Here is a 57,671-nt window from a genome sequence, read left to right on the forward strand (position 1 = left end):
CAGCGAAGGCGCCAGGCCAGTCGACACATGTAGTCGCCTGGACGGACGCCTTCGCTGGCAAGCCAGCTCCTACAGTTGTTTTGTGTACATCTGCAGGAAGTCAGGCCGCCCATCCCCATAAAAAAACGTGCAACCAGAGTGTTCGTCAATGAACACCCTCGTTGCACGTGCAGGCCGATAAAGCCTGAAAGGGGAAATCGCAGGCGCCTTGCTACCCGGCGCCTCGATCCTTTACTGCAAGGGCTTCAACCCAATACTTCCAGCGCCACGCTTTCAATCCCGGCGCCATCCAGTCGGTAGTGCCGATAAAGATGAGTCGGCGGTGCAATCAGGCTGTACTCGTCGTAAAGGCCATGGCGCCGCACTTTGACGCCAATGCCCTCCTCCGCAATCACTTCGCACACCGCACCACCGAGTCCGCCGATGATGTTGTGTTCTTCCACGGTGAGAATCGCCCGACTGTTGCGCGCGGCTGTCAGCACCGCTTCACGGTCCAGCGGCTTGATCGTGGTCATGTCGATCACTCCCACCGAGCGTCCCGCGGCATTCAAGGCTCGCGCCGCCTCCAGGGCCGGATGAACCGTGGAACCGGTGGCGATGATGGTCAGTTCATCCCCGGTCAGGTGCACGGTGGCTTTGCCGAAGACAAAGTCCGGCACGGTTTCATACACCACCGGATCACGCCCGCGCTGGATGCGGAAGTAGATCGGTTGCGGATAGTTGGCCGAGGCGAGAATGGCCGCCTTGAGCTGATTGCCATCGGCCGGAGCGACCACCGTGATGTCGGCAATCGAACGCATGATCGCCAGGTCTTCGGTGGCATGGTGCGAAGTGCCGTAGAACCCCAGGGAAATGCCGGCGTGGTGCCCGATCAAACGTACCGGCAGCGCCGAGTACGCCACGTCCATGCGGATTTGTTCGCAGCACAGCAACGGCAGAAAGGAAGCAAAGGTCGCCACGAAGGGTTTCATGCCGACGGCTGCCATGCCGGCTGCTGCCGACACCATGTTCTGCTCGGAAATGCCGAACTGCACGAAGCGCTCGGGATGCAGCTGAGCGAATTTCGACAGGCCATTGGAGTACTGCAGGTCCGCGGTGCCGGCGACGATCGGCTCGCCCCGTTCCACCAGCTCGATCAGGGCATCCGACAGGGCATTCAAGCTGGGTGTCTGGTTGTTCAGTTCCCGGTACTGCCAGGAGTTGTTCGACAGAGGTGCGGTATTCATGGGTTAGATCACCTTGCTTTTGATTTCGTCGATTGCACGTCGGGCATCCTCGGGGTCGAGATAACCGAGGTGCCAGCCGGGCTCGGTTTCCATGTAGGAAACCCCTTTGCCTTTCACCGTATTGGCGATGATGCACACCGGTTGGGTGCGACCGGTATCGGCCTTGAGGCGACGCAACAGGCTGGTCACGGCGGCCAGGTCATGGCCATCGACCACGTGGGTTTCCCAGCCGAAAGCGATCCATTTGTCCGCCAGCGGCTCGATGCCGATGACGTCGTCGACATTGCCGTCGAGCTGGTAGCCGTTGCGGTCGATGATCGCCACCAGCTTGCTGACTTTATGGTGAGCGGCGCCCAGTGCCGCTTCCCAGACCTGCCCTTCCTGCATCTCGCCGTCGCCGAGCATCACGTAGGTGGTGAACGACTGGCCCAGCATCCGCCCGGCCAGGGCCATGCCCAGGCCGCCGGACAAGGCGTGACCGATGGAGCCGGAGGAGAAATCCACCCCCGGCACTTTGCGCATGTCCGGGTGATCGCCCAGCGGGTTACCCAGGCGCGTGTAGTTGTCGAGGATCTCTTTCTCGAAGAAGCCCCACTCCACCAGCACCGGAAACAGGCCCACCGCCGCATGCCCCTTGCCCATCATGAAACGGTCGCGGTCAGGCCATTTCGGCTCGCCGAACCGCAGGTCCATCACGTCGTAATACAACGCGGCGAACAATTCGGCGGCGGAAAAGACCGAGGTGTAGTGACCGACTTTGGCGATCTCGATCAACCGGATGGTTTCCAGGCGAATGAACTGGGCTTTTTCGCGCAGTCGGGCCAGTTCCTTGTCGGTAAGTTCAAAAGCGCGCTCAGCACTGTCGCGCAGTGGCTGCTCGCGGGGGTCCTGCCTTGTCAAATCAGTCATTTGTAGTGTCCAGGCGCATTACCAAAGTTGCGGCCACATCCGGGATATGGCCGTACACACGCTCATTGCAATCGCAGGGCGATTACTGCGCTTTCAAACGCGGCGTCATGTAGTCGTTCAGGCGCGGCATGACCTGCTGTGCCGTCAGCTCCATCGAGCGACGCCAGAGCGCTTCGTCATCCCACTCGTGGAAGGTGGTCATCAAGGTGCCGAACGGCCCGGTCTGCTCACTGAACGCCACCAGCTGTTCGGTCACGGAATTGACGTCGCCGTAAATCACCATTTCCTTGATGCAATGATCGACCGTCACTTCTTCGTCGGTCATGTCGGGGCGGGTCTTGAAGATCTTGGTGTAGTGGTTGGTAGCCAGGTTATCGATCATGTAGTCGAAGTAGCGGCGCAGGGTGCAGCTCTCTTGCGCCAGGTAATCCTCGGCCTGGGCCTGGGAGTCGGCGACGAACACCGAACGGGCCACCCGCCAGTTGTTCGCATCGGCCTTGATCCCGGCGCTTTCGGCGCCCTGGCAGTAAGCCTGCCAATGGGACGCCACGGTTGCGGTCGGGTTGAAGTTGGCGGACATCAGGTCCCAGTCCTTGGCTCCCGCCAGCTTGGCGGTGCCGGAAAACGGGCTCATCGCGGTGGTGGCCACACGCGGGAAAGGCTTCTGGAACGGGGTCGGCATGTAGCCGATTTCCAGTTCGTGGTGCACCGCATCCTTGAGGCTGACCTGGTAGTGCTCGGAGGCAAATTCATAAGGCGCGCCGGAGTTCCAGATCGCCCGGATCATCTCGTAGCACTCGACCATCATCTGCCCGCGGTCCTTGCCGTTGCTGCCGTACACCTCGAAGTCGGACGCCAGCCCACCGGGGCCGATGCCCATGATGAAGCGCCCCTTGGACATGTGGTCGAACATCGCTGCATCGGCGGCAATCCGCGCCGGAAAATGATGTGGAAGATTCAGCACCCCGGTGCACAACTTCATGCGCCGGGTCACAGGAATCAGGCTGGACAGAAATTGCAGGGCATTGGTAATCGGCTCGGTGCGCTGCGAGGTGTGCTCACCGACCCACAGCTCATCGAAACCGACGCTGTCGGCATGGATGGCGCAGGCAATATCCTGGTCATACATCTCGTGATAGTCCCAGCCCTTGTGGTGTAGCGGCTGCATGAACATGGCAAGTTTCATGTCGTTCTCCTGCTGTTTTCAGTGACCGGTGCGCTGCGCGTTTTCAAGGCGCAACCCACCCTTTTTATGACGCGCGCTCGTTTCGCAGGCGTGCCGGTGCCGGCGCTGCAAGTCGCAACGTTCAAGGAATGCGTTAACTATCCGGGGCTATCGACTCACGGCGTCAATGAGCGCAATCGACCCTCGTGACTCTCAACTGCCGTGCAGCAGCCAGCCGCCGTCCACCAGCAGATCGATGCCGGTGACGTAGGACGCCAGGGGCGACACCAGGAACAGCACCGCATTGGCAATTTCATGGGGTTCTGCCGGGCGGCCCAGGGCGATGTTGTTCAGCACGTTGTTCTGCCGGTGTTGCTCAAGCAGTTCCGGCTCCAGGTTGCCTGGGGTTGCCGTCAACCCGGGAGACACCGAGTTGACACGAATGTTGAAGGCGCTCAGGTCCTTGGCCAGGCTTCGCGTCATGGCCAATACAGCGCCCTTGGACGCGTCGTAGGTACAGTGATTGGCCATCGGGCGGTGCCCGCAAATCGACGACAGATTGACGATCGCCCCGGCGCTCCTCTGCGCGCGCATCTGGCGTTGTGCCGCCTGTGCCCCGAGGAACACCGCACGGGTATTGATGGCATGCAACATGTCCCAGAACCCCTCGTCGATGTCATCGATTGCTTTCAGCGGATAGACGCCCGCGTTGTTGATCCAGATATCGACACTGCCGTAGCGCTCGATGGCCGTGTCTGCCAGGCGCTGGATTTCGCCTGGACGGCAGACATCGGTGGCCTGGAACGACACCGGGAAACCGGCCTCGATCAATTCATCGCTGCGGTCCGGTGCCAGACTGCCGATCAATACGTTGGCGCCGGCCTCGGCCAGGCGCTGACTGATGGCAAAGCCGATGCCGCTGCCGCCTCCGGTGACCACGGCGGTTTTGCCGGATAAATCCAGCAACCCGGCAAAAGGTTGGCAAGGCAAAGCTTGATAAGGCGCAGGCATGTTTACAGTTCCTCGTTCAGGGTCCGTCATCAGGCGGTGGCCAGGGTCATGATGCTGGCGGGCGCAATCTGCGGCCGATGCAGAATGCCCTGGGCGCAGCCCCGGGCCATGACCATCACCCGGTGGGACAGGCCAATGACCTCCTCCAGGTCGGAGCTGACGACAATCACCGACACACCGCTTTTCGCCAGGTCGATGATCAACTCGTAAATCGCCGCGCGAGCGCCCATGTCGATGCCGCGGGTCGGCTCATCGAGAATGATCACTTTCGGATTGCGGGCGATCCATTTGGCGATGACCACCTTCTGCTGATTGCCGCCCGACAACTTGTCGAGCATCTGCCCCACCTCACCCTTGATGCCCAGCGCCGCAATGCGCTCACGGGCAAACGCCAAGACCCGCTGATTGGCCATGACCCCACAAGAGCTCAGGCTGTCCAGATTGCAGCAGGCCAGGTTTTCGGCGATGGTCTGGCTCAGCCACCACGCCTTCGGACTTGCGATCCTCCGGTATCAGCACCACGCCGGCGCGGATAGCCGCCAGTACGTTATTGCCGGGCAACCGCTGGCCCCCCAGCACCACCTTGCCGTTACTCAGGGCACTCAACCCGGCAATCGCCTGCACCAGTTCCGTGCGGCCGGCACCGACGATTCCGGCAATGCCGAACACTTCACCGGCCTTCACCGAAAAGGAAATATCGTGGAAGCGCCCGGCCTTGTCCGACAGCTGTTCGACGCTCAACACCACAGCTTCGCGTGGCTCCGGCAGCTGCGGAAACAAGCGGTCGATCGAGCGCCCCACCATCTGCGACACCAGCAGGCTGACCTCGGCGCGTCCGCTGTCGTGGCGGGCGATCAGATGGCCGTCGCGCATGACCACCACCTTGTCGGCGATCCTCGCAATTTCCTCCATCCGGTGGCTGATGTAGATAAACGACACGCCCTGTTTTTTCAGTTCCTCGATCTGCTTGAACAGCAGGTCGGTTTCGTCCTTGCCCAGGGCCGCGGTGGGCTCGTCGAGAATCAGCAACCGGGAATTGAATGTCAGCGCGCGGGCGATTTCCACCAGTTGCTGGGCGGCGATTTTCAACTGACGCACCGGGGTGTCCGGGGAAATATCCAGGCCCAGTCGACGCAGTTGCTTTTCTGTCTCGCGGTACATGGCCTTGCGGTCGATGATCCCGTCACGCGTCGGCAGATGACCGAGGAACACGTTCTCCGCCACGCTCAGGTCCGGCAGCAGGTGGATCTCCTGATGGATCATGTTGATGCCCAGGGCAATGGCGGCCCCGGGACCGTCCGGTGCATAGGGCTCCCCGGCGAGCAACATCGTGCCTTTGGTCGGCGTCAGTGCGCCGGCGACGATCGAGGAAAAGGTCGATTTGCCCGCGCCGTTCTCCCCCAGCAACGCCACCACTTCGCCGTAGCCGATGTCGAGGCTGATGTCTTCCAGCACCCGTACCGTATTGAATGACTTGCCAATGCCAACGGCCCTGAACAACGGCGCCTGAGCGGTTTGGCCCGCGACCTCGATCGAATTCATGACGTGCCCTCCTTCGCCGGTTTCATGGGTGCTGTTCAATAAAAGTCGCCACGTTGTCGCGGGTGGTGACGAAGGCTGGCAGCAACTGAGTCTTGTTCACCTGTTTGCCCTGTTGCAGGTCCACTGCGGTGCGCAATGCCGTGCGGCCCATTTCCACAGCCTGCTGGGTGATGGTCATGTCCATTTTTCCATCACGAATGGCTTCCAGCGCCGACGGCAAACCGTCATAGCCGAAGACCCAGACCTTGTGATCGATGTTGGCGACCTTCACCGCCTGCGCCGCACCGAGCGCAGGCGCATCCGAGCGACCGATGAACACGTTGATCTGCGGGTTCCTTTGCAGCATGTCCTGGGCGACCTTGAAGCCGTTGTCCTGCAACCAGTCGGTGGGCTTCTTGTCGACGATTTTCATCTGCGGAGCTTCGGACAGCACCGCGTCCAGGCCCTTGGCGCGGGCCACTTCAGTCGAGTCGCCCAAGGTGCCCTGGAGCAGGCCGATCTCAGCCTTGCCCCCCGTCAGCTTGATCATCTGCCGGGCCAGTTCGCCCGCCGCCGCCAGGTTGTCGGTGGCAATGTAGGCATCGCACTCGACGTTTTTCGGGAAGTTGTCGATGCAGATCACCGGTACGCCCTGCTGCCGCGCGAGGCGCACCGGCACCGCGGACGCGCGCTCCCGGTGGCGGTATAGAGCAGCACGTCGATGCCCTTGCTCAACATGTCCTGAATCTGGCTGACCTGTCTGGCAGGATCGGCCTGTGCATCGGCGACCAGTACTTGCTTGATGCCGAGGGTCTTGGCCTGCTCCATGACGCCGTCACGGACCATCAGGTAGAACACCCACTGCAGGCTCGGGATCGACATGCCGACAGTGATTTCATCGGCCGGTTTGCTTTGTGCGTGGACATGGGCCGACATCAGGCAAGCCAGCAGTGGCAGCCACAGATGACGCAGAGAGGAAGCGGGCAGGCTCATCTTTTTATCCTTTTTATTGGGTGTCGAAGGGATTCGTGCGGTTCAGTCAGCCTTGCGCTTGAGCAAATCGAGCATCACTGCGAAGGCAATCACCGCGCCGATGACCACTTGCTGGACGAAGGGTGAAATGCCGGCCAGGTTCAAGCCGTTGCGCAACACGCCAATGATCAACACGCCGACGAGGGTGCCCACCACGCTGCCGGCGCCGCCCTTTAGGCTGCCGCCGCCGATCACCACTGCGGCAATCACGTCCAGCTCGTAGCCGACGCCCGCGCCGGCACCGGCGGTGTCCAGGCGGGAGGTCATGATGATGCCGCCCAGCGCCGCGCAGACCCCGCAAATGATGTACACCGCGCTGGTGTAGACGTTGACCCGGATGCCGGCGAGCTTGGCCACCTTGCTGCTGCCGCCGATGGCATACAGGCTGCGCCCGGACACGGTGTACTTGAGAACGAACCAGAACAGCAGCGCCAACAGGACAAAGCAGGTCACGGTCAGTGACAGCACGCCGCCGTAACGAATCACCGAGAGGTTGCTGAACCATTCAGGGAAGCCGCTGACCTGTGCCCCGTCGGTCACCATGTAGGCCAACCCGCGAGCGATGGACATCATCGCCAGTGTCGCAATGAACGACGGCAAGCCGGCCTTGACCACCAGCAACGCGGTGGTTGAGCCACACGCCGCACCCGCGGCCATCGCCCCGAGCATCGCGACCCACATCGGCAGGCCGAGGACCTGTTCCAGCCAGCTCATGACCATGATCGAGACAGCCAGTACCGCACCCACGGACAGGTCGATACCGCCAATTAGAATCACCAGGGTCATGCCCAGTGCCATGATGCCGAGTACGGTGACCTGATCCAGCACGTTGAGCAGGTTGCTCAAACTCAGGAAACTGTCGGTAAAGACGGTCAGTACCGTACACAACAACAATAGGCCGATCATCGGACCTGCAACATTGGTGTCCAGGCCGATCCATTTTGGAATCGAGCCGGACATTCTTGACTTCACCAGCAACTGATTACTCATACCCATATCCACTTCTTGTTTAATTGTTATAAGACCGAGCAGTACATGACCCCGATGAATTAATGACCCAGCGCCCTGTAACGTCCTCCCATATACAGAAGCGGTTCTTCCATGGATTGAGTGATGACATCAATGACGTTACCGATAATGACGGTATGTGATCCGTGTTCGATCGCCTGGGCCACTTCACAAAAGATCGCCGCCTGGGCGTCGCCCAGGTAACGAATACCGTGGGCACCGGTGCGCCACTGGCCCTCGACAAAACGCCGCTCGCGCAGGTCGGGCTGGCTGAAGATCTTGCAGATCGGTTCGTGCCGGTTCTGCAGCATGTTCACGCAGAACAGTCCGGAACGCTTGATCACGGGCGAGGCGCTGGCGGTCCGGTTGACGCAGATCAGGACCGAGGCCGGGTCCATCGATACCGAGGAGAACGCGGTCGCGGCAAGCCCATGGGAATGGCCATCGTCATCGAGCGTGGTGATCAGGGTTACAGAGGAGGCAAAGCGGCCCATGGCCATTTTGAACTGACCCGCCAGGTCTATCGAAGGGGCGGCTTCTTGATATTGAACACGCATATGTAAACCCTCTTTTTATTGTGACTCAACAAGCACAGGCATTCATTATTAACAATCGCCCGTGCTTTTCTATTCGATTTTAAAAAATTGACTCTTCAGCAATTCTTAAAGATGAACCCAACAACAAACACATTGGAATTGCCGTCACAAATGCCCGCAAACGCCCTGTTTAGAGTACTTGACGCCAATACAGTTAATCGGCGGACTCGCGCACAACATGGCATTTGCTGAATAACTGGCTGATACTTTGCAAACAATAAACACCCCCTCGCGCGAGACGCACTAACCATGGCTGATCGATTACAAGACATGCGCCTGTTTCGTCTGGTCGTGCAGACGGGATCGCTTTCAATGGCGGGTCGGCAAATAGGTCTGTCGCCGGCGGCCATGAGTGGCCGACTCCGGGCGATGGAGGAGTTCTATGGGTTACGCTTGCTCAAGCGCAATACCCGAAGCCTGAGCCCCACCGCCGAAGGGCAGTTGCTGTTTGAAAATGCCCTGAAGATTCTTGAAGAAGTCGACGCCCTCGATAACATCATCAAGAACGGCCACAGCAATCTGCAGGGCACCATCGGCCTGACCTGCCCTACCGACCTGGGTCGGCAGTGGGTCAGCCAGTTGGTCGATGCGTTCATCAGCGAAAATCCCCACGTCAGCATCCGCCTGTTTTTCACCGACCGGATCCTGGACTTTGTCGAGTCCGGTTCGGACATTGCGATCCGCTTCGGCGACCTTCCGGACAGTTCACTGATTGCCCGGTCCCTTGGCGTCGATCGGCAATTGGTCTGCTGTTCGCCGCAGTACCTTGAGCAGCACGGCGCACCGCTGTGCCCTGAAGACCTGCAGCATCACAACTGTCTGGTGCAACTGCGTGCCGACTTCGCCCTGGACCGCTGGAAGTTCATGAACAATGGCGTGTCGAGCACGATTCAGGTCAAGGGCAACCGGCTGGCCAATGACGGTTTCACCCTGCGTCAGTGGGCGGTTCAGGGGTTGGGGATCATCTGGAAGTCGGCCTGGGAAGTGGCGGAAGATATTCAGGCCAAACGTCTTGTCCCGCTGCTCGAAGACTTTCAGTGCCCGACCACCGGATTTCATCTGCTCACGGAGGGTGGCAAGAAGCTGCCGTTGCGGGTCAAATCCTTCGTCGACTTTGCCGTGCTTTACTTCAAGCAGTTGGACACGCCTTCGCGCTACATCCTGCCGGCGTCCAGGCGCCGACTCGAACACTCGGCGCCCTGTAGGAGCTGGCTTGCCAGCGAAGGCGGTGTGTCTGTCGATAAGTGTATTGGCTGATAGGACGTCTTCGCTGGCAAGCCAGCTCCTACAGGGGATCGTGTTGCCGCCTGAAGCGATCAGGGCAGCGGCACCGATTGCAGTTCATCGAACACCGGTTTGAGACTGGTCAGCATCTGCTCGTAAGCCTTGCGCATGCCGGCATAGAACCGATGCCTGGAGGCGTCCGGCAGCCACACGGCCTCGACCGGTCTTTGCCAGTCGCTGGCCGTCTGCCGCAAATCGGCAAAAACGCCTGCGCCCTGCCCGGCCAGCAACGCGGCACCCAGCACACCGTACTCGGTGGCGGGCAGTTTGCGATAAGGCACGCCCAGCACATCGGCCTTGATCTGGCTGAACAGCGCACTGTTCGAACCGCCGCCCAGGCTGAACACTCCGCCAACGTCTACCGGAACCTGCATAGCCTGCATGCACCGCAGAAAACCCGCATATTCGTAAGCAATCGACTCCAGCATCGCCCGGTATTGGTCGGTGCGGTCATGGCTCCAGTCGAGGCCGACGAAAGCGCCGGCCATGGACGCATCGAACGGTGCATGCCGGCCGCCCAGGTGGGGCAGGAACAACAACTTGTTGCGCTCCGACACCGGCGCCGAGGCCTGCAGCTCCAGGCGTCGGCATTCGCTGTCATCGAGCCCGAACCGGTTGAATCCGATGCCCGCACCACCCACATAGGCCGCCGAGTAAAACAGCCCAGGCAGGCAATGCCTGAACGTCGTGAGGGTCTGGTGCCGAGTGTCGACCGCGTAATGGTCGAGCACTGTCGCCAGCACCGACCCGGTGCCGGCAATGTCGAGCAACTGGCCAGGCTGGAATATCCCGGCACCGAGCATGGCCGCGGCAATATCACCGCATCCAGCGAAAATCGGCGTGCCGGCCAACAGCCCGCAGGCGCTTGCAGCACTCGCCGAGACCGAGCCTATTCGATCCGAGGGCTTGACCAGATTGGGCAGCAGGTCGGCATCAAGCTTGAATTGAGCAATCAGCGAGGCGTTCCAGCGCATCGCCCGACTGTCGGCAAAACTGTTGAAGCCCAGGTAGGTGTAGTCCATGAATGCATCGTCGCTGTGCAACTGCGCCATGCGCCCGGCCACGTACGCCGCCGGCATGATGATCTTTCTGATCTGGCGATAGGTTTCGGGCCGGTGCTCGCGCCAGTACAGCCATTTCGCCGCGTGATTGGCACAGACCGGCCCACCCGAGAATTCAAGGATCTGTTGCTCGCAGGTCTTGAGCCGGGGTACCTGGCTGGCGCAACGCATATCCAGCCAGGAGTCGTAGGGCGTGGTCGCCCGCCAATCCGTGCCAATGGTGGATATCCCCGCCATTTGTCCACAAATCGCGATTCCGCCAATGTCCGGCAGGTGGATAGCGCCATGGCCGAGCACATCCTTGATCGCCAACATCACCGATGCATACATCTGCTCGGGGTCTTGCTCGAACACCTGGCGTGACGGGTTCAACAACTGCGTGGGCCGACTCGCCGCCCCCAGGCTGCGGCCGTTTTCGTCGAGAACAACGACTCGCGTACTCGAGGTGCCCATGTCCACCCCAACCAGCAATGCTCGACTTTTCAAAGGGGGTACTCGCACAGAAAAACGGTGGTTGTCATGGGCTACAGAATACTGCTCGCGAAGGCGGAGTGTCAGGCAACATCATCATTGACTGACACGCCCTCTTCGCTGGCAAGCCAGCTCCAGCAGGTGTTTTGCGCCGGACTCAGGTGTCGCTACACCTATCCGCCCAATGCATTCACCGGTTGTTCGATGGATGTGCGTCCCAGGCTCATAGCGGCGCTCCCTGGGCTTCAGGGGTTTTCGCGGCCTGAGCCAACACACGATCCTGGGCCGTCGCGGTATCGCCAGCCCGAACGCGTTGCAGACCATCGACGATCACCCGATCCTGCGCCTGCAAACCGCTGGAGATCTCGCGCAAACCGTCATGCAGTTTACCGAGGGTGACCGGCCGGACCTCGACCTTGTAATGTGCCCGTGGACGAGTCGAGCCGGTTGTCGATAAAATCCATGCGCCCGGTCATGCTCGGCTCGACTTCACCCGGCAAGGCAATCCGCACCTGACTCTGGTTGGCCGCGCTATTGGCCTGCCGACGGTATTTGAGGTAGCTCTGCTCATCGATATCGAAGTAGATATCAATCGGGTCAATCGAGACGATGGTGGTCAGCAACGTGGCGCTGCTGTTTCCGCCGTTGACCAGGTTGCCTTCACTGATCAAGCACGAGGCCTGTACAAATACTACCGCACTGATCAGTCGCCGCGCGCCAATGACTTGTGCAGCACAATCACTAATGCTCGGACGCACGCCGTTTATTAAGACGGGATTAATACAAAGTAGTATTCCAGTCACGCGGAATTATTTAACGACTAGTTGATGATTAGTCCTGCGGTTGCCATACCCGGCAATCAGGACCCTGCCTGACCCCGGACTCGGGAATTCTCGAGCTGTTGCGCACGATCAACTGCCCTCGAACCACCTCTTGAATCGCCGGGGTATCCGGGTTCTCCAATTGCGCGCAGATGATGCCGACCGCACGACTGACCATGGCAGCCACCGGTTGCACGTAGGTGGTCAGCGCAAAGACCGGCCAGGACGCCAGGGCAATGTCATCGAAACCGACGATTGAAATGTCAGTGCCCGGCTTGAGGCCGAACTCCTCGCGAGCGACGTTGATCGCGCCCAGCGCCATGATGTCGTTCGCGCAGAAAATCGCGTCCGGTGGCGTGGCGCTCGACAACAGGCGGCGAGTAGCGTCCATTGCGCCGTCAAAGGTGTAGTGCCCCACTTCCCGTAGCGGCGCCGGATGCCCAAGGCTTTGCAGCGAGTCGACAAAACTTCGTTCCCGATCGCGACTGGTCGAAGAACTCTCCTTGCCGGCGATAAAAGCCGGATGACGATGGCCACCGGCAACCAGAAACTGCGCAATTTCCAGGCTGCCCTGGGCATTGTCGCTGGTCACGCTGGAGATGCTGCTGCTGTCATTTCGACGATTGAGCAACACCACGGGCAAACCGGTCTGCTTGCACTCCTGGGCAAAACGCGAAGACAGGCTGGCGGAGACCAGGACCAGTGCTTCAACGCGGTAACCGAGTACTTCTTCAAGCACCGGATCGGAATCTTCGTGATTGGCGGTGGAGAACAGCAGTACGCGATAGCCCAGCTCTTCGAATGCCGCCGACAAGGCCTCCAGCACCGCAGAATAAAACGGGTTCTCCATGCTGGGTGCGACCACGCCGATCAGATTGGAGCGACGCTTGATCAACGAGCGTGCCCACTGGTTGGGTCGGTAACCCAGGGTCGCCGCCGCCGCCTCGACTTTCTGGCGAGTCTTGGGCGAAACGCTGGCGCCCTTGGTGAAGGTTCGCGAGACCGCCGATTGGGAGACACCCGCCATCCTGGCCACGTCATGGGCCGTGACCGGATGTCGGAGTGGGTCGTTGGAATCTGCCATTTCTGCGTCTGCGCCGAATGTTCAAATGGCGATCATACCTGCCCTTGCACGCGACGTGTGCAGCCTGCCCGTTTTGCCACACAACACCTGCCTCCCATGACTAACCCTCCAGGTCTTTTTTCGCCTCCCCCCTTTTCATCGGCCTTGGGAATGCCTTAGGATTGGCTCAATTGCATACGTATGCAAATTCAAAAACAACAACGCTCAGGAATCTAACCCATGGCAACTTGGCTCAAAAATGGCGCGCAAGCGTCCGTCATCAAATCGGCCGCCCGTGAAGTGCGTGACACGGTCGAAAAGACCCTGGCCGATATCGAAGAGCGTGGCGATGTCGCGGTTCGCGAACTCTCCATTCGCTTCGACAACCTGGATCGCGAGGACTACCGACTCACCAGCGCCGAGATCGATGCCTGCATGGCGCAGTTGACCAAGCGCGACATTTCCGACATCGAGTTCGCCCAGACCCAGGTGCGCAATTTCGCTCAACACCAACGCAACAGCCTGCGTGACCTGGAAGTCGAAACCCTGCCAGGCGTGGTCCTCGGCCACAAAAACATCCCGGTCAATGCGGCCGGCTGCTACGTGCCGGGCGGCAAGTACCCGCTGCTGGCTTCGGCGCACATGTCGGTGATCACCGCCAAGGTGGCCGGCGTGCCGCGCATCATCACCTGCGCCCCACCGTTCCATGGCAAGCCGCCCCGGCGATTGTGGCCGCGCAGCACATGGCGGGCGCCGATGAGATCTACTGCCTGGGCGGGATCCAGGCGATCGGGGCCATGGCCCTGGGGGACCAAGTCCATTGCGCCGGTCGATATGCTGGTCGGCCCGGGCAACGCGTTTGTCGCCGAGGCCAAGCGCCAATTGTTCGGCCGGGTCGGTATCGACCTGTTCGCCGGCCCCACCGAAACGCTGGTGATCGCCGACGAATCGGTCGACGGGGAAATTTGCGCCACTGACCTGCTCGGTCAAGCCGAACACGGCCCGGACTCGCCGGCGATCCTGCTGACCACTTCGGAAAAGCTGGCCCGCGAGACCATGGCTGAAATCGAACGCCTGCTGCAGATCCTGCCGACTGCCGGCATTGCCCGCCAGGCCTGGGAGAATTTTGGCGAAGTGATCCTGGCCGAAGACCAACAGGAAATGCTGGCCATCGCCAACGACCTGGCGTTCGAGCATGTGCAGGTCATGACCCGTGACCCGGACTTCTTCCTGAACAACATGCGCAACTACGGCGCACTGTTCCTCGGCCCGCGCACCAACGTCGCCTACGGTGACAAGACCATCGGCACCAACCACACCCTGCCGACCAAGAAAGCCGCGCGCTATACCGGCGGCCTGTGGGTCGGCAAGTTCATCAAGACCTGCACCTATCAGAAGGTCATGACCGACGAGGCCTCGGCCCTCATCGGTGAGTACTGCTCACGCCTGTGTGCGCTGGAAGGCTTCGCCGGACACGGCGAACAGGCCAACATCCGGGTCCGTCGCTACGGTCGCAAGGATGTGCCGTACGCCGGTATCGCCGAGTAAGCAAAGCCTGGCTAAAAAGGGCCGCGCCGCGTGCGGCCCGACAATAAAAAATCACAGCCACTGCGCAGCCTGTCGTTCAGCCCTCTGCGTTGCAGGCCCAGCCTCGAAGGACATCCCATGAGTGTCATCATCGCCTTGATGGCGTTGTTCGCGTTAATGCTCGCTGCTTATCGGGGATACAGCGTCATTATCTTCGCGCCGCTCGCTGCACTTGCTGCCGTTTTGCTCACGGACCCCAGCGCGGTAGCGCCGGCGTTCAGTGATATTTTCATGGACAAGATGGTCGGTTTCATCAAGCTCTACTTCCCGGTGTTCCTGCTGGGAGCGGTGTTTGGCAAATTGATCGAGTTGTCCGGCTTTTCCCGCTCTATCGTCAAATCAGTCATTCACCTGCTGGGCAGCAGCCAGGCCATGCTGGTCATCGTGCTGGTCTGCGCGCTGCTCACCTATGGCGGCGTCTCGCTGTTCGTGGTGGTGTTTGCGGTCTACCCGTTTGCGGCGGAAATGTTCCGTCAAAGCGATATTCCCAAGCGACTGATGCCTGCGACCATTGCGCTGGGGGCATTCACCTTCACGATGGATGCGATGCCTGGGTCGCCGCAGATCCAGAACATCATCCCCACCACGTTTTTCGGCACCACGTCCTGGGCTGCGCCCTGGCTGGGCGTGCTGGGTTCGTTGTTCATCCTGGTCGGCGGCATGCTCTATCTCGAGCGCCAACGTCGCAAGGCCCTGCGTGCGGGTGAAGGCTACGGCAGCGATCTGCGCAACGAACCGGAAACCCCGCAGGACATCGCCCTGCCCCACCCGCTGATAGCGTTGTTGCCGTTGCTGCTGGTGGGTGTGATGAACCTGGCCTTCACCCATTGGATACCGCAGTGGTATGGCAGTGTGTATGAAATCGACCTGCCAGGGCTGAAGGCGCCCATCCAGACCCAGGTGTCGAAGATGATTGCGATCTGGTCGGTGCAGGCGGAGTTGCTGGTCGGGATCGTCACGGTCTTCATCTTCAGCTACCGCACCATCGCTCGCAAACTGGCCGAAGGCAGTCGTAGCGCCGTCAGCGGTGCGATGCTTGCCACCCTCAATACCGCGTCCGAATATGGCTTCGGAGCAGTCATCGCGGCGTTGCCGGGTTTCGTTGCGGTCGTCGAGGCGCTGAAGGTCATTCCCAATCCATTGGTCAACCAGGCCATCACCATCAACTTGCTCGCCGGTATCACCGGGTCGTCCTCGGGCGGCATGAGCATTGCCCTTGCCGCCATGTCCGAGACCTTCATCGCCTCGGCCAACGCCGCGCACATCCCCCTGGAAGTCATGCACCGCGTGGCGGCAATGGCCGCTGGCGGCATGGATACCCTGCCCCACAACGGCGCGGTCATCACCTTGCTGGCGGTCACCGGGTTGACTCACCGCCAGGCCTATAAGGATATTTTCGGGATGACCATCTTCAAGGTATTGGCGGCGTTTTTTGTGATTGGGGTGTATTACCTGACCGGGATTGTCTGATCCGGTGTAGGAGCGAGCTTTCTCGCGATGGCGGTGGGTCAGGCAACATTGATGTCGGCTGACCCGCCGCCTACGCGAACATGCGGGGGTCGTACATGAAGTCGAACACGTCGACCACTTTGATCTCGTTCACCGCCGGGTGATTGGGGTTGATCACCACATTGCGCTCCAGCGCTAAAACCGCAGAAGGAACCAACAGGCCCAAGTGCGTGTTCGCCCGCAGCCAGGCGGTACCGAAATCCATGCTTGGGCGGTCAGCGGGAAGGCTCGCCCAACCGTGCGGCAACGTCTTCGGATCAGGCTGCAAAAACAACGCGGGATCGTCGGGCAGTTCGAAGCAGGTGATCTTCATCGGGAATGTCGGCTCGCCACCCGCATGGACGAAGGTCTCCAGGCAGCAGATTGCTGGTGTCAGCCCCATGTAGACGGCAGGCACATCCTGATCATTCCAGCGCCCACCCTCGATAGCGGCGCCCATACCCGAAAGATCGATCGCACGTTTCGCCTTCGCGATGCGCCAGGCCCGCATCAGGCGGCGCCGCCCCACTCCAGGGCATGCAGCACTCGCCGAACCTGCCTGGCGCCGATCTCGGTTTCGCAGAGCATGATCGGGGCGATTCCATCGAGCGCTTTGTTCGGCGTCGACATCCAGTGCGCAGCGTTCACTTTGTCCTCGAACACCTCTTCGGCCAGATTAAAGACCGTGGCTATGCGATCCAGGCGTTCGGAAGCGACAGAATCCAGGTTCTTTCGCTCACGCCGACGCCTTTCGAGCGTAGAGATCGAGGCGTTGAGCAAGGTTTCGACATTGCGCTCCTGCAGGTCGAAGGTCTGGCGCAATGCCTGGACCAGAGACGCTGGAAAACCCGCCTTGATCTGCTGTAAGCGTTCCGAGTCCTTGAGCAGTTCTCGATTGAAACTGAAACGCCAGAACGCAGCGATCCCGATTTCACCAGGTTCACCCTTCTTTGCGGCCGGACGCCGAGCGGCGGTCGAGGTATTCATGATCACTACCTTCAAATGAACATTCTTTTCAGTCAAATGAAGTATAGGCTGCCTTGATGCTCAGCGATACTGCCGCTGGGCAACGATTGATCACTGTTCAATCAGGCGCCGGAGTATTGAACACCAACAGCTTGCCCGTCGCGCGCTGCACCACCTTGTCGTTCTGATTCAGGGTTTCCATCAACATCGTCACCACGCCCCGATCCGGTTTGGACGCGGAGGGTTCGATGGCCTGCACGGTGCATTTCAGACGCAATACGTCGTCCGGATAGGTCGGTGTCGGCCAGCTCAGTTCGATCCCCAGGCCAATGATCCCGTCCGCCAGCGGCACGCTGGCCACCAGCATTTTCATGGTCAGGGCCGCGGTGTTCCAGCCACTGGCCGCCAGGCCGCGGAACAGGCTCAGGCTGGCCGCTTCAGGATCGAGATGGAAGGGTTGCGGGTCGAACGCCCGGGCAAACGCCAGCATCGGCTCGCGCTCGACACGGACAGGGTCGCTTTCAAATTCCTGACCCAGTCTCAGGTCATCGAGGTAGAGCTTTTCCCAGGCATGCACGGTCATGATTGATTCCTCCGTGTTGCACCACGAGTAGCCGATATCACCGAGGTCGATCAGGTGGCGATGAGCGCACTCACAACGACTGCCCTCCTCCGTCCTGCGGCCGATCCTGCACCCACTGCCAGAATAATTGATACCCGACCGCCAGCACCACCGGACCGATGAACAGCCCGATGACGCCGCTGGTGACCATGCCGCCCAGCGCGCCGATCAATATCACCGGCATCGGTACATCGACACCGCGGCCCAGCAGCAATGGCTTGAGCACGTTGTCCACCAGGCCGGCGACGAAGACATAGATGGCGAAGACGATCGTCGCCGTGCTGGCCCCTTCGGTGGCGAACACGTAGGCGATCACGGGAAGCGTGACCAGGGTCGCCGGCAGTTGCATGATGCCCAGCAACAGCACGGCCAGCGCCAGCAGACCTGCGCCGGGAACGCCTTTGAACACGAAACCCAGGCCCACCAGCAGCATCTGGATGAAGGCGATGCCGACCACCCCCAGCGCCACCGCACGGATCGTGGCGGTGCACAGCGCGGCAATTTTCCGGCCTTTTTCCGGGCCGCTCAGGCGCGATGCGATCTGGATCGCGCTGCGGTTGCCCTCTTCACCATAAGCCATGAAGATCCCGGCGATGATCAAGGCAACAATGAACATCAGCAAACCCATGCCGACACCGGCAAGCTTGCTCAACAGGCTCAGGCTGGCATGTTTGATCTGCGGCAGGTATTTCGCGGTCACTTCGGGCAGATCGGTTGAAGCCTGCAACCAGAGTGCCGAGAGCGGCTTGCCGATCAACGGCCACTGGGCGACTGGCTCAGCGGGCGGCGGAATATGAAATTCGCCGCCCTTGACGATTTCCAGCGTGCGCTCGACCGAATCGGCAATCGAGATGCCCAACAGGTAGATCGGCACCATCAGGATAACGATCGCCACCAGCACGATCAGCGTCGCAACCATGCCATCCTTGCGCCCCAGCGACCCCTTGAGCCGTATTTGCAGGGGGTAAAGGGTGATCGCCAGAATCAGCGACCACAGCATCAAGTCGCGGAACGGGGCGAATATCTGGAAGCAGAACAGCACCAGTACGACGATCAGCCCGGCACGAATCAAGACATCCATCAGTGTGCGGGTGAGCGCTTTCTCGGGGAAGGACGTGGGCTCCATGGCTGCCTCTTTGCAGATCACTGCAAGGTAGGGGATCGGTTAGCCCAGCATAGACCCTCCATGGAGAACGCGAGGTCTCAACGCAGCTTCAACGGATCGACCAGTTGCGCGGCGATCGCCATGCCCACCAGGTCCGGCAAGGTGCTGGCCTGCATGCGCTTCATCACCCGCGAGCGATACAGATCGACGGTTTTGGCGCTCACCCCCAGTTGCTCGGCAATTTCCCTGGTGGTGTAGCCCTGCACCAGCGGCAGCAAGACGTCGCGCTCCCGTGGCGTCAGGGTGAGCAGGCGCGCCTGCAACGCGTCGTGGCCCTGATTGCCCGAGCGGTTGGCCGCGCAGTTGCTCAGGGCCTGTTGCACGCTGTCCAGCAGCAATTGCTCGTTGTAGGGTTTCTCGATGAAGTCATGGGCGCCGGCCTTGAACGCTCGAACCACGATCGGCACATCGGCGTGACCGCTGACGAAAATGATCGGCAGGCTCAGCTCCCGGGCGCGCATTTCTTCCTGCACGTTCAAGCCGCCCATGCCGGGCATGCGCACATCGAGCAGCACGCAGGCATCGAGACTCGCATCACAGGCACTGAGAAACTCCGCGCCACTGGTAAACGGCAAGGCCTTGAGCCCCACCGATTCCAGGAGCCAGACCGTTGAATCGAGCATGCCTTGATCGTCGTCGACCACATACACCACGTGCTCCGTCGCACCTGCCATTGCATTATTCCTGTTGTTGTTTTGTCAGACCGGCCAGCGGCAAGCGGCAACACATCAGCAACCCGACGGGCTGGCGGCGGGCCTGCAGTTCGCCACCGAAACCTTCGATGATGCTGCGGCTCATGGACAGCCCGAGGCCCAGGCCGTCGGGCTTGCTGGTGTAGAACGGGGTGAATATCTGCTCGAGCTCCGGCTCGCTGACGCCGGGGCCCTGGTCCTGCACGCTGATTTCCACCGTCGCGCCACTGCCCAGCTCAGCCGCCATCACGATCAACGAAGGCTGCCCCGGATGCTGTTCGCGGTTGGCGTCGATCGCATTGCGCAGCAGATTGAGCAAGACCTGCTCCAGCAGCACCCGGTCGGCGTAAACCGGCGGCAGATTATCCGGCAGCCGGTCCTCGATTGTCACTTGGCAATTGTTCGCTTCCCAGGCGCACAAGCGTACGGCCTCGCGGGCGACGTCGGTGAAATTCAGGGCCTGCATGCGCCGCTGGCCCTTGCGCAGGAACGCTCGCAAACGCCGGATGACCTCCGAGGCATGGGTCGCGTGGTGGGTGATGCGTTCCAGGCCTTGGGCGACTCTGGCGGCGGCCTGGGGGTTGGAGTCCAGCGTCTGCAGATAACGCTGGCTGGCGTTGGCATAATTGACCACCGCCGCCAACGGCTGATTGATTTCGTGGGCGATGCCCGAGGCCAGTTCCCCCAGGGTCACCAGCCGCGCGGTGTGCGCCAGTTCGTCCTGATGGCGGCGCTGTTGCACTTCGCGCAGTTCGTGCTCGGTCATGTCCCGCGCCACCAATGAGTAATAGCGCTCGCCGCCGGCGGAACGGTGCGCCCAGCAGCACCAGCGAGACCGGCACCGACGTGCCGCCGCCCGGGGGTAACAAGCGGGCATCGGGTGCTCCACACCCCGTTGCGTTCGGCACCGCTCCAGCCGTCGCGTTGCAGGCGGGCCAGGTCGCTGCTGGCGAACAGCTGCGCCAGGGTCGGCATCGGCTGTTGCTCGTCGACCCCGAGGATGCGCCGGGCCGCCGGGTTGAGATAAGTGACGTGCCCCTCGGGGTCGATGAACAGCACCGGATCGGTGTTGACCTCGACCACTTCGGCCAGGCGCCGCTTGGTCTCCTCCGCCTGCACCCGGGCGGTGATGTCCCGGGAGACGCTGACCACTTCGACCACCGCACCGGTGTAGGTTTCCCGAATTGCCCGGCTGGCGGTTTCGAACCACAGGTAGTGCCCGTCCCGATGGCGAATGCGATAGGTCATGGTGTGGTAACCGTCCTGCTCCAGGGCATCGCGCGCGCGCTGCACCAGGCTGGCCAGGTCCTGGCCATGGAACAGGCCCTGGGCCATTTGCCCGCGCAACTCTTCCGGCCAGTAGCCGAGCAAGGTCCAGGACGCGGGCGATGCATCGAGAAAGCGCCCGTCCGGGGTGTGTCGGGAAATCAGGTCGGTGGTGTTTTCGATGATCAGCCGGTACAGCCGACGCGCCTGGGTCGCTTCGCGCTCGGCCAGCACTTGTGCGGTGGCGTCGCGGCAACGGGCGAGTACGCGGTTGTCCTGGGGGTCGGGGATAAAGGTCCAGATCAGGATCTGCGCTTCGAACTGGGCCTCGACCCCTTCGATGGCACGTTGCTGGTCGAGACAGGCGCGCACCAGCACCCGGTGGTTCACCGGCAGAAAGCCGGGCAGCTCGGTCAGCGGCTTTTCCGCGAGCAATGCCAGCAGCGCCGCATTGAACTCCAGCGGCCGGCCCTGGGCATCGAGCAACAGACTCGGTTGCGGGTCGTGGCCCAACAGCGGCGAGCCGCGCAGCATGCCGTTGACGCTGCTGAGCAAGGTCGTCAGCAGATCCTGGACCCAACCCAGCCAGTCCAGGCTCACGCCCTCGCACACCTCCACCAGCAGCAACCCAGGCTGATCCGGCTGCAAGGCCAGGTCAAATACCTGGCCGTGGCTGATGGCGGCCCGACGCAGCCGGCCAGCCAGCCAGCAATCGAGTTGCCGCACTTGCGCCAGATCCAGCCGTCCCGCCTCGACAGGCTCTCGAACAGCCGTTGATCGCTGGCTTGCGAAGGGTCACCCAGGCCCGGTGGAAAATGCTGGGCGGCGCCTTCGTGACTGTAGATCCGCGATTTGGCTTGCCAGCTCAGATAGACCGCCCGGCGCACCTCGGGGCATTCCTGCAGCGCACGGCACAAGGCATCGGCGCGGGCGGCCAGGGGCACACCTTCGCGCTGCAGGCGCAACCAGCTGTGCAATCGAACGGGGGTCAGGGTCATCTCGGGTCCGCTTCGTTGGGAAAACATGCCGTTCAGTTAAGCGAAAGCTGTCCACTGTAGGAGCGAGCTTGCTCGCGATGGGCTCAAGAGCGACGCGTTCAGTCAGTAGACACGCGTTATCGTTAACGACCATCGCGAGCAAGCTCGCTCCTACAGCGGCATTGAGGATATACCGGCCTCGGGTGTCAGGCCGCATTCATTTAGAGCCTCTGCACCACGATATAGTATATGTACTATAAGCTATAGGTTGTACTTCCATATCGATGGCTGAATGTTATATAAAGCACACCGGACATAAAAGGCGACCTCAGCGGCGACGCTGCAAGGCCACCATAGAGCTAACAATCAGCCACCGAGTACCCGCACATGTCGATCTATGAACAAGGGCTAGGCCCTGCGGCTGTCAACCACATTGCCCTGTCTCCGCTCAGCTTCATCGAGCGCACCGCCAGCGTCTACCCCAACTACCCCGCCGTGATCCACGGCTCGATTCGTCGCACCTGGGCCCAGACCTACACCCGCTGCCGGCGCCTGGCCTCGGCGCTCGCCGGGCGCGGCATCGGCAAGAACGACACGGTGGCCGTGATGCTGCCGAACATTCCCGAGATGCTGGAAGTGCACTTCGGCGTGCCGATGATCGGCGCGGTGCTCAACCCGCTCAACGTGCGCCTGGACGCCGAAGCCATTGCCTTCATGCTGCAGCATGGCGAGGCCAAGGTGCTGATCACCGACCGCGAGTTTCATAGCGTGATTCACGCGGCGATCGGCATGCTGGATCACCCGCCGCTGGTCATCGACGTCAATGATCCCGAGTACGGTGAGGGCGAGGCCGTCAGCGACCTGGACTACGAAGCGCTGCTGGCCGAGGGCGACCCGGCCTTCGACTGGCACTGGCCGGTGAACGAATGGCAAGCCATCGCGCTGAACTACACCTCCGGCACCACCGGTAACCCCAAGGGCGTGGTGTATCACCATCGCGGTGCGTACCTGAACGCTTTGGGCAACCAGATGACCTGGGCCATGGGCAACCATCCGGTGTACCTCTGGACCCTGCCGATGTTCCACTGCAACGGCTGGTGCTACCCGTGGACCATCACCGCGCTGGCCGGTGTGCATGTGTTCCTGCGCCGGGTCGATCCGCAGAAAATCCTCACGCTGATCCGTGAGCACCAGGTCACTCACCTCTGTGCCGCGCCAATCGTGCTCAATGCCCTGGTCAACATGCCGGAGTCGGCGAAGGCGGCCATCGATCACCCGGTCAACGCCATGGTCGCCGGCGCCGCACCGCCGGCCAAGGTGATCGGTGCCGTGGAAGAAATGGGCATCAAGGTCACCCACGTCTATGGCCTGACCGAAACCTACGGCCCGGTGACCCTCTGCGCCTGGCATGCCGAATGGGACAAACTGCCGCTGGACGAACGGGCCCAGGTCAAATCCCGCCAAGGCGTGCGCTACCCGACGCTCGAAGGCGTGATGGTCGCGGACTCGAAGACCCTGGAACCGACCCCGCGGGACGGTCAGACCATCGGCGAGATCTTCATGCGCGGCAATACCGTGATGAAGGGCTACCTGAAAAACCCGACCGCCACCGCCGAAGCGTTTGAAGGCGGCTGGTTCCACACCGGCGACCTGGCGGTCTGTCATCCCGACGGTTATGTCGAGATCAAGGACCGGCTCAAGGACATCATCATCTCCGGCGGCGAGAACATTTCCACCATTGAACTCGAGGGCGTGCTCTATCGCCATCCGGGCGTGATGGAAGCGGCCGTCGTGGCCCGTCCCGATGAAAAATGGGGAGAAACCCCTTGCGCCTTCATCACCTTGAAGGCTGATCACCAGGACGTGCGCGAGGCCGACATCATCAGTTTCTGCCGCGAACACCTGGCCGGTTTCAAAGTCCCGCGCACGGTGATCTTCACCCTGTTGCCGAAGACGTCCACCGGCAAGATCCAGAAGTACGTGCTGCGCGACAGGGCTAAAGCGCTCTAACCGAACCGACGTTGTAACCACCAGGCGGCAGGTGCCTTTACCTGCCGCTTCGGGCTCGTGCAGGCCGAATTCGGCCCTGTCCTGCCCACCCCACATGCACCGATAACAAAAACAAGGTGGAGCCACCCATGATCGACATCCATTCAACCGATACCCAACGCTGTGAACGTATCCGGGCCAACCCGAAATTCCTGCAACTGGTGAGCAGCCGTTCGCGCCTGGCCTGGTCGCTCAGTGCCGCGGTACTGGTGACGTACTACGCCTTCATGCTGGTGGTTGCGTTCGCCCCGCAATGGCTGCATGCACCGCTCGCCGAGCATCGGATGTTGACCATGGGCATGCCGGTGGGCGCGGCGATCATCATTTTTTCCTGGTTGCTGACCGGCTGGTACGTCTACACCGCCAACACCCGCTTCGACGCCCTGGGCGCGGCCATTCTCGAGGAGAGCAAGTGATGACTCAGCTACGTAAACTCATGCTCGCCGCAGCGTGCCTGCTGCCGGCCTCCGTGGCACTCGCGGCACCTGCCCTGGGCGTCGTGGAAAAACAACCGCTGAACCTGCATGCGATCGGCATGTTCTTCGTGTTCGTCCTTGGCACGCTGGCCATTACCTGGTGGGCGGCGAGCAAGACCAAATCCACTTCGGACTTCTACACCGCTGGCGGCGGTATCACCGGGTTCCAGAACGGTCTGGCGATTGCCGGTGACTACATGTCCGCGGCCACGCTGCTCGGGCTGTCCAGCCTGGTGTTCGCCAAGGGCTACGACGGCTTCATCTATACCATCGGCTTTTTCGTCGGCTGGCCGATCATTACTTTCCTGATGGCCGAGCGCCTGCGCAACCTGGGGCGCTTTACCTTCGCCGACATCGTGTCCTATCGCCTGGACCAGAACAAAGTGCGGATCTTCGCCGCCTTCGGCTCGCTGACGGTGGTGTGCTGCTACCTGATCGTGCAGATGGTCGGTGCCGGCCAGTTGATCAAGTTGCTGTTCGGTCTCGACTACCCGGTCGCCGTGGTGATCGTCGGTGCGTTGATGCTGGTGTACGTGATCTTCGGCGGCATGATCGCCACCACCTGGGTGCAGATCATCAAGGCCGTACTGCTGCTCGCTGGCGGCACGACCCTGGCGGTCATGGCCATGTCGCAGTTCGGTTTCAGCTACGAAGCCCTGGCTACCAAGGCCGTCGAGGCTCACGCCAGCGGCTGGAACATCATGGGCCCGGGCTCGATGCTCGCCGATCCGATCAACACCGCGTCGATGTCCCTGGGCCTGGTGTTCGGCATCGCCGGCCTGCCGCATATCCTGATGCGCTTTTTCACCGTGCCCAACGCCAAGGAAGCGCGCAAGTCGGTGTTCTACGCCACCGGCTTCATCGGCTTCTTCTTCCTGGTGGTGTGCACCCTGGGTTTCGCCGCGATGGTGATCATCGGCACTGACCCGCAGTACTACGTCAACGGTGAAGTCGGCGGCGCCCTGGTGGGCGGCGGCAACATGGTTGCCATGCACCTGGCCAAAGCGGTGGGCGGCAACCTGTTCTTCGGTTTCCTCGCCGCCGTGGCCTTCGCCACCATCCTCGCGGTAGTTTCCGGGCTGGCCCTGGCCGGTGCTTCGGCGATCTCCCACGACCTCTACGCCACCGTGTTCAAGAAAGGCAAGGCCAGCGAGAAACAGGAAATGCGCGTGACCCGCATGGCCACCGTCGGCCTGGGCATCGTCGCGATCCTGTTGGGCATCCTGTTCGAGAAGATGAACGTCGCGTTCCTGGTGGGCCTGACCTTCGGCATCGCCGCCTCGACCAACTTCCCGGTGCTGATCATGGCCATGTACTGGAAAGGCCTGACCACCAAGGGCGCGATCATCGGCGGTTTCTCCGGCCTGATCTGCGCGCTGGTGCTGGTGATCCTGTCGCCAGCCGTCTGGGTCACCGTGCTCGGCAATGCCCACGCGATCTTCCCTTACGACCATCCGGCGCTGTTCTCCATGCCGCTGGCGTTCCTGGTGATCGTGGTCGTCTCCCGGCTTGACCGCAGCGTGCGCGCCGACAAGGAGCGTGACGCCTACGCCGACCAGTTCGTTCGCGCCCAGACCGGCCTCGGTGCCGCCAGCGCTTCCAGCCACTGATAGACAAGGCACGGCCCGCCACAGCGGCGCCGTGCCCAACCGTTCCATTGAGGTTCACGTTATGCCCGAATTCAACGCCCCGCTGCGCGACATGCGCTTTGTGCTGCATGAAGTGTTCGACGCCCCGGCCCTGTGGGCGCGCCTGCCGGCCCTGGCCGACAGTGTCGACACCGCCACCGCCGACGCGATTCTCGAGGAAGCCGCCAAAGTCACCTCGCACCTGATTGCCCCCTTGAATCGCAGCGGCGACGAGGAAGGCGCCCAGTGGCAAGACGGCCAGGTCAGTACGCCGATCGGTTTCAAACAGGCGTATGCCACCTACATTGAAGGCGGCTGGGTCGGCCTGTCCGGCAACGCCGATTTCGGCGGCATGGGCATGCCGAAGATGCTTGCGGTGCAGTTCGAGGAAATGCTCTACGGCGCCAACTCCAGCTTCGCCCTGTATTCGGCCTTGAGTTCCGGCGCCTGCCTGGCTTTGGACGCCCATGCCAGCGAGACCCTGAAAAGCCTGTACCTGCCGCCGATGTATGAAGGCCGCTGGGCCGGCTCCATGTGCCTGACCGAAGCCCACGCCGGCACCGACCTGGGGCTGCTTCGCACCCGGGCCGAACCCCGGGCCGATGGCAGTTTCAGCATCACCGGCAGCAAGATCTTCATCACCGGTGGCGATCAGGACCTGACCGAAAATATCGTGCACCTGGTGCTGGCCCGACTGCCCGATGCGCCGGCGGGCCCGAAAGGCATCTCGCTGTTCGTAGTGCCCAAAGTGCTGGTCAACGCCGACGGTTCCCTGGGCAATCCCAATGCCGTGAGCTGCGGTTCGATCGAACACAAGATGGGCATCAAGGCCTCGGCCACCTGTGTGATGAACTTCGACGGCGCCAGCGGCTGGCTGGTCGGCGAGGCCAACAAAGGCCTGGCGGCGATGTTCACCATGATGAACTACGAACGCCTGTCCATCGGCATCCAGGGCATCGGTTGCGCCGAAGCGTCCTACCAGAGCGCCGTGGCTTACGCCCGTGAACGGGTGCAGAGCCGCGCACCGACCGGTGCCATCGCCCCGGACAAAGCGGCCGACCCGATCATCGTCCACCCCGGACGTGCGGCGCATGCTGCTGAGCATGAAAGCCATGACCGAAGGTGGCCGTGCGTTTGCCAGCTACGTCGGGCAGCAACTGGACCTGGCGAAATTTTCCGATGACGCCCGGGAACGCGACGCCGCGCAAACCCTGGTCGCGCTGTTGACGCCGGTGGCCAAGGCATTTTTCACCGATACCGGCCTGGAAAGCTGCATCAACGGCCAACAGGTATTCGGCGGCCATGGCTACATCCGCGAATGGGGCCAGGAACAGCTGGTCCGCGACGTGCGCATCGCGCAGATCTACGAAGGCACCAACGGCATTCAGGCGCTGGACCTGCTGGGTCGCAAAGTGTTGGCTGACAACGGTTTCGCCCTGCGCCAGTTCACCGGCCAGATCCTTGATTTCGCCCAACAGCCGAACGCGCCCTATAGCGCTCAATTGTTCGATGCCGTGCAGCGCCTGGAAGACCTGAGCGACTGGCTGCAGGACCAGGCCGCGACCAACCGCAACGAAATCGGCGCCGCCTCGGTGGAGTATCTGCACCTGTTCGGCTACGTCGCCTACGCCTGGCTGTGGGCGCGCATGGCGCAGGTCGCCGGACAGAAACGCGGCGAAGACGAGGCGTTCTACGGCGCGAAAATCGCCACCGCCGACTTCTACATCCATCGCCTGCTGCCGCGCATCTTGAGCCTGGAGCAATCCATCCGCGCCGGCAGTGGCTCACTCTACGGCCTGTCCGCCGAACAGTTTTAACGATTGAACCCACGCGGCGCCACGCTCCTCTCTTTTCGGCGCCTGCGTTTTTTATCGATAAACCCTCGCCTCTCCGGCGAGGGCCGCGGGACCTGTCTTTGCCTAATAAAAACAAAGGGGCTTCACCATGGACCGTAACACCCGCACTCTCACCACCCGACTGCTGCTGGCCGGTGGCGTCATCAGCCTCTCGGCCCCCGCCGCCGCTGATTTTATCAAGGACAGCAAGGCCAGCGTCGAGCTGCGCAACTTCTACTTCAATCGCGATTATCGCCAGGACAACGCTGCGCAATCCAAACAGGAGGAATGGGCCCAGGGTTTCCTGCTGCGCTATGAATCGGGCTTCACCGAAGGCTTGATCGGCGTCGGCTTCGATGCCATTGGCCTGCTCGGTGTCAAACTCGACTCCAGCCCCGATCGCGCCGGCTCCGGCCTGCTCAAGCGTCATAGCGACATCAGCAAAGGCGCCCAGGACGAGTACGGCGAACTGGGCCTGACTGCCAAACTGCGCGCCTCCAAGAGCACGCTGAAACTCGGCACCCTGCTGCCCAAGCTGCCCACGGTGCTGGCCAACGATTCGCGGCTGTTGCCGCAAACCTTCGAAGGCGGACAGTTGTCCTCGCTGGAAATCGAAGGCCTGACCGTGGACGCCGGGCGCCTGACCCAGGTCAACCAGCGTGACTCCTCGGACTACGAGGACATGGGCATCACCCGCACCGGCGCCAAGGGCATCATTACCCGGCATGCGACCAGCGACAGCTTCGATTTCGCCAGTCTCAACTACAAGTGGACCGGCAACCTGGCCACCGGCTATAGCTACGGCCACCTCGACAATCTCTACAGTCAGCACCTGGTGAATTTGACCTACGTGTTGCCGGTCGCCACCGGCCAGTCGCTCAAGACTGATCTGCGTTACGCCCGCTCCACGGACGATGGCGGCAGCAATGTCGACAACAACGCGATTGGCGCGATGTTCACCTACAGCCTCGGCGGGCATGCGTTCGGCCTCGGCTACCAAGGCATGAGCGGCGACACCGGCTACGCCTACATCAACGGTACCGATGCGTTCCTGGTCAACTTCGTGCAGATCGGCGACTTCGCCAGCAAGGACGAACAATCCTGGCAAGCCCGTTACGACTATAACTTCGCGGCCCTTGGCATTCCGGGCCTGACCTTCATGACCCGCTACCTCAGCGGTTCCGATATCGACCTGGGCAACAACCGCCCGGAAGGCAAGGAATGGGAGCGCGATACCGATATCGGCTATGTCGTGCAGAGCGGGCCGTTGAAGAATGTCGGGGTGAAATGGCGTAATGCCACGGTGCGCTCGAGCAACTTTGGCAGCGATCTGGATGAGAATCGGTTGATTGTCAGCTATAGCTTGCCGATCTGGTAGGTCGATCCGGGCTGCATGAGGGGGGACTCGCTGGGTGGCGTAGTCCCTTTTTTGTTGCTGGATTTGCAGTGTTCTGACGGGCCCCTTCGCTGGCAAGCCAGCTCCTACGGTTGACCGAGTTGTTCAGAAAGACACGGTCAACTGTAGGAGCTGGCTTGCCAGCGAAGGCGTCCTCCAGGGCGACATGGATGTCGGCCCTGGGTTCCCCTCCCCGACACCAATCCGCGGCAGTTGTCATAGTAGAGTAAGATGCCTGCAATCCAGGCCCGCCGCGAGACGCCCGCATGACCGATACCACCCCCCGCCTGATCAAGAAATACCCCAATCGCCGACTGTACGACACCCATACCAGCAGTCACCTGACCCTGGCCGACATCCGCCAACTGGTCGTCGACAAGGTTCCGTTTCAGGTGGTCGATGCCAAGAGCGGCGAGGATTTGACTCGCAGCATTCTGCTGCAAGTGATTCTGGAAGCTGAAAGCGGCGGCGAGCCGATCTTCTCCAGCGAGATGCTGATGGGGATCATCCAGTTCTACGGTCCTTATCAGGGTGTGCTCGGCAGCTACCTGGACAAGAGCATCCAGACCGTGATCGACGTCCAGTCCCAGACCGGCGCGCAATCGTCAGAGGCCTGGAGCGCGTTCATGCACCAGCAGGCGCCAGTGATGCAGGACCTGATGCGCCAGTATGTCGACCAGTCAAAGGCGCTGTATCTCAACACCCAGAACATGTTCGGCCTGTTTGGCGCCAAGCCGCCAAAGAAAGACGGTGAGTGAAGCACTGTCGGCCTGAGCCCTGCAAATCAGTTTATTCCAGCCAAAAAAATGGCGATGGGGAGTAAACCCATCGCCATCGGTGCAACCGGACTGCTAAGACTTACTTGTTACCGGTCTTGGCGTTTGCTTCCGGAGCTGCTTTGGTAGCAGCGGCAGTTGCTTCGGTGAACGTATCGGAAGCCTGCTTTGCAGCTTGCTGTGCGTTTTCGGAAGCCTGTTTCGCGGCTTGCTGTGCATTTGCAAACGCGGAGCCGGCATTCGCCAGGCCCGACTTGAACGCGGCCACTACTGGCTCGGAGCCAGCTGGTGCGTTCTTGCTGATCGCTTCAACGAACTCTTGCACTTGCTGGGTGCCGGCTTCTACCTGGCTGGAGGCCAGCTTGGCGATGTCCGACTGAGTGTCCGCGATCAGTGCCTGAACCTGGCGATTGAACTCGGTCAGGCGTTCGGTCTGCTTGTTCGGCTGGGTGAAAGAAGCCTGCAGCTCGGCGAAATCTTGTGGACCGCGAACGGCGAGCAGCTTGCGAAAGCCTTCGAACTGCTCTTCGGTCGACTCGCGCAGGGCCTTGAACTGCAACTGGCTGAGCTGCTCAACGCTGGCGAAGACTTTGCCGCTGATTTGCTGGATCAGGTCAAGGTTGGCTTTCTGAGTGGCTTGCAGTTTTTCCGAGTTGAAAAAAGACATGCTTGAATCTCCTGGTACTGGAAGGCCCAAATGGGCCAGAGGACGCGATAGCGAACCTGCCAGTCATCGCGTTAGCCTTTATATTGCAGCGCACAAAAACTTTTCGCAACCCCTTTTTTGTGCAGCGCAAAATAAACCTTGTCAGCCCTGCCCTTAATAGCGCTAAACTCCTGACCATCAGACGGCCGGCCCAGTCATGTTGCATAAAAGGGTTGGATGCGCCGCTTCCCCTATTAAGGCATCAGGAGTTCACGATGGGCCAGGATCAGAATATTGCGTTGCAAGATGAAGGGCTTGCATCAACCCCCGGGTTGTTCGAGCACCTCAGTCACCTGCAACGCCTCAATACCCGCAACGTGCTCGACGCCGTGCAAAAGCGCCAGGCAAAAACCTTCGCACCGGCAAGTCTCGGGCAACTGAGACAACCTACCGCAAAGGAATGGCAGGAATATTTCACTGATCTGGGCCAACGCAGCGTGCTGTTCTGGGACACCTTGCGTCAGCGCGGCGACAACACCCTGGCGCACGAACGGGCCGGGTACCCGCTGCTGCTCAAATTCGATCATGAAACCCTGGTCGCCGGCGAAGACCTGCCCCGCCCGGTCAATTACTCGTTGTTGCAGGTGTTCGGCGGCTCCGGCAAAGCGATCGACGGCAATAAACCGCCGGTGATCATCATCGATCCACGGGGCGGGCATGGCTCGGGCATCGGCGGTTTCAAACAGGATTCGGTCATCGGCGAAAGCCTGCGTGCCGGGCATCCCACCTACTTCATCGCCTTCAGCCACTCGCCAAACCCCGGGCAAACCCTGGCGGACATTACCGCCGCCCAGGCCCGATTGATCGAAGTCGTCAGCCGCCCGCCATCCCGCCAGCCGCAAACCGGTGGTGATCGGCAACTGCCAGGCGGGCTGGGCCTTGATGGGGTTGGCAGCCTCCCGGCCGGAGTTGCCGGGGCTGATCATCGTCAATGGCGCGCCGCTGTCCTACTGGGCCGGCGTCAATGGAAAAAATCCGATGCGCTACTCCGGCGGCTTGCTGGGGGGCGGCTGGATGGCGCGCCTGGGCAGCGACCTGGGCAACGACCGTTTCGACGGCACCTGGCTGGTGAGCAATTTCGAAAGCCTCGACCCGGCGCACAGCTGGTGGGGCAAGTACTACCACCTGTTCAGCGAAGTCGACAGCGAGGTCGAGCGTTTTCTCGACTTCGAGCGCTGGTGGGGCAGCCCGACGCTGCTCAACGGCGAAGAAATCGAGATGATTGTCGATGACCTGTTCATCGGTAATCGCTTGTCCGGCGGCCTGGGACGCAAGAGCAGCGGGCTGGACCTCAAGCGCATCGAAGTGCCGGTGGTGGTGTTCTGCTCCTATGGCGACAACATCACTCCGCCGCAGCAGGCGCTGGACTGGATCACCGATGTCTACCCGAGCGATCTCGCCCTGCAACGTGCCGGGCGTACCATCGTTTACCTGCGCCATGCCAGCATCGGGCACCTGGGCATCTTCGTCTCCGGTGAAGTGGCCCGGCGCGAGCACCGCGAGCTGCTCGGTGCGGTCGACATCATCAATGCCTTGCCGGCCGGGCTGTATGAAATGTTGATCGAAGACCTGCCGGAAAACTCGGCAACTCGCTATGCCGTGAGTTTCGAACCGCGGCGGATCGCCGACATTCATGGCGACGAGCAACCACGCCGTGACGACGATCGCGAATTCGCCCTGGTCGAACGCGCTTCCGCCCTCAACAACAGCCTGTACGACGGCTTCATACGCCCGTGGCTGCGGCAGTGGATCAACGAACCGGCCGCCGAACTGATCCGCCGCTCGCACCCCTTCCATCAGCAACAAGTGATGTGGAGCAGCATGAACCCGGCCTTGTGGTGGCTGTCCGCCAGCGCCTCCCAGGTCAGCAAGGATCGTCACCCGGTTACCCCGGACAACCCTCTTCTGGCCTGGCAGGCGTTGTTCTCCAACCAGATCCAGGACGCCCTGGATGGTTACCGCGATTTGCGCGATGCCACCCAGGAGCTGTGTTTCTACGGTATCTATGGCGTATTGAACAGCCTCTTCGGCAATGCCACCGGACGCAATCTGCAGGCACATGCCGAGCAGCACGACAAGCTCCTGATCGAACGCCTGCAGGATGCCTTGCCCCTGGGCGGCTTGATGGAAGCCTTGATCCGCATCCTGTTTCTGCTGGGCAACGACAGTAACGAGCCCGGCCGGCAAAGTGTCGAGAAACTGATCCGCAAACTGCAGGCGCCGCTGCCGGACCACAATCCCGGGTCCGTTGACCTGCGCGAAACCTTGAGCCTGCAGAAACTGCTGGTCGCCACCTATCCGCAGGAAAGCGTGCAAAGCCTGCTATCGTTGCTGCCCGAAGCCGAAGAACGCCAACAAGTGTTGGCGGCGGCGGCCAATCTGCTGCCGGAACTGCTGACCGTCAACGGCGCGGAACATCCGGTCTGGCAAGAGCTGCACACGCTGCTCGATGTCCCATTGCCAGGTTCCAGCGCGCCCCAGGCGCCGAGTGAAGCCAAAGCCGAAGTCATCAAACAGGAAATACCGGTGGTGTCGGCCGAGCCGATCAAGGCTCCCGTGGTAACGCCTGAGCCGGTCAAGCAAAAGGCCGCAGCGGTAACACCGCAACCAGCCGAGCAAAAAGCGCCGTTGGCCACTCCTGAGCCAGCCAAGCAAAAAGACCCGGTAGCGACAGCTGAGCCGATCAAGCAGCAAGTCCCGGTCGTAGCGGCCAAGCCGATACCCACCAGCCCGACCGAGCCGAAAGCCCCGGCAGTGCTGTCCAAACCCATCGCCAAAACCGTGAGCCCTGTGAGTTCCTCCCCCAAAGCCAAAAAAGGCGCGAAAAAACCTTCTACCAAAAAGCCTTGATCATCGGCCAGCGCCGCGTCACACCGGCGCGGCGCCCTCGAACGCGAACGATTCCTCGGCCCGGTACTGGCCGGGGGTCATTCCGAACCAGCGGCTGCAGGCTTTGTTGAAGCTGCTGTGGTCATGAAAACCAAGGAGATACGCCACATGCTTCATGTTGAAGTGAGAATGGCGCAGGTAAAAATCGGCCAGTTGCCGGCGCACGGCGTTCTGCACGTCCTTGAATTGAGTCCCGTCCTTTTCCAGGGCGCGTTGCAGGGTGCGCTTGCTGAGGTTCAATGCAGCGGCGATCGACTCCATGTCGCATTGCCCCTGGCCGTGACTCAAACGCTCGGTGAGCAGCGCGCGGATTTTGCCGACAATGGAGAAGCCGCAGAGCGAATCCAGTTGCGCCTCGGCGAAACTGTCATGCAGGACCGCCAGCGCCTCGTTGGCCATGCTCAACGGCCGCAGCAGCTCCTCGCCGTCAAACAGAATGCTGTCGTAGGCCGAACCGAATTGCAGGTCGCAGCCAAACAGCCGTTGGTGCTCGGACGTGTCTCGCGGCTCCGGGTAGCTGAATTCCACACTCAGGGGCTGCGGCAGTGTTCCATCGCCCAGCCAGCGGCAGAAGCCCAGCAGGGAAGCCAGCCCGGCATCGGCATATTGCCGGGGCTTTTGATCGAGCCGGTCTGTTGATGATCGAGCGAGGCCATGCGGTAGTGCTCCCGCTCCGGGACAAAAAACAGGCTGAACCCGGTGCCGATCAACGGGCTGAATCGCACCAGGCGTTCCAGCGCCCTTTTCAGGTTCAGGCTCGACATCATGGTGTAACCGACAATCTGAAAACTGCCGGGATGAAAATGGCCGTAGGCTTTCAAACCAATGTCGGGATCGCCGCTGGCCTGTGCCGCCAGTTGCCAGAGCCGATAGATCGCTCTTCGCTCACACAACGCGCCTGGCGTGTGCGCGATGTTCAAGTCCAGTCCAGCCTCCTGACACAGGTGGGCGACATCCATTCCTTCCGCTGACAGCGTATTGACCAGCACGTTGGCGTAACCGGAACTCATTCTATACATGGCGTCCTCATTGACCTGTGGAACCGAACGTCCTGTCCGGAGCCATAACTGATCTGCGTTAAACAAATACTAGCCGGTGATTCGCTTCGAATAATTGATCCCAGTATAGATCCTGTTCGTTTTTTGCCAGGGAACAAGAAAAACCCGTATGGCGCCGTTGGACACCAGACAGTCACCTCCCAACACTTCCGCATACCTCGCCAATACCGAACAATCACACCCCATCCTGCAACGCAAAATATAGAAAGGAAAGACGGTATGAAATCGCTTGGTCGTATTGCGTTGGTTACTGGCGGTATGGGTGGAATTGGCACGGCAATTTGTCAGCGCCTGCACAAGGAAGGTTTCAAAGTCATCGTCGGCTGCAGCTCGGACTCCGCCCGCAAGAATGAATGGGCAGCGAGCCAGCTGGCGGCGGGTTATAAGTTCGAATTCATCTACGGCGACATCACCGATTGGGAGTCCACCCGCAAGGCCTTCGAGATGGCCCGTGAACAATTCGGCCCGGTGGATGTACTGGTCAACAACGCCGGCATCACCCGTGACGCCTCCTTCCGCAAAATCACTCCGGAAGACTGGAACGCCGTAATCAACACCAACCTCAACGGCATGTTCAACACCACCAAACAGGTGATTGAAGGCATGTTGTCCAAGGGCTGGGGCCGGATCATCAACATCTCCTCGATCAACGGTCAGCGTGGCCAGTTCGGCCAGACCAACTACAGCGCGGCCAAAGCCGGCATCCATGGCTTCACCATGGCCTTGGCCCGTGAAGTTTCCGGCAAGGGCGTGACCGTCAACACCGTCTCCCCAGGCTACATCCAGACCAGCATGACCGCGGCCATCCGCCAGGACATTCTCGACACCATGATCGCCGCCACCCCGGTCGGCCGCCTCGGCCAACCCGAAGAAATCGCCTCGATCGTGGCCTGGCTGGCCGGCGATGAATCGGGCTACAGCACCGGCGCCGACTTCTCGGTCAATGGCGGCATGAACATGCAATAAGCCTGTCAGGGCATGGACGCCCTGCTCCCGCTTGACACAACTCTATGAGGTTTTGCATGAACGAAGTCGTAATCGTTGCCGCTACGCGTACCGCCATTGGCAGTTTCCAAGGCTCCCTGTCCGCCATTCCCGCCACTGAACTGGGCGCAGCAGTGATTCGTCGCCTGCTCGAACAGACCGGTGTCGATGCTGCACAGATCGATGAAGTGATCCTCGGCCAGGTGCTGACCGCAGGCTCGGGTCAGAACCCGGCACGCCAGTCGGCGATCAACGCCGGCCTGCCCCATACCGTCCCTGCCCTGACCCTGAACAAAGTCTGCGGCTCCGGCCTCAAGGCGGTCCAGCTCGCCGTCCAGGCCATCCGTTGCGGCGACGCCGAACTGGTGATCGCCGGCGGCCAGGAAAACATGAGCCTGGCCCCCTATGTGCTGCCCAAGGCACGCACCGGCCTGCGCCTGGGCCATGCGCAACTGCAGGACAGCGTGATCCAGGATGGCTTGTGGGATGCGTTCAACGACTACCACATGGGCATCACCGCGGAAAATCTGGCGAGCAAGTACGAACTCAGCCGCGAAGACCAGGACGCCTTCGCCGCGGCCTCGCAGCAGAAAGCTTCTGCAGCCATCGAAGGCGGTTATTTCAAGGCTGAAATCACCCCGATCCTGATTCCCCAGCGCAAGGGCGATCCGCTGGTCTTCGACACCGATGAACAACCGCGCCCGGGCAGCACGCTCCAGGCATTGGGCAACCTCAAGCCGGCGTTCCAGAAAACCGGCACCGTCACCGCCGGCAATGCGTCGACCCTCAACGACGGCGCCGCCGTGCTGATGCTGGCCAGCGCCGCCAAGGCCCAGGCCCTGGGCTTGCCGGTACTGGCACGCATCAAGGCCTATGCCAGTGCCGGTGTCGACCCGTCGATCATGGGCATCGGCCCGGTACCTGCCACCCGCCTGGCCCTGACCAAGGCCGGCTGGAGCCTGGACGACTGGACCTGATCGAAGCCAACGAAGCCTTCGCCGCGCAGGTACTGGCTGTCGGCAAGGAGTTGGGCTGGGACATGGACAAGGTCAACGTCAACGGTGGCGCGATCGCCCTCGGTCATCCGATCGGTGCATCAGGCGCACGGATTCTGGTGTCGCTGGTGCATGAGCTGATTCGTCGCGACGGCAAGAAAGGCTTGGCCACCTTGTGCATCGGTGGCGGTCAGGGCGTGAGCCTGGCGATCGAGCGCTAGGCACACCGATGGGCTTGCTTGATTGAAGACGCGGCGCCGAATTCCGGCGCCGCGGTTTTTTTTATACCTGGTCTTTTCATGTGGGCAAGAATTTCCATGGACAACAACGCGCACACTTTCAACACTTTCTGGTCAGGCCAGGTTCCGTTCGCTGCCTCCTTTGCAGTGCAACAATTACGCCTGTGGGTCGCCACCAATCCTTGGTTCACCGGGCAGGACTGCGACGCCTGGTTCGATCTGCCACGCAGCACCCTGGACAGCCTTCAATCCGATTATCAGCAGCAATGGGCTGAACTCGGCCAGCGTCTGTTGACCGGCCAGGCCTTCACCTTCGACGACCGCCGGTTTGCCAGCGGTAACTGGAGCCAGCCGCTGTTCGGTTCCCTCGCGGCGTTTTACCTGCTCAATTCCGGCTTCCTGATGAAGCTGCTCGAGCTGCTCCCGCTCAGCGAGAAGAAACCACGCCAGCGCCTGCTGTATCTGGTGGAGCAAGCGATCGCCGCCGGTGCGCCGAGCAATTTCCTCGCCAGCAATCCCGATGCACTGCAACGGGTCGTCGAGACCCAAGGCAGCAGCCTCATCACCGGCCTGCTGCACCTGGCCAGCGACCTGCAGGAAGGCAAGATGCGTCAGTGCGACGCCGGCGCCTTCAAAGTGGGGCTCGACCTGGCTAACACCCCGGGCGAGGTGGTCTTCGAGAACGAACTCTTCCAGCTCATCCAGTACAGTCCGCAAAGCGAAACCCAGTACCGGCGCCCGATGTTCATCGTTCCGCCGTCGATCAACAAGTACTACATCCTCGACCTGCGCCCCGACAACTCGATGGTTCGGCATCTGTTGCAGCAAGGCCACCCGGTGTTCCTGATGTCCTGGCGCAACTTCGACCAGTCGCTCGCCGGCACCACCTGGGATAACCTGGTCGAAACCGGCGTTATCAAAGGCCTGCAGGTGACCCGCGAGATCAGCGGCGAGCAACGGCCCAATTGCATGGGTTTCTGCATCGGCGGCACGCTGCTGAGTTCGGCGCTGGCCGTATTGGCGGCCCGCGGCGACAAGGAAATCGCCAGCGTCAGCCTGCTGACCACTTTCCTCGATTACCGCGATACCGGTGCGATCGATATCTTCGTCGACGAAAAACTGGTCGCCCAACGCGAGCGCACCATTGGCGGCGTGAACGGCCCCATCGGCCTGTTCAAGGGCGAGGACATGGGCAATACCTTCTCGCTGCTGCGCCCCAACGACCTGTGGTGGAACTACAACGTCGACAAATACCTCAAGGGGCAGAAACCGATCCCGCTGGATCTGCTGTTCTGGAACAACGACAGCACCAACCTGCCGGGGCCGATGTACTGCTGGTACCTGCGCCATACCTATTTGCAGAACGATCTGAAATCCGGTGAACTGGATTGCTGCGGGGTCAAGCTGGACCTGCGCGCCATCGACGCCCCGGCCTACATCCTCGCCACCCATGACGACCACATCGTGCCATGGCGGAGCGCTTACGCCAGCACCGAATTGCTCTCCGGAACCAAGCGTTTCGTGCTGGGCGCCTCGGGGCATATCGCGGGCGTGATCAATCCGCCGGCCAAGGAAAAACGCCACTACTGGACCAACGACCAGGTCACCCAGGACCCTCAAAACTGGTTCGACGGAGCCCAACAGAGTCCAGGCAGTTGGTGGAACGATTGGTTCGCCTGGCTGGCCGGGCACGCCGGGGAACGCCAGCCTTCGGTGCAGCACGCCGGTAACGAGCAGTACCCGCCACTGGAACCGGCACCCGGGCGTTATGTGAAGCAATGACCGCCTCTGTAGGAGCAGCTTGCTCCGGGCGGCGTTCCGACGAAAGCGGTCTGTCAGTCAACATCGATGTCGACTGACCCACCGTCTTCGCTGGCAAGCCAGCTCCTACAGGGTTCTGTGTTGGACAAAATATTTGTGTATGGCAGCGATTCCTGTGGGAGCGGGCTTGCCCGCGAAAGCGGTCTGTCAGGCGCTGCGATGTTGAATGGGCCGCCGTCTTCGCTGGCAAGCCAGCTCCTACAGGGGATTTGGGTGGCTGGGAGATTTTTGAAAATGGCGGAAGGCAGCGGGAGTCGAACCTGCCCGGGAACGGATGCCGTCCCCAACCGGGTTTGAAGCCCGGCCGCGCCACCGGGCGCGATTGCCTTCCTTGAACTCAGGGCTCGTGCGGCTGAGCCAGTGCATTGTCGAGTCGGATATGACGCTTGTCGCCGAACCGTCGGGTGAGGCCGATGCGGTCGAAGTACTCGAGAATCTGGATGCTGCGTTTTCGCCCCAGGCCCACCTTGTCGCGAAACGCCGTGACCTGGATCAGCGGGTTTTCGGCCGCCAGTTGCACCAGCATAGCCGCCATTCGACGCAGCATCGCATCGGTGTAGAACAGATCCCGGACGACCTGGTGCAACAATCCCAGCCGCGCCATCTTGCCCAGCAGCAAGCGTACCGCGCCCGGGTCATGACCCAGGTCGCGCACCCACGGCGGATCGAAGCCGGCCTGCTCGAACAACGGCTGCAATTGTTGCCACAGGGCTTCGTCGTCCTCGCTCAAGCGCACCTGATGATCGGGCAGGTGCAGCCACGGACCGCTGGCCGCTATCGCGCCGCTGGCCAGCAACTCTTCAAGCAGACTGATGAAGGTCGGGCGATCCAGTGCCGTGCCGGTGAATCGACGCAAGCGATCCCGGTCCGGGCCCATTTGATCCGGTTCAAGTCGATGAAAACGCGCAAGATGTTCCAGCACCGGTATTTTCAGGGCGTCCCAGCGGCCCGCGCTGAACAGCAATGCACCTTGCCGCGTGTCGATCAGACGCACGTCGCCCGGCAACACCCAGCTATCACGCGGACGGTTGAACTGACGCTCCAGACGTTGCGGATCGAGGCCGGTGTCGCTGTTGTCCAGCAACACGGGCAGAACCTGTTCCAGGCCATGGCTGCTGGCCAGTGCCTGCAGCTGCGCCAGGCGCTACGGGGCTGCGGCGATGTCGGCTCGGCGCAAACGGGTCGAGCACCCGGCCACCGCCAAGCGTGCGTTGCGCGCTCTGGTCGCGAAGAATCAGCGGGTCGCCCCTCACGGCCTGCACCGGCGCGTTGAGCAGCAGTTGCGCGAGCATCTGCCCACCGGGGGCGAGGCTTGAGCCTTCGAGCAACGCCACCCGTCCCGTCACGTCCTGGGTAGCCAAATGCACATGCACGGATTGAAAGTGCTCCAGGGGCCGGTCTTCGCTGGCCAGTAACCGCAGCTCGATATCCAGGCGTTGGGTCGGCGCATACAGCCACTCGGCCACCAGCCACTGCCCCCGGTGAAGCTGTTCCAGCGCCAGACGCTCGGCACTCAGGTTCAACGCCACGCGCTGGCCGGCACACGCGCTGGCCGCGGCTTGATTTTGCGCATGCAAGCCACGCACGCGTACCGGTTTTCCCTGGGGGCCGAGCATCAGCGTATCACCCACCGCCACCTGCCCGGATAACGCGGTGCCGGTCACCACGATACCGGCGCCGGCCACGCTGAATGCGCGATCAGATGGCCAAGCGAAAACCGCCGTGGACACTGCGTTGCAGCACTTCATGTTGCACCTGGAGCAAGGCCTGGCGCAGGGTCTCGACCCCCGCCCCGGTCACACTCGACAGCGCAATCCGCGGCGCACCGGCATAGGCTCCGGGTGCCAGCAATGCTTCGAGCTGTTCGTCCACGGCCTGCACTCTGGCGGGATCGACCCGGTCGCATTTAGTGATCGCGATCAGTGCCCGAGGAATGCCCAGCAGTTCGACGATGGCCAGATGCTCGCGAGTCTGCGGCATGACGCCGTCGTCGGCCGCCACCACCAGCAGTACCAGATCGATGCCCTGCGCCCCGGCCAGCATGTTATGGGTGAAGCGCTCATGACCGGGCACGTCGATAAAACCGGTCAGGGCTGCTCCGGGTTCCAGCGCCGCGTACAGGTAACCCAGGTCGATGGTCATGCCCCGCTCGCGTTCTTCCCGGCGACGATCGCCGGCCTGGCCGGTCAAGGCCTGGAGCAATGCTGTCTTGCCATGGTCGACGTGTCCTGCGGTACCGACTATCACCCTGGTTCGCCCTCCTGCGGCCATTGCTCGAGTTGCGCCAGCCACGCCGCCTCGTCGTCCAGTTGCCGCAGATCGAGCCACAGGGCGTCGTCGTCGATGCGTCCGAGCACCGGGATCGGCAAGCCGCGCAGCGCGCTTTCCAGACCGTGCAAGCGTCGTCCGCGCAGACGTTTGGACGAGTCGGGCCGAATGCATAACGCGGCACTCGGCAAACGCGCCACCGGTTGGCTGCCGCTGCCGATCATGCCCAGTGCCGTCACTGCGCTGACACTCCAGCCGTCGCCGAGCACCCTGGCCAGCGCGGGCTGCAGGCGCTCGGCCTGGGCCAGGATGTCCGCTTGTGGCCGGGTCAGCAGGCGCAGACTCGGCAGGCGTTCGGCCAGTCGGTCCGGATCGCGGTACAGGCCCAACACCGCTTCGAGCGCGGCCAGGGTCAGCTTGTCGACCCGCAACGCGCGTTTGAGCGGGTTCTTCTTGATTCGCGCGATCAGGTCCTTGCGGCCGACGATCAACCCGGCTTGCGGGCCGCCCAGCAACTTGTCGCCGCTGAAGGTCACGATGTCCGCGCCGTCGAGCAGCACCTGGCGCACCGTCGGTTCGGCAGGTAAACCCCAGCGCGTCAGGTCCAGCAGGCTGCCGCTGCCGAGGTCTTCCAGCAACGGCAATCCGTGCTTGTGCGCCAGTTGCGCCAGCTCGGCGGTCGGCACCCGGGCGGTGAAGCCTTCGATGGAATAGTTGCTCGCGTGCACCCGCATCACCAGGCCACTGCGCGGACCGATGGCCGCTGCATAATCGCGGGCATGGGTGCGATTGGTGGTGCCGACTTCGTGCAGCTTCACCCCGGCCCGGGCCATGATGTCGGGAATCCGGAAGGCGCCGCCGATCTCGATCAGCTCGCCCCGGGAAATGATGCCTTCCTTGCGCGCGCCCAGGCTGTTGAGCGTCAGTAACACCGCGGCGGCATTGTTGTTGACCACGGTCACGGCTTCGGCCCCGGTCAATTCGCGGATCAGGCCTTCGATCAGGTCGTCACGGTCGCCGCGCTTGCCGCTGTCCAGGTCGAACTCCAGGTTGAGCGGGTAGCGCGCAGCGAGCTGCACCGCGTCTATCGCCTCCTCTGGCAACAGCGCGCGACCAAGGTTGGTGTGCAGCACCGTGCCGGTGAGGTTGAACACCCGGCGGACATGGCTGCGATGCTGCCGGGCCAGGCGCTCGCCCGCCCTGCCCGCGAGGATTTCGGGGGCGATTTCAACGGCGTCGAGGTGGCCGCAAAGCACCGGCTCACGCAGGTCGTCGAGCAATTGGCGCAAGCTGGCCAGCAGCGCGTCGCGTCCATAGCGCTCGGCCAGTGGCTGGCAGGCTGGATGACGCAGCAAACTGTCGATGGAAGGCAACCGCAAGGCCTGGCTGGACATCAGGGGTTCCCGCAAACGCTGATGGCCTGAGTGTAGCCGTTGAACCTCTGTAGGAGCCGGCTTGCCAGCGAAGGCGGCCTTGAGTCATGCAACGCCCATGCAGACGCCTTCGCCAGCAAGCCGGCTCCTACACAGGGTTTGGCGTTCTCCACAAACCATCGGTACGCAGGTAATCGTGGAGGAGCTGGCTTGCCAGCGAAGGCGGCCTTGAGCCATGCAGCGCCCATGCAGACGCCTTCGCCAGCAAGCCGGCTCCTACACAGGGTTGGCGTTCTCCGCAAATCATCGGTACGCAGGTAATCGTGTAGGAGCTGGCTTGCCAGCGAAGGCGGCCTTGAGTCATGCAGCGCCCATGCAGACGCCTTCGCCAGCAAGCCGGCTCCTACGCAGGGTTGGCGTTCTCCACCATCCTGCGGGATGCAGATCAGGATCGCAGGTTCAGTCGCCTCCCGGGGCGAACAACAGATTTGGCGCCAGCCGTTGAAAGCCCTCCTGCTCCAGGCGCATATCAAGCATCAGGCTGCTCAGGTCGGTCGAGAGCGCTTCGGCTTCGGCGTCGTTTTCCAAGTACAGCAGCTTCAGGTAGCTGTGACAGCCGGGACAGGTTTCCGCGCGCAGCGGGGCCTGGTCGGCGGCGTGGCGGTCATCGTCGAGGCTGAGGTATTCCAGGCCTTTGCTTTGCTCGCAGTACACGCACTTGACCCGCACCACGTGCCATTCACAGGCACACAGCGAGCACACCAGATAACGCAGGCCGTTGTATTTGCCTCGGTGGCGAATCACCCCGGCCATGGCCGGCGAACCGCAGGCCGGGCATTGGCTGAGGCTGTCGCCGGGTTTCAACTGCAGGTTCGGTGTCCCCAACAACCAATGGCTCCAGGCCGCCTGCAACGCGGCGCCGAGAAATGGCACCAGGGCGGTCGGCACCAGCGTGAACTGGCCGCTGACCAACGCAATCGCCCAGGCCTTGAGCTGCCCGGCGTTGGCATTGCGCAAAGACGCCAGGGCTTTTACCACCGCAGGTTGTGCAGGTGGCGGATACCGCTGCAACAGCGCTTCGAGGAACGGCAACCATTCGCCCTCGCGCACCAGGCTGTCGGCGGCGAACGGTGGCAGGCCATGTTGCTGGCAGACCCGCAGGCGTTCAAGGTCCGACGGTGCAGTGGCGGGTGGATCGTCCATCAGTTGCTGCTGGACATGGCACAGGCCGGCCACCAACCGCAGGTAATCGGCCAAGGGATGCCCTTCGGCGAACCGTTCCAGGCGCTGTGCCCGCAACGTGAACAGGTTGTTCGGTGGCAGGTGCAGAAACGGCGGAGAACTCGCCGCCGCTTCGATGTCGCCAGGCTCAAGAATCGTCGCCAAGGGGTTATCCTTTTTTGCTGACCGGTCGCTCGGGGTGCTCGTCCCGGGTCACTTCCCGGTACCAGAGTTCGTGATGCTTTTTCGCCCAGGCGCGGCTGACCCACCCATGCAACATGGCGCTGACCGAACCCTTGATCCAGATGCCGGCGTAGATGTGCACGATGATACTCAGTACCAGGATCAAAGCGGCCACCGCGTGCAGCAGCATCGCCCAGCGAAGCGCCGTGATCCCGAAGTAATCGCTGAAATACGCGCGCCAGATCACCAGCCCGCTGAACAGCAACACCAGCATGCACAGCAGCAAGGTCCAGAACAGCAGCTTCTGCCCCGGGTTGTATTTGCCGATCGCCGGCACGCCCTCCTCCTCATTGCGGATCACCCGCCCGACACGCCGCAGCCACAGGCGGTCATTGGTGATAAAGAAATTCGCCCGAAAAAATTGCAGCACCAGGCCCAGAAACAGGACGAACATCACCACGCCCATGAACGGATGCAGAATGCGCGTCCAGGGGCCGCCACCGAACAGGTGACTGAGCCAGAACAGCGCCGGATGAAACAACGCCAGCCCCGACAGCGCCGCCAGGAAGAACAAGATCGCCACCAGCCAGTGGTTGGTGCGCTGGTTCGCGGTGTAGCGCAGGATCTGTCTGCGGATCATGGTCTGTCCTCCCCGCGCGGATCAAAGGTATGCACCGACGGATCGACCTCATGCACCGCCGGATCGACAGTGCCCGGCAGCTCATCCTCCTCGACCAGTTGCGGCCCGACACGCACGTAGTGGAAGAACCCGGCCAGCACCGCCAGGCCCATGGCCAATAAACCCAGGGGTTTGCTCACGCCCTTCCACAGGTCCACCAGGGGACTGATCGTCGGATGCGCCGGCAAGCCGGCGTAGAGCACCGGCGTGTCCGCGTGATGCAACACGTACATGACGTGAGTGCCGCCGACACCTGCCGGGTCGTACAGACCGGCGTTTGCAAAGCCGCGGCTCTTGAGGTCGACGATGCGCTCGGCGGCATGTTCTTTCATGTCGTCCTTGGTGCCGAACACAATCGCCCCGGTTGGGCAGGTTTTCACGCAGGCCGGCTCCAGGCCCACCGCCACCCGGTCCGAACACAACGTGCATTTGTAGGCCTTGTGATCCTTCTGCGAGATCCGCGGAATATTGAACGGGCAACCGGTGATGCAGTAACCGCAGCCGATGCAATGGTCCTGGTCGAAATCGACGATGCCGTTGGCGTGCTTGATGATCGCCCCCGGACTCGGGCACGCCGCCAGGCAACCGGGTTCGGCACAGTGCATGCAGCCGTCCTTGCGGATCAGCCACTCGAGGTTGCCGGCATCGGTTTCATGCTCGGTAAAGCGCATCAAGGTCCAGGTGTCTGCGCTGAGGTCCTGGGGGTTATCGTAAGTGCCGAGGTTATGGCCGACGTCGTCACGCAGCTCGTTCCATTCCGAGCAGGCGACCTGGCAGGCCTTGCAGCCGATGCACTTGGTGGTGTCGATCAGCTTGGCCACTTCGTCCTGAATGCGCACCGAAGGCGAAACCGTGGTGGTGGCCGAACGGGCGATGATGTCTTGGCTGGCCATTTAGACTTTCTCCACGTTGACCAGGAATGACTTGGATTCCGGGGTCTGGGAATTGCCATCGCCGAGGAACGGCACCAGGGTGTTGGTCAGGTAACCGTGGCGCGTCAGGCCGGTGAAGCCCCAGTGCAACGGAATCCCGATGTGGTGCACCACCTGGCCGTTGACCTGCAGCGGCCGGATGCGCTTGGTCACCACCGCCACTGCTTCGATGAAGCCGCGCTTGGAGCTGACTCGCACCTTGTCACCGGCAACGATGCCTTTCTCCTTGGCCAGTACCTCGCCGATCTCCACGAACTGCTCGGGCTGGGTGATGGCGTTGAGCTTGCAATGCTTGCTCCAGAAGTGGAAATGCTCGGTCAGCCGGTAGCTTGTCGCCGCGTACGGATAGTCCTTGGCCACGCCGAGGGTGTCCCACACCGAATCGAAGATCCGCGCCGCCGGGTTGCTGGTGGCGCCCTTGTTGTTGGGGTGCAGCGGGTTGATGCCGATCGGCGTTTCGAAGGGTTCGTAGTGTTCCGGGAAGGGGCCTTCGGCCATATTGTCCCGGGTGAAAAACCGCCCGACGCCTTCGGGCGCCATGATGAACGGGTTCATCCCGGCTTCCGGTGGCGAATCGGCCTTGTAGTCCGGGATGTCGGTGCCGGCCCAGGTTTTGCCGTTCCACCACACCAGGCGCTTGTTCTCGGCCCAGGGTTTGCCTTGCGGGTCGCACGAGGCGCGGTTGTAGAGAATCCGCCGGTTCGCCGGCCAGGCCCAGGCCCAGCCCTGGTGTTGGTGCATGGCGTACGGATCGCTGTTGTCGCGCCGGACCATCTGGTTGCCCGCCTCGGTCCAGCTGCCGCAGAAAATCCAGCAACCGGACGCGGTGCTGCCGTCATCCTTGAGCTGAGCGAACCCGGCCAGTTGCGCGCCGGCCTTGATTGTCGCGCCGGTGGCGTCGGTAAAGTCGGCGGTGGCGCTGCCGTTGATTTCCTTCGCCAGTTCTTCCGGCGACGGTTCTTCAGGCACCTTGTAGGGCCACGACAGTTTCATCATCGGCTCGGCGTAGGCACCGCCATTGGCCTGGTAACGCTGGCGCAGGCGCAGGAACAATTCGCTCATGATGCGAATGTCGGTCCGCGCCAATCCCGGGCCGTCGGCGCCTTTCCAGTGCCATTGCAGCCAGCGACTGCTGTTGACCAGCGAGCCGTCCTCCTCGGCAAAACAGGTAGTGGGCAGGCGTATCACTTCGGTCTGGATCTCGGCGCTCTTCACATCGTTGTACGGCCCGACGTTTTTCCAGAACTCCGAAGTCTCGGTGGCCAGCGGGTCCATGATCACCAGCCACTTCAGTTTGGCCAGCGCCGCCGTCACCCGGTTTTTATCCGGCAGCGCGGCGATCGGGTTGAAACCCTGGCACATGTAGCCGTTGACCTTGCCCTGCCCCATCAGGTCGAACATTTTCAGGATGTCGTAGCTGGGAACGTCGATCTTGGGCAGGTAGTCGTAGCCCCAATGGTTCTCCGCCGTGGCATTGGCGCCGTACCAGGACTTCATCAGGCTGACATGAAACTTGCCGTAGTTTTGCCAGTAGGACATCTGCCCGGGGCGCAGGGGCTTGAGGGCCCGCTTGAAGATGTAGGTGTCGTAGTCCTGCTCGCTATCACTGGGCAGCGTCAGATAGCCGGGAAGTGTATTGGACAATAACCCGAGGTCGGTCAGGCCCTGGATGTTGGAGTGTCCCCGCAAGGCATTGACCCCGCCACCGGGCATGCCGACGTTGCCCAGCAGCAGTTGCACCATCGCCGCGCTGCGGATGATCTGCGAACCGATCGAATGCTGGGTCCAGCCCAGGGCATAGAGAATCGTCATGGTCTTGCCCGGTGCCGAGCAGGTGGCGATTTCTTCCCAGATCTTCTGGATCGATTCGGTTGGCATGCCGCAGATCTGGCTCACCAGTTCCAGGTTGTAACGGCTGTAGTGCTGCTTGAGCAGCTGGTAGACGCAGCGCGGGTCTTGCAGGGTCGGATCGACCATGGCGAATCCGTCTGCAGCATATTGATAGTTCCAGGTGGTCTTGTCGGTATAACGGCGCTTCACCGCGTCATAGCCGCTGAAGATCCCGTCTTCGAAGGTGAAACCGGGGTCGACCAGGAACGACAGGTCGGTGTAGTTGCGCACGTACTCGTGCTGGATCTTGTCCTCGGTCAGCAGGTAATTGATCAGCCCGCCCATGAAGGCGATGTCGGTACCGGTGCGAATCGGCGCGTAATAGTCGGCCACCGACGCGGTCCGGGTGAATCGCGGGTCGATCACGATCAGCCTGGCGGCATTGTGCGCCTTGGCTTCGGTCACCCATTTGAAGCCGCACGGGTGCGCTTCCGCTGCGTTGCCGCCCATCACCAGGATCAGGTTCGCGTTGGCGATATCGGTCCAGGTATTGGTCATGGCACCACGGCCAAACGTCGGGGCAAGACTTGCCACCGTCGGACCGTGTCAGACACGCGCCTGGTTGTCGAACCCCAGCATGCCGAGACTGCGAATGACCTTGTGGGTGATGTAGCCCGCTTCGTTGGACGCCGCCGAGGCCGCCAGGAAACCGGTGGTCAGCCAGCGGTTCACCGTCCGGCCCTCTTCGTTCTTCTCGATGAAGTTGGCATCGCGGTCGGCCTTCATCAGGTCGGCCACGCGATCCAGCGCTTCATCCCAGGAGATCCGAGTCCACTCGCCGCTGCCGGGCTTGCGCACCTGCGGGTACTGCAGGCGACCGGGGCTGTGAATGAAATCCAGCAGGCCGGCGCCTTTGGGGCACAGGGTGCCGCGATTGACCGGGTGGTCGGCATCGCCTTCGATGTGGATGATGTTTTGCGCAACGTTCTTGGCGGCATCGCCCTGGCTGTACATGATCAACCCGCAGCCGACCGAGCAATACGGACAGGTGTTACGGGTTTCATGGGTGTGGGCAAGCTTGAAGTGGCGCACCTGCTCGGCGAAGGCAGTCGCGGGGGCCATGCCCAGCGCGCCGAGGCTCGAGCCCGCAAGGCCGATACCGGCGACCTTGAAGAACTGACGACGGTTGAGGTCCATCGTGCACTCCTGATCAGGTGGAGACCCGGTACTTTGCCTGATGCCGATCAGCGCTCTCTGTAGGAGCGAGCTTGCTCGCGATGGTCTCAAGGGCGACGCGCTTATTCAGAAATAACGCGTTATCGTTAACGTTCATCGCGAGCAAGCTCGCTCCTACAAGGTTGGCATTAGTACTTTGCCGGGTTTTTTCTGGACGATCACGGTGTTGGCAGCTTGGCTACCGACAGTTGAAACTGTAGACAATGCTGTGGTGCATTGTGTGAAAACCGACAGTCGGGCAATTCCCGTCTTCCTGTCACGCCCCCGACCCGTAGGAGCTGCTTGCCAGCGAAGGGCCGTCACATCCAACATCTTCGTTGCCTGTGCCACCGTCTTCGCTGGCAAGCCAGCTCCTACAGGGGGTTGGTGGCGTGCCAGTCGACATTGGATGCTGGCTGTGACGGCCTCTTCGCGAGCAGGCTCGCTCCCACAGGGGCTTGGCGCTTATCATGGCTGCCGAATTAATCCGGCCTTTATGAGATGAGCATGACTTTCGATTTTGATCAGGTGTTCGACCGCCACTTCACCGGCAGTACCAAATGGAGCCGTTACCCGGCCGACGTATTGCCGATGTGGGTCGCCGACATGGACTTCGCCGCGCCGCCGGTGATCATCCAGGCCCTGCAAAAACGTCTGGAACACCCATTGCTCGGCTACAGCGTGCCTCAGGACGACTTGCGCGAGGCCATCGTTGCCGACCTGTGGAAAAAGTACGCCTGGCGCGTCGAGCCCCAGGAGCTGATCTTCCTGCCGGGCGTGGAGTCGGGCTTCAACATGGCCCTGCACGCACTGGTGCAACCGCAACAGAATGTCGTGGTCCAGACCCCCAACTACCCGCCGCTGCGTCACGCACCGGGGCATTGGGGGCTGAACAAGGTCGAACTGGGTTTCGACGCCCTGCCTGACGGTACCTATGCCACGCCGCTGCACGCTTTGCGCCAGTCCCTGGAAGGCGGCGGCGCCCTGCTGCTGAGCAACCCGCACAACCCGCTGGGCAAAGTGTTCCCGCGGGAAGAACTGCAAGCGGTGGCGCACATCTGCCTGGAACAGGACGCCTGGATCATTTCCGACGAGATCCACGCCGAACTGTGCTTCGACGGACGTGTGCATGTGCCGATCGCCACCCTGAGCCCGGACATCGCCAGGCGCACCATCACGCTGATGTCGGCGAGCAAGGCCTATAACATTGCCGGGCTGAAAACCTCGTTCATGATCATTCAGGACAAAGCCGTGCGTGAGCGGGTCAATCACGCGCGCTGCGGCCTGGTCGACAGCGTCAACCCGCTGGGCCTGGAAGCCACCCGCATCGCCTACAGCGGAGCCGGACCCTGGCTGACCGGTCTCATGACTTATCTGCAAGGCAACCGCGACTACCTGGTCGACGCCGTTCGCACCCGGTTGCCGGGCGTGACCATGAACGTGCCGCAGGGCACGTACCTGGCGTGGCTCGACTGTTCGGCGCTGGGGCTGGACAACCCGCAGCAATTTTTCCTCGAACAAGCCAAGGTCGGGCTCAGCGCCGGCCTGGATTTCGGCGATGACGGTCAACAGTTCGTGCGCCTGAATTTCGGCTGCCCGCGGGCGTTGCTGGAGGAAGGTATTGCGCGGATGGAGCGCAGCCTGATCAACCGCACCCGCTAAAAACAACGCCGCCCCCCTGTAGGAGCTGGCTTGCCAGCGAAGGCGTCCTTTCAGCCAACAATGATGTCGACTGGAAGGGCCTCTTCGCTGGCAAGCCAGCTCCTACAGGGGATTTGTGTGGTGCCCAGGTTTACCGAACAGCAATGAAATCCAACCGAACTCAAGGCAAAACACCAGGGTCAACCCTTTGACTCTTCTGCCTTGAAATCGGAGATTCCCCATGAATGACTATCCAAAACCACCTTTCCCAAAACAAGGCCAGCCTGTCCCCGGTTCCCAGAAGAAAATGGACCCCTACCCGGACTGCGGCGAGCAGAGTTACAAAGGTTCGGGCCGGCTGGAGGGCAAGATCGCCCTGATCACCGGCGCCGACAGCGGCATCGGTCGCGCCGTCGCCATTGCCTTCGCCCGTGAAGGCGCGGATGTCGTGGTGGCCTACCTCAACGAACATGAAGACGCGCAGGAAACGCGCGCTGGTCGAGCAGGCGGCCGGCAATGCCTGCTGCTGCCCGGCGACCTGGCGCAAAAAGCGCACTGCCAGGCCCTGGTGGACAAGACGGTCGAACGCTTCGGCCGGATCGATGTGCTGGTCAACAACGCCGCGTTCCAGATGACCCACGAACATTTCGAAGACATCCCCGACGACGAATGGGTGATGACCTTCGATGTCAACATCACCGCCATTTTCCGCATCTGCCAGGCCGCACTGAAGCATATGCAACCCGGCAGTTCGATCATCAACACCAGTTCGGTCAATTCGGACATGCCCAAACCGACCCTCCTGCCTTACGCGACGACCAAGGGCGCCATCGCCAACTTCACCGCCGGCCTCGCGCAGATGCTGGGCGAGAAGAACATCCGGGTGAACTGCGTGGCACCGGGGCCGATCTGGACGCCGTTGATTGTCTCGTCCATGCCCGATGAAGAAGTGCAGAACTTTGGCGGACAGACCCCGCTCGGGCGGCCGGGCCAACCGGTGGAGGTGGCGCCGATCTATGTGCTGTTGGCGTCGGATGAAGCCAGCTACATCACCGGGCAGCGGTACGGCATTACCGGCGGCAAACCGATGCTCTGAACACCGTACCTGGGTCAATGCCACGCCTGGCCCCTGTAGGAGCCAGGCTTGCCGGCGAAGAACGATAACCCGGTACAACAGATACACCGCAGCGCCCAATTCACGGGCAAGTCGAATCGCCGCACCGCTTGCTCCTACACGGCATTTACCGAGATCTTGCCGTTGCGCTCCAGGATGGCGAACTTGATCTGATCACGTACCAGCCCCAGCGCTCGAATCGCCAGACCTTGACCTGATGCACCATGTCTTCAAGCACCGGATAGTCGCGGCTGCGGTAATCGGTATGGCCGGATTCATCGTTCATCTGATGCTCCCAGGTCTTGCTCACCCGCCAAGGCCCGTTGATGGAAGTGCGACAGCCGTTTCAATGCATGCTCGGCGGCCAACAACTGGACCTCGGAACGCGTCCCGAAGAACCGCTGTTGCTGGCTGAAAACCCTTTGTCCCTGCGCGGTCTGGAAGGCCCAGGCGAAACAAATGGTGCCGGCTGGAATGCCATCCACGTCTTCCGGCCCGAGTATGCCGGTGGTTGCCACCGCGACATTGGCCGTGCTGTCGCGCAGGGCACCCGAGGCCATTTCCCGGGCAACTTCACAACTGGTCAGGTTAAAGGTTTCGATGGTCTCGGGGCTGACGTTGAGCAATCGTTGCTTGGCTTCGGGGGAATAGACCACGTACCCGCTTTCGATCAGCTCCCCGCTGTGCGGCACTTCAGCCAGCAGCGTGATGATCTTGCCCGCTGTACATGACTCTGCAGTGGTCAGCAGCAAGCCGTTTTGACGCAGATACTCGACCACCGATTGGCTGACGTTCATGGCAAATCATCCAGGCAGACAACTGCTCGGTTGACCTTGGCCACCTGCAAACATTCCCTCTATCGGCACCTGCCCCAGGCCTGCGGAGAAAAAATGAACCCCTGGCAAAACTTGCCCCTCAATACGTTTAGGGGCCCCTGTCACGGGCCGCTCCAGCTCAGGAGGTCGTCATGTCCGCACCTATCGTCAAGCTGTTTACCCAACCGAACTTCGCGTGGACGGATATCCGCAAGGAAGAGGAAGCGCATCCGCGTCATTACCTCGCCCATTTGTTGCTGCTGGCCTTGATCCCCGCAGTGTGCCTGTTTATCGGGACTACCTACGTCGGCTGGAGCCTGGCGGAGAATGAAATCGTCAAGCTCAGCGCCGGCAGTGCGTTGCAGTTGTGTGGGTTGCTCTACGTCACCATCGTCGCCGGCGTGGCGCTGATGGGACTGTTCATCCGCTGGATGTCGCGCACGTTCGACGCGCGGCCGACCGTCAATCAATGCATCGGTTTTGCAGCCTATACCGTGACCCCGTTTTTCCTCGCCGGCATAGCCGGCCTGTACCCGAGCCGCTGGCTGGCGATCACCGTGCTGGGTGCCGCCTCGCTCTATTCGACCTTCCTGCTGTTTGTCGGCCTGCCGACTTTCATGCACGAACGCAAGGAACAAGGCCTGCTGAATGCGGCTTGCGTCTGGGGTGTCGGCTTGTTGGTGCTGGTCACCATCCTGGTGGAAATGATCCTGATCTGGTTCAACGTGTTGACGCCTGAATACCTGCGCGCGACTGTCGGTTGATGACCTCGGCCCTTGGGGCCCGCGCCGCCCGCAGTGAATCCCGATCATGAGTTTCATTGTCTGGGTGGCGGTACTGGGAGCTGTGCTGCTGACGCTGGCACTGACGTCGTCGTACCTGCGCTGGATGCCGGTGACCACCTCCGCCGTGTGCCTGGTGCTGGGGGTGGCGATCGGGCCGGCGGTATTCGGGCTGTTGAAACTGGATACGACGGACGCGTCGATCTGGATGGAGCACCTGACGGAAGTCGCGGTGCTGTTTTCGCTCTTTGTCTGCGGCCTCAAATTGCGCTCGCCGCTCAGGGACAAAAAATGGCGGATTGCATTCGGGCTGGCCGGTCCGGTGATGCTGTTGACCATTGCCGGCGTCAGTCTGTTGCTGCACTACGGGTTCCAGCTAACCTGGGGGTCTTCGGTGCTGATCGGCTCGATTCTGGCGCCGACCGACCCGGTCCTCGCCTCACTGGTGCAAGTCAACGATGCCCGGGATGACGACAGCGTGCGCTTTGGCCTGTCGGGTGAGGCCGGGCTCAACGACGGCATCGCCTTTCCCTTCGTGATTCTCGGCTTGCTGCTGGTGAAACTCGACGGCAACCCCGGCTGGCTGGGCGATTGGCTGCTGTTCAGTGTGCTGTGGGCAGTGCCGGCCGGCCTGCTCACCGGCTATTGGATGGGACGCGGTATCGGCCGCGTGACCTTGTCGCTGCGGATCAAGAACGACGACAGCACGCTGTCGCCGAATGATTACCTGGCCCTCGCGTTGATCGCCCTGTCGTATGTAGTGGCGGAGTCGATTCACGGCTACGGCTTTCTGTCGGTATTCGCCGCGGGCCTGGGTCTGCGTCAGGTAGAGGTCAAATCCACGGGCAACGACGAGCTTCCCGCCGAGCATCTGGTACAGCCGGTGGTCGGGCACCAGAACGTCGAGCCGCAACACGCCGTGCATGGCGATACCGCAAGCCTTGAAGACACGCAGGTGGCAGCGGGCATCATGATGGGTGACATGCTCGCCTTCGGCGGGCTGGTGGAACGGGCCATGGAAGTCTTCCTGGTGACGCTGCTCGGGGTGGTGCTGGTCGCTCACTGGGACTGGCGCGCGCTGGCGATTGCCGGCGTGTTGTTCTGCCTGATTCGACCGTTGAGCGTGGTCGCCATGCCTTGGGGTGGGTTGCTGGACAGGCGCCAGCGCCTGTTGATCGGCTGGTTCGGGATACGCGGCATCGGCAGTCTGTTTTATCTGTTTTATGCATTGAACCACGGGCTGGCGCCGTCTGTAGCAACCCTGTGCATCGATCTGACCCTGTCCGTGGTCGCGCTGAGCATCCTGCTCCACGGGATCAGTACCCAACCGATCCTGGCTCGATATGAGCGGCGTAAAAAACAGGATAGTTGATTTTACCCCCGGCTTTTACTGCCGGAATCATCGAATTTTCGCCTTCATAAATTTGAAATCCTTGGGCGATCCGGCGGGTCATACGGTTAATCGCGCCCGGCTTTTGTAGGGCGCGAGGATTCAGGTTCGGTTCCCCTGCGGCGCCAAGCCTATTAAAAGGGACCTCGAAAATAAGGTGCTGGTCATGATTCACTATTCAACCTGCGAAGAAATCAAAGCCTGCCGCGCGTTCGCCCTGGAACGCAACCGCCAGATGTTTGCCGAGGCCCAGGCGCTCAGCCGCAGCGCCTTCGAGCTGCTCGAGGGCAGCGATATGGATGGCGAACTGTTTGATCGCTATCTGGACATACGCAGGAAGGCCAACCTGAAGTTCAAGGAAGCGATCGAACACTTGCGCGTACTCAATACAGATTTCCCGCCTGTTTCGGCGTCTACGCAAAATGCGCAACGGTTGCATCGGGAAGCCGAGTCCAGGGTTTAAAGGCAGGCGTGCGCGGCCTCTTCGCGAGCAGGCTCGCTCCCAACAGGAATTGGGGCCGTAGACCAATCCCGAGCAAGCAGAGATCCCTTGTAGGAGCTGGCTTGCCAGCGAAGGCGGACTGACATCCCGACATCAATGTCGACTGACCCGCCGTCTTCGCTGGCAAGCCAGCTCCTACAGTTAATCGGGGCGCGCACCAATCCGGCGTCCGGCACAGGCCGCCCAATTCCCTGCTGCAAAACCGATCTATATCGCCGGTATTGCCTCCGGTTGCAGGCGTCCGGTTTCGATGTGCCCGAGCAACTCCGGCAAGTAGCGCTGCACATGGGTCTGGCCCATTTTGAACGTCAGGCCCTTGTCGAACGCATCGCAACTGGCGAACAGGTCACGCTGGCAAAAAAAGCACTCGCCACACGCAATCACGAACGGGGTCACCACCCGATCACCGCGCTGCACGGCCGTCACTGCCGAGCCGGTTTCTTCGACATGCCGGGCGAATCTGATCAGCGGCCAAGGTGGAAAATCACACTATTACCGGGGTAAAAAAGCGACGCCGCGAACTGCATGAGTCAATTTCCAGACTCATGCAGCCTGCACGACTTCAGTTTGCCATCAGCGCTATTAACCTATTGATTAATATAACAATTAAAAGATAGTAAGAAGCGGCACGACAAATGCTCCCGTACCAGGAGCGACCTTCGGCCTTGAGACCGTTCGCGCTCATCCCCTGACTAGTTGAGAGACTCGACCATGAACGCCATAGACCTGTTGAAAGCCGACCATGAACGTGTAAAAGGCATCTTGACCCAATTAAGCGAATCCACCGAGCGTGGTGTCAAAAAACGCGGCGAACTGCTGGCCAAGCTGGAAATGGAGATCACCATTCATACCCGTCTCGAAGAAGAGGTTTTGTACCCGGCGTACAAGAAAGCCGGGGGCAAAGAGCAGGACGTGATGTATTACGAGGCCAAGGAAGAACATCGCACGGTGGACTCGCTGGTGCTGCCCGACCTGAAAGTCACCGACCCCTCCAGTCCGGAATTCGCCGGTCGGGTGAAAGTGGTCAAGGAACTGCTGGAACACCATATCGAAGAGGAAGAAACGGAAATGTTTCCTCAGGCGAAAAAGCTGCTGGGCAAAGCCACCCTGGAAGAACTGGGGGCGCAAATGGAAACCTTGAAGGCCCAGTACAAGAAAGAAATGAGCGCGGGCAACATGGCGGCTTGAGGGAGCGTTCTGCCTCTGGCAAAGGGGGCGGACACCTGTAGGAGCGAGCTTGCTCGCGATGGATGACGACGACATGCGTACAGTCTGAATGATCGCGCTGTTCTTGAATCCATCGCGAGCAAGCTCGCGCCTACAGGGTTTTTGCCGAGTAACCCGCCGAACCTTGTTCCGCCCGGCTCACGCACCGGGATTGGTCACCTGGATATAAACCGCATAGGTCCCCAGCAATACCCAGAACGTGGCGAAAATCCACGGCGTACGCACCGAAAACAACAAGGATTTGCGATAGCCCTTATGGGACGACTCCATCTCACTGAACAACGGCGATTCATCATAGGCGAGGCCCATCAAGGGCTCGCTGCGCAACAACTCACTCTGCTTGAAATGCCAATGATCAATAATGTCGTAGGCCGCTCGAATACCCGGCCAGGCGTTGAGCGAACTGAGCAGTCCCAACAACGCCAGGAATGGCGGCACCACCAGGGTAAAGAGCTTGCCCCATTCCGGATTGAGGTTGGACATGCAGGAGGCAAAGGCAATCAGCAAAAACGATTGCGCGGCCAGATAGGCGTCGGTGCGATTGGCCAGAATGCTGGTTTCGTACTGGATTTCCCGGCGATAGAAATCCAGGCGTTCCTTGGGCGAACCAAACATTTTGGCGTTGTGTTCGGTGAGGGTTTCTTCGGCCGGGGCCTCGGTCAGTATTCTTGGCACTGGAATCACCCGAGGGCTGCAAAGACCTTTAGAAGAAACCGCTGCCGACAAGTTCAGCCGGATTGACAACACAAGGGGTCAGCAATGGACTATCTCGATTGGGTGCAATGGCCAGCCATGGTGGTCACGGTGCTGGCCGCGTGGCTGATCGGTTCGCAAAAGCCCGAGCGTCGGGTCTCGGGCTTCATCTGTTTTATCGTGAGCAATGTGTTGTGGGTGATATGGGGATACCACACCCAGGCCTATGCCCTGATCGTGTTGCAGTTTTGCCTGTGCGCCATGAACCTGCGCGGCTTCAGGAAGAATGCGCACTCCGCCTCCTGATGTTTCGGTATACGGGTGATTGTGCGGCGATCATTTCATGGTCGAGGCAATGATCTCCACCAGATTGAGCTGGGTATAGGGTTTGGACAGGCGCGGCAGTTTCGTGGCAAAGCCTTCCAGCCGTTCGGCATAGCCGGTCGCGAGGATGATCGGCAAGTCAGGTTTGCGGGTTCGAATGGCCTGCGCCAATTGCGCGCCATTCATCTGCGGCATGGCCATGTCGGTAATGACCAGGTCGATGGTCGGCTCGGCATCGAGCGCTTTCAGCGCCAGCGCCCCGGACACCGCGCTGATCACCCGATGCCCGAGGTCTTCGAGCAACAGGCAGGTACTGGTCAGCACCAGGCTGTCGTCGTCCACCACCAGCACACACAGGCGAGGCACCGGCGGTGCGGTTTCTTCGTCGGTAGCGGGCGTGGCAACCGAACCGGTCGTGGCGACGGGTATCCACAGTTCTGCGGTCGTGCCCGCGTCTTTCTGGCTCTTGAGGATGAATCGCCCGCCCAGTTGTTCGATAAAACCATGCACCATCGACAACCCCAGGCCCGTGCCTTTACCCACCCCCTTGGTGGTGAAGAACGGGTCCATCGCCGAGGCCAGCGTGGTCTCATCCATGCCTTCCCCCGTGTCTCTGACACTCAGGCAGACATAGCGGCCCTTCATCGGGGTGAACTGGAGTTGGTCGCGAACCTCTTCCGTTCTGGCGCTGATCACCAA

At 61.4% G+C, this 57,671-nt stretch carries 46 protein-coding genes, 1 tRNA gene and 7 pseudogenes (1 of these 54 running past the window's edge); 20 read left to right on the forward strand and 34 right to left on the reverse strand.

What is annotated here, in order from left to right:
• Nucleotides 1-245: 245 nt before the first annotated feature.
• From BZ163_RS17450 to BZ163_RS17485, 9 genes and pseudogenes are all read right to left on the reverse strand, one after another.
• On the reverse strand, nucleotides 246-1,226 hold the full coding sequence (locus BZ163_RS17450) for a transketolase family protein (RefSeq protein WP_128871948.1): 981 nt from the start codon (nucleotides 1,224-1,226) through the stop codon (nucleotides 246-248).
• Nucleotides 1,227-1,229: 3 nt separating this feature from the next.
• Nucleotides 1,230-2,135, reverse strand: coding sequence for a transketolase (locus BZ163_RS17455; protein ID WP_128871949.1), 906 nt, complete (start codon nucleotides 2,133-2,135; stop codon nucleotides 1,230-1,232).
• 82 nt (nucleotides 2,136-2,217) lie between these two features.
• The gene (locus tag BZ163_RS17460) at nucleotides 2,218-3,321 is read right to left on the reverse strand and encodes an LLM class flavin-dependent oxidoreductase (protein ID WP_128871950.1); all 1,104 of its coding nucleotides are present in this window, start codon (nucleotides 3,319-3,321) and stop codon (nucleotides 2,218-2,220) included.
• A gap of 192 nt (nucleotides 3,322-3,513) precedes the next feature.
• Nucleotides 3,514-4,311 (reverse strand): SDR family NAD(P)-dependent oxidoreductase, encoded by a 798-nt coding sequence (locus BZ163_RS17465; protein ID WP_128871951.1) that lies wholly within the window; start codon nucleotides 4,309-4,311, stop codon nucleotides 3,514-3,516.
• Between the two features lie 29 nt (nucleotides 4,312-4,340).
• A pseudogene (locus BZ163_RS17470) lies at nucleotides 4,341-5,853 on the reverse strand (sugar ABC transporter ATP-binding protein).
• A gap of 22 nt (nucleotides 5,854-5,875) precedes the next feature.
• Entirely contained in the window at nucleotides 5,876-6,511 is a 636-nt protein-coding gene (locus BZ163_RS17475; RefSeq protein WP_256579055.1) for a substrate-binding domain-containing protein, read from the reverse strand.
• Nucleotides 6,472-6,825 carry a substrate-binding domain-containing protein gene (locus BZ163_RS35730; RefSeq protein WP_256579056.1) on the reverse strand — a complete coding sequence of 118 codons (354 nt, stop codon included), beginning with the start codon at nucleotides 6,823-6,825 and terminating at the stop codon, nucleotides 6,472-6,474. The genes BZ163_RS17475 and BZ163_RS35730 overlap by 40 nt, the downstream gene beginning before the upstream one ends.
• Before the next feature lie 42 nt (nucleotides 6,826-6,867).
• A complete protein-coding gene (locus BZ163_RS17480) occupies nucleotides 6,868-7,854 on the reverse strand; it encodes an ABC transporter permease (protein ID WP_128871952.1) in 987 nt (328 codons plus the stop codon).
• A gap of 59 nt (nucleotides 7,855-7,913) precedes the next feature.
• Nucleotides 7,914-8,429 (reverse strand): flavin reductase family protein, encoded by a 516-nt coding sequence (locus tag BZ163_RS17485; protein ID WP_128871953.1) that lies wholly within the window; start codon nucleotides 8,427-8,429, stop codon nucleotides 7,914-7,916.
• 288 nt (nucleotides 8,430-8,717) lie between these two features.
• On the opposite strand from BZ163_RS17485, the gene BZ163_RS17490 reads away from it, so the two are divergent.
• Nucleotides 8,718-9,725: a LysR family transcriptional regulator gene (locus BZ163_RS17490; protein WP_256579057.1), complete on the forward strand. Its 1,008-nt coding sequence runs from the start codon at nucleotides 8,718-8,720 to the stop codon at nucleotides 9,723-9,725.
• A gap of 59 nt (nucleotides 9,726-9,784) precedes the next feature.
• On the opposite strand, the gene BZ163_RS17495 is transcribed toward BZ163_RS17490, so the two are convergent.
• From BZ163_RS17495 to BZ163_RS17505, 4 genes are all read right to left on the reverse strand, one after another.
• On the reverse strand, nucleotides 9,785-11,314 hold the full coding sequence (locus BZ163_RS17495) for an FGGY-family carbohydrate kinase (RefSeq protein ID WP_256579058.1): 1,530 nt from the start codon (nucleotides 11,312-11,314) through the stop codon (nucleotides 9,785-9,787).
• Nucleotides 11,315-11,507: 193 nt separating this feature from the next.
• Nucleotides 11,508-11,657 (reverse strand): hypothetical protein, encoded by a 150-nt coding sequence (locus tag BZ163_RS35735; protein WP_256579059.1) that lies wholly within the window; start codon nucleotides 11,655-11,657, stop codon nucleotides 11,508-11,510.
• 13 nt (nucleotides 11,658-11,670) lie between these two features.
• Nucleotides 11,671-11,955 carry a hypothetical protein gene (locus tag BZ163_RS35740; RefSeq protein ID WP_256579060.1) on the reverse strand — a complete coding sequence of 95 codons (285 nt, stop codon included), beginning with the start codon at nucleotides 11,953-11,955 and terminating at the stop codon, nucleotides 11,671-11,673.
• 160 nt (nucleotides 11,956-12,115) lie between these two features.
• On the reverse strand, nucleotides 12,116-13,189 hold the full coding sequence (locus BZ163_RS17505) for a LacI family DNA-binding transcriptional regulator (protein WP_128871955.1): 1,074 nt from the start codon (nucleotides 13,187-13,189) through the stop codon (nucleotides 12,116-12,118).
• 219 nt (nucleotides 13,190-13,408) lie between these two features.
• Here BZ163_RS17505 and hisD point away from each other — a divergent pair, with 219 nt between their 5' ends.
• Complete coding sequence (hisD, locus tag BZ163_RS17510) at nucleotides 13,409-14,716, forward strand: histidinol dehydrogenase (protein ID WP_256579061.1); 1,308 nt, start codon at nucleotides 13,409-13,411, stop codon at nucleotides 14,714-14,716.
• Between the two features lie 117 nt (nucleotides 14,717-14,833).
• A complete protein-coding gene (locus tag BZ163_RS17515; RefSeq protein ID WP_128871956.1) occupies nucleotides 14,834-16,225 on the forward strand; it encodes a GntP family permease in 1,392 nt (463 codons plus the stop codon).
• Between the two features lie 70 nt (nucleotides 16,226-16,295).
• Here BZ163_RS17515 and BZ163_RS17520 read toward each other — a convergent pair whose 3' ends face one another.
• From BZ163_RS17520 to BZ163_RS17545, 6 genes and pseudogenes are all read right to left on the reverse strand, one after another.
• Nucleotides 16,296-16,754 (reverse strand): RES family NAD+ phosphorylase, encoded by a 459-nt coding sequence (locus BZ163_RS17520; RefSeq protein ID WP_128871957.1) that lies wholly within the window; start codon nucleotides 16,752-16,754, stop codon nucleotides 16,296-16,298.
• Entirely contained in the window at nucleotides 16,754-17,230 is a 477-nt protein-coding gene (locus tag BZ163_RS17525) for an antitoxin Xre/MbcA/ParS toxin-binding domain-containing protein (RefSeq protein WP_128871958.1), read from the reverse strand. Before BZ163_RS17525 ends, BZ163_RS17520 begins: the two co-directional genes overlap by 1 nt.
• Before the next feature lie 97 nt (nucleotides 17,231-17,327).
• The gene (locus BZ163_RS17530) at nucleotides 17,328-17,792 is read right to left on the reverse strand and encodes a MaoC family dehydratase (protein WP_128871959.1); all 465 of its coding nucleotides are present in this window, start codon (nucleotides 17,790-17,792) and stop codon (nucleotides 17,328-17,330) included.
• 70 nt (nucleotides 17,793-17,862) lie between these two features.
• Complete coding sequence (locus BZ163_RS17535; RefSeq protein ID WP_128871960.1) at nucleotides 17,863-18,957, reverse strand: AI-2E family transporter; 1,095 nt, start codon at nucleotides 18,955-18,957, stop codon at nucleotides 17,863-17,865.
• A 77-nt stretch (nucleotides 18,958-19,034) separates the two neighbouring features.
• The gene (locus BZ163_RS17540) at nucleotides 19,035-19,670 is read right to left on the reverse strand and encodes a response regulator transcription factor (RefSeq protein ID WP_128871961.1); all 636 of its coding nucleotides are present in this window, start codon (nucleotides 19,668-19,670) and stop codon (nucleotides 19,035-19,037) included.
• A gap of 4 nt (nucleotides 19,671-19,674) precedes the next feature.
• Nucleotides 19,675-21,952 (reverse strand): annotated as a pseudogene (locus BZ163_RS17545) (PAS domain S-box protein).
• A 366-nt stretch (nucleotides 21,953-22,318) separates the two neighbouring features.
• On the opposite strand from BZ163_RS17545, the gene BZ163_RS17550 reads away from it, so the two are divergent.
• The 6 genes and pseudogenes from BZ163_RS17550 (at nucleotide 22,319) to phaR (ending at nucleotide 30,073) form a co-directional block, all read left to right on the forward strand.
• Entirely contained in the window at nucleotides 22,319-23,941 is a 1,623-nt protein-coding gene (locus tag BZ163_RS17550) for an acyl-CoA synthetase (protein ID WP_128871962.1), read from the forward strand.
• 128 nt (nucleotides 23,942-24,069) lie between these two features.
• A complete protein-coding gene (locus BZ163_RS17555; protein ID WP_128871963.1) occupies nucleotides 24,070-24,396 on the forward strand; it encodes a DUF485 domain-containing protein in 327 nt (108 codons plus the stop codon).
• A 20-nt stretch (nucleotides 24,397-24,416) separates the two neighbouring features.
• Nucleotides 24,417-26,066 carry a cation acetate symporter gene (locus tag BZ163_RS17560; RefSeq protein WP_371916816.1) on the forward strand — a complete coding sequence of 550 codons (1,650 nt, stop codon included), beginning with the start codon at nucleotides 24,417-24,419 and terminating at the stop codon, nucleotides 26,064-26,066.
• Between the two features lie 61 nt (nucleotides 26,067-26,127).
• Nucleotides 26,128-27,901 (forward strand): annotated as a pseudogene (locus tag BZ163_RS17565) (acyl-CoA dehydrogenase C-terminal domain-containing protein).
• Between the two features lie 127 nt (nucleotides 27,902-28,028).
• Complete coding sequence (locus BZ163_RS17570; protein WP_128871965.1) at nucleotides 28,029-29,297, forward strand: OprD family porin; 1,269 nt, start codon at nucleotides 28,029-28,031, stop codon at nucleotides 29,295-29,297.
• A gap of 284 nt (nucleotides 29,298-29,581) precedes the next feature.
• Complete coding sequence (phaR, locus tag BZ163_RS17575; RefSeq protein ID WP_128871966.1) at nucleotides 29,582-30,073, forward strand: polyhydroxyalkanoate synthesis repressor PhaR; 492 nt, start codon at nucleotides 29,582-29,584, stop codon at nucleotides 30,071-30,073.
• 100 nt (nucleotides 30,074-30,173) lie between these two features.
• On the opposite strand, the gene phaP is transcribed toward phaR, so the two are convergent.
• Nucleotides 30,174-30,758 carry a TIGR01841 family phasin gene (gene phaP / locus BZ163_RS17580; protein WP_128871967.1) on the reverse strand — a complete coding sequence of 195 codons (585 nt, stop codon included), beginning with the start codon at nucleotides 30,756-30,758 and terminating at the stop codon, nucleotides 30,174-30,176.
• A gap of 254 nt (nucleotides 30,759-31,012) precedes the next feature.
• On the opposite strand from phaP, the pseudogene BZ163_RS17585 reads away from it, so the two are divergent.
• Nucleotides 31,013-33,647: pseudogene (locus BZ163_RS17585) on the forward strand (DUF3141 domain-containing protein).
• Nucleotides 33,648-33,665: 18 nt separating this feature from the next.
• On the opposite strand, the gene BZ163_RS35745 reads toward BZ163_RS17585, so the two are convergent.
• On the reverse strand, nucleotides 33,666-34,277 hold the full coding sequence (locus tag BZ163_RS35745) for a helix-turn-helix domain-containing protein (protein ID WP_371916817.1): 612 nt from the start codon (nucleotides 34,275-34,277) through the stop codon (nucleotides 33,666-33,668).
• Entirely contained in the window at nucleotides 34,217-34,705 is a 489-nt protein-coding gene (locus BZ163_RS35750) for an AraC family transcriptional regulator ligand-binding domain-containing protein (RefSeq protein ID WP_256579062.1), read from the reverse strand. The genes BZ163_RS35745 and BZ163_RS35750 overlap by 61 nt, the downstream gene beginning before the upstream one ends.
• A 258-nt stretch (nucleotides 34,706-34,963) precedes the next feature.
• Between BZ163_RS35750 and phbB the strand changes: the two genes are divergently transcribed.
• The 3 genes and pseudogenes from phbB to phaC all read left to right on the forward strand — a co-directional run bounded on the left by phbB (nucleotide 34,964) and on the right by phaC (nucleotide 38,744).
• Nucleotides 34,964-35,710 carry an acetoacetyl-CoA reductase gene (gene phbB, locus BZ163_RS17595; RefSeq protein WP_128871968.1) on the forward strand — a complete coding sequence of 249 codons (747 nt, stop codon included), beginning with the start codon at nucleotides 34,964-34,966 and terminating at the stop codon, nucleotides 35,708-35,710.
• 56 nt (nucleotides 35,711-35,766) lie between these two features.
• Nucleotides 35,767-36,944: pseudogene (locus BZ163_RS17600) on the forward strand (acetyl-CoA C-acetyltransferase).
• 96 nt (nucleotides 36,945-37,040) lie between these two features.
• Nucleotides 37,041-38,744, forward strand: a complete 1,704-nt coding sequence (phaC, locus tag BZ163_RS17605; protein ID WP_128871969.1) for a class I poly(R)-hydroxyalkanoic acid synthase — start codon at nucleotides 37,041-37,043, stop codon at nucleotides 38,742-38,744.
• A 274-nt stretch (nucleotides 38,745-39,018) separates the two neighbouring features.
• Here the strand turns inward: phaC and BZ163_RS17610 are convergent.
• From BZ163_RS17610 to fdnG, 7 genes and pseudogenes are all read right to left on the reverse strand, one after another.
• A tRNA-Sec gene (locus BZ163_RS17610) sits at nucleotides 39,019-39,114 on the reverse strand.
• Nucleotides 39,115-39,120: 6 nt separating this feature from the next.
• Nucleotides 39,121-41,030, reverse strand: a pseudogene (gene selB / locus BZ163_RS17615) (selenocysteine-specific translation elongation factor).
• Nucleotides 41,027-42,445, reverse strand: coding sequence for an L-seryl-tRNA(Sec) selenium transferase (gene selA / locus BZ163_RS17620; protein ID WP_168187378.1), 1,419 nt, complete (start codon nucleotides 42,443-42,445; stop codon nucleotides 41,027-41,029). Before selA ends, selB begins: the two are co-directional and overlap by 4 nt.
• Before the next feature lie 438 nt (nucleotides 42,446-42,883).
• Nucleotides 42,884-43,810 carry a formate dehydrogenase accessory protein FdhE gene (gene fdhE, locus BZ163_RS17630; RefSeq protein ID WP_128871970.1) on the reverse strand — a complete coding sequence of 309 codons (927 nt, stop codon included), beginning with the start codon at nucleotides 43,808-43,810 and terminating at the stop codon, nucleotides 42,884-42,886.
• Between the two features lie 4 nt (nucleotides 43,811-43,814).
• On the reverse strand, nucleotides 43,815-44,468 hold the full coding sequence (locus BZ163_RS17635) for a formate dehydrogenase subunit gamma (RefSeq protein WP_128871971.1): 654 nt from the start codon (nucleotides 44,466-44,468) through the stop codon (nucleotides 43,815-43,817).
• Complete coding sequence (gene fdxH, locus BZ163_RS17640) at nucleotides 44,465-45,400, reverse strand: formate dehydrogenase subunit beta (RefSeq protein WP_128871972.1); 936 nt, start codon at nucleotides 45,398-45,400, stop codon at nucleotides 44,465-44,467. The genes BZ163_RS17635 and fdxH overlap by 4 nt, the downstream gene beginning before the upstream one ends.
• Complete coding sequence (gene fdnG / locus BZ163_RS17645; protein ID WP_143511023.1) at nucleotides 45,401-48,466, reverse strand: formate dehydrogenase-N subunit alpha; 3,066 nt, start codon at nucleotides 48,464-48,466, stop codon at nucleotides 45,401-45,403. It abuts the gene before it with no gap.
• A 525-nt stretch (nucleotides 48,467-48,991) separates the two neighbouring features.
• Between fdnG and BZ163_RS17655 the strand changes: the two genes are divergently transcribed.
• Both BZ163_RS17655 and BZ163_RS17660 read left to right on the forward strand, forming a co-directional pair.
• On the forward strand, nucleotides 48,992-50,146 hold the full coding sequence (locus BZ163_RS17655) for a MalY/PatB family protein (RefSeq protein WP_128871975.1): 1,155 nt from the start codon (nucleotides 48,992-48,994) through the stop codon (nucleotides 50,144-50,146).
• Nucleotides 50,147-50,366: 220 nt separating this feature from the next.
• Entirely contained in the window at nucleotides 50,367-51,221 is an 855-nt protein-coding gene (locus BZ163_RS17660; protein ID WP_128871976.1) for a glucose 1-dehydrogenase, read from the forward strand.
• 145 nt (nucleotides 51,222-51,366) lie between these two features.
• Here the strand turns inward: BZ163_RS17660 and BZ163_RS34865 are convergent, their stop codons facing one another.
• Nucleotides 51,367-51,525 (reverse strand): hypothetical protein, encoded by a 159-nt coding sequence (locus BZ163_RS34865; RefSeq protein ID WP_168187377.1) that lies wholly within the window; start codon nucleotides 51,523-51,525, stop codon nucleotides 51,367-51,369.
• The gene (locus tag BZ163_RS17665; protein WP_128871977.1) at nucleotides 51,515-52,036 is read right to left on the reverse strand and encodes a CinA family protein; all 522 of its coding nucleotides are present in this window, start codon (nucleotides 52,034-52,036) and stop codon (nucleotides 51,515-51,517) included. The genes BZ163_RS34865 and BZ163_RS17665 overlap by 11 nt, the downstream gene beginning before the upstream one ends.
• Before the next feature lie 170 nt (nucleotides 52,037-52,206).
• Here BZ163_RS17665 and BZ163_RS17670 point away from each other — a divergent pair, with 170 nt between their 5' ends.
• The 3 genes from BZ163_RS17670 to BZ163_RS17680 all read left to right on the forward strand — a co-directional run bounded on the left by BZ163_RS17670 (nucleotide 52,207) and on the right by BZ163_RS17680 (nucleotide 54,689).
• On the forward strand, nucleotides 52,207-52,818 hold the full coding sequence (locus tag BZ163_RS17670) for a Yip1 family protein (RefSeq protein ID WP_128871978.1): 612 nt from the start codon (nucleotides 52,207-52,209) through the stop codon (nucleotides 52,816-52,818).
• A 46-nt stretch (nucleotides 52,819-52,864) separates the two neighbouring features.
• On the forward strand, nucleotides 52,865-54,208 hold the full coding sequence (locus BZ163_RS17675; protein ID WP_128871979.1) for a sodium:proton antiporter: 1,344 nt from the start codon (nucleotides 52,865-52,867) through the stop codon (nucleotides 54,206-54,208).
• A 184-nt stretch (nucleotides 54,209-54,392) separates the two neighbouring features.
• A complete protein-coding gene (locus BZ163_RS17680; protein WP_128871980.1) occupies nucleotides 54,393-54,689 on the forward strand; it encodes a hypothetical protein in 297 nt (98 codons plus the stop codon).
• 258 nt (nucleotides 54,690-54,947) lie between these two features.
• On the opposite strand, the pseudogene BZ163_RS36465 reads toward BZ163_RS17680, so the two are convergent.
• Nucleotides 54,948-55,196: pseudogene (locus BZ163_RS36465) on the reverse strand (alcohol dehydrogenase catalytic domain-containing protein); the annotation flags it as partial.
• Nucleotides 55,197-55,439: 243 nt separating this feature from the next.
• Here BZ163_RS36465 and BZ163_RS17690 point away from each other — a divergent pair.
• Nucleotides 55,440-55,916 carry a hemerythrin domain-containing protein gene (locus tag BZ163_RS17690; protein WP_128871981.1) on the forward strand — a complete coding sequence of 159 codons (477 nt, stop codon included), beginning with the start codon at nucleotides 55,440-55,442 and terminating at the stop codon, nucleotides 55,914-55,916.
• A 177-nt stretch (nucleotides 55,917-56,093) separates the two neighbouring features.
• Here BZ163_RS17690 and BZ163_RS17695 read toward each other — a convergent pair whose 3' ends face one another.
• The gene (locus BZ163_RS17695; RefSeq protein WP_128871982.1) at nucleotides 56,094-56,630 is read right to left on the reverse strand and encodes a hypothetical protein; all 537 of its coding nucleotides are present in this window, start codon (nucleotides 56,628-56,630) and stop codon (nucleotides 56,094-56,096) included.
• An 84-nt stretch (nucleotides 56,631-56,714) separates the two neighbouring features.
• Here BZ163_RS17695 and BZ163_RS17700 point away from each other — a divergent pair, with 84 nt between their 5' ends.
• Nucleotides 56,715-56,954, forward strand: a complete 240-nt coding sequence (locus BZ163_RS17700) for a hypothetical protein (protein ID WP_128871983.1) — start codon at nucleotides 56,715-56,717, stop codon at nucleotides 56,952-56,954.
• Between the two features lie 30 nt (nucleotides 56,955-56,984).
• On the opposite strand, the gene BZ163_RS17705 is transcribed toward BZ163_RS17700, so the two are convergent.
• A protein-coding gene (locus BZ163_RS17705; protein ID WP_128871984.1) for a PAS domain-containing sensor histidine kinase crosses the window boundary here: on the reverse strand, nucleotides 56,985-57,671 show its final stretch. Its footprint extends 1,236 nt past the window's final position; the window shows 687 of its 1,923 coding nt (coding positions 1,237-1,923); its start codon lies off the right edge, out of view; it ends in the stop codon at nucleotides 56,985-56,987.

Origin of the sequence: Pseudomonas sp. VI4.1 (genome assembly GCF_002029345.1) — a bacterium.
Classification (GTDB): domain Bacteria; phylum Pseudomonadota; class Gammaproteobacteria; order Pseudomonadales; family Pseudomonadaceae; genus Aquipseudomonas.

Bases quoted from the DNA above. Each gene is read 5' to 3' on its own strand.
- BZ163_RS17450 (WP_128871948.1), bottom strand. From the start codon at position 1,226: ATGAATACCGCACCTCTGTCGAACAACTCCTGGCAGTACCGGGAACTG.
- BZ163_RS17455 (WP_128871949.1), bottom strand. From the start codon at position 2,135: ATGACTGATTTGACAAGGCAGGACCCCCGCGAGCAGCCACTGCGCGAC.
- BZ163_RS17460 (WP_128871950.1), bottom strand. From the start codon at position 3,321: ATGAAACTTGCCATGTTCATGCAGCCGCTACACCACAAGGGCTGGGAC.
- BZ163_RS17465 (WP_128871951.1), bottom strand. From the start codon at position 4,311: ATGCCTGCGCCTTATCAAGCTTTGCCTTGCCAACCTTTTGCCGGGTTG.
- BZ163_RS35730 (WP_256579056.1), bottom strand. From the start codon at position 6,825: ATGAGCCTGCCCGCTTCCTCTCTGCGTCATCTGTGGCTGCCACTGCTG.
- BZ163_RS17480 (WP_128871952.1), bottom strand. From the start codon at position 7,854: ATGAGTAATCAGTTGCTGGTGAAGTCAAGAATGTCCGGCTCGATTCCA.
- BZ163_RS17485 (WP_128871953.1), bottom strand. From the start codon at position 8,429: ATGCGTGTTCAATATCAAGAAGCCGCCCCTTCGATAGACCTGGCGGGT.
- BZ163_RS17490 (WP_256579057.1), top strand. From the start codon at position 8,718: ATGGCTGATCGATTACAAGACATGCGCCTGTTTCGTCTGGTCGTGCAG.
- BZ163_RS17505 (WP_128871955.1), bottom strand. From the start codon at position 13,189: ATGGCAGATTCCAACGACCCACTCCGACATCCGGTCACGGCCCATGAC.
- hisD (WP_256579061.1), top strand. From the start codon at position 13,409: ATGGCAACTTGGCTCAAAAATGGCGCGCAAGCGTCCGTCATCAAATCG.
- BZ163_RS17515 (WP_128871956.1), top strand. From the start codon at position 14,834: ATGAGTGTCATCATCGCCTTGATGGCGTTGTTCGCGTTAATGCTCGCT.
- BZ163_RS17520 (WP_128871957.1), bottom strand. From the start codon at position 16,754: ATGCGGGCCTGGCGCATCGCGAAGGCGAAACGTGCGATCGATCTTTCG.
- BZ163_RS17525 (WP_128871958.1), bottom strand. From the start codon at position 17,230: ATGAATACCTCGACCGCCGCTCGGCGTCCGGCCGCAAAGAAGGGTGAA.
- BZ163_RS17530 (WP_128871959.1), bottom strand. From the start codon at position 17,792: ATGACCGTGCATGCCTGGGAAAAGCTCTACCTCGATGACCTGAGACTG.
- BZ163_RS17535 (WP_128871960.1), bottom strand. From the start codon at position 18,957: ATGGAGCCCACGTCCTTCCCCGAGAAAGCGCTCACCCGCACACTGATG.
- BZ163_RS17540 (WP_128871961.1), bottom strand. From the start codon at position 19,670: ATGGCAGGTGCGACGGAGCACGTGGTGTATGTGGTCGACGACGATCAA.
- BZ163_RS17550 (WP_128871962.1), top strand. From the start codon at position 22,319: ATGTCGATCTATGAACAAGGGCTAGGCCCTGCGGCTGTCAACCACATT.
- BZ163_RS17555 (WP_128871963.1), top strand. From the start codon at position 24,070: ATGATCGACATCCATTCAACCGATACCCAACGCTGTGAACGTATCCGG.
- BZ163_RS17560 (WP_371916816.1), top strand. From the start codon at position 24,417: ATGCTCGCCGCAGCGTGCCTGCTGCCGGCCTCCGTGGCACTCGCGGCA.
- BZ163_RS17570 (WP_128871965.1), top strand. From the start codon at position 28,029: ATGGACCGTAACACCCGCACTCTCACCACCCGACTGCTGCTGGCCGGT.
- phaR (WP_128871966.1), top strand. From the start codon at position 29,582: ATGACCGATACCACCCCCCGCCTGATCAAGAAATACCCCAATCGCCGA.
- phaP (WP_128871967.1), bottom strand. From the start codon at position 30,758: ATGTCTTTTTTCAACTCGGAAAAACTGCAAGCCACTCAGAAAGCCAAC.
- BZ163_RS35750 (WP_256579062.1), bottom strand. From the start codon at position 34,705: ATGTATAGAATGAGTTCCGGTTACGCCAACGTGCTGGTCAATACGCTG.
- phbB (WP_128871968.1), top strand. From the start codon at position 34,964: ATGAAATCGCTTGGTCGTATTGCGTTGGTTACTGGCGGTATGGGTGGA.
- phaC (WP_128871969.1), top strand. From the start codon at position 37,041: ATGGACAACAACGCGCACACTTTCAACACTTTCTGGTCAGGCCAGGTT.
- selA (WP_168187378.1), bottom strand. From the start codon at position 42,445: ATGTCCAGCCAGGCCTTGCGGTTGCCTTCCATCGACAGTTTGCTGCGT.
- BZ163_RS17635 (WP_128871971.1), bottom strand. From the start codon at position 44,468: ATGATCCGCAGACAGATCCTGCGCTACACCGCGAACCAGCGCACCAAC.
- fdxH (WP_128871972.1), bottom strand. From the start codon at position 45,400: ATGGCCAGCCAAGACATCATCGCCCGTTCGGCCACCACCACGGTTTCG.
- BZ163_RS17655 (WP_128871975.1), top strand. From the start codon at position 48,992: ATGACTTTCGATTTTGATCAGGTGTTCGACCGCCACTTCACCGGCAGT.
- BZ163_RS17660 (WP_128871976.1), top strand. From the start codon at position 50,367: ATGAATGACTATCCAAAACCACCTTTCCCAAAACAAGGCCAGCCTGTC.
- BZ163_RS34865 (WP_168187377.1), bottom strand. From the start codon at position 51,525: ATGAACGATGAATCCGGCCATACCGATTACCGCAGCCGCGACTATCCG.
- BZ163_RS17665 (WP_128871977.1), bottom strand. From the start codon at position 52,036: ATGAACGTCAGCCAATCGGTGGTCGAGTATCTGCGTCAAAACGGCTTG.
- BZ163_RS17670 (WP_128871978.1), top strand. From the start codon at position 52,207: ATGTCCGCACCTATCGTCAAGCTGTTTACCCAACCGAACTTCGCGTGG.
- BZ163_RS17675 (WP_128871979.1), top strand. From the start codon at position 52,865: ATGAGTTTCATTGTCTGGGTGGCGGTACTGGGAGCTGTGCTGCTGACG.
- BZ163_RS17680 (WP_128871980.1), top strand. From the start codon at position 54,393: ATGATTCACTATTCAACCTGCGAAGAAATCAAAGCCTGCCGCGCGTTC.
- BZ163_RS17690 (WP_128871981.1), top strand. From the start codon at position 55,440: ATGAACGCCATAGACCTGTTGAAAGCCGACCATGAACGTGTAAAAGGC.
- BZ163_RS17700 (WP_128871983.1), top strand. From the start codon at position 56,715: ATGGACTATCTCGATTGGGTGCAATGGCCAGCCATGGTGGTCACGGTG.